This is a genomic window from Rhizobium sp. AB2/73, assembly GCF_020871915.1.
Lineage (GTDB): Bacteria > Pseudomonadota > Alphaproteobacteria > Rhizobiales > Rhizobiaceae > Rhizobium > Rhizobium dioscoreae.
Genome location: NZ_CP067071.1, coordinates 2,862,501 through 2,918,085, shown reverse-complemented (window position 1 = coordinate 2,918,085; position 55,585 = coordinate 2,862,501). Strand labels below are relative to the sequence as shown.

The following is a 55,585-nucleotide window of genomic DNA, read 5'->3' as shown; positions in this document are numbered from 1 at the left end:
ACCATGCGCGCCAGCGCCGGACGGGTGGCGAAAGCGCCCTTCTTAGGGTTGCTGGGGCTGGTCATCGGTCCGGTCTTCTCCCGATCTGACGTTGATGGCCAAAGCATGATGCCGAAAAGTGAAAGCGGTTTTCGGACGGCGTCATGCTCTACTTCCCTGATTTTAGAGCGAATTCAGAGTTTCGATCGATTCGATCCAAAATCATCCGCTCTAGCGGCCCGTTGGGGATGGCGCGGCGTCCCACACGCTCGCGCACACGGCGCCCGGCGAGACGCCATTCAATCAAAGATAACATTCTTTGTGGCGAAGACGAGGGCAACGGGCGCGAAAGGCTGTTTTTTCACCGGACTTCGCCGAAACGTGATCGGGCAAAGCAGCTTTTGCGGTCCTGCCGGAAATTGCCGATGAAGCCGATTAACCTTCGAGCCAGGCGGGGATGGAATCCAGGCCGATCAAATCCTCGTAGGTTGCGCGCGGGCGAATGACGTGGAATTCATTGCCCTTGACCAGCACTTCTGGAACCAGAAGCCGGCTGTTGTAGGTGCCGGCCTGCACGGCGCCATAGGCACCGGCTGAGCCGACGGCCAGCAGATCGCCGGGCTTCGGCAGCGCCATCTCGCGGTCGAGCGCCAGATAATCGCCCGTCTCGCACACCGGGCCGACGACATCGGCCTTGATGCGCGGTGTGCTTGCATCGCCGACCGCAACCGGCCTGATTTCGTGATAGGCCTCATAGAGCGTCGGGCGAATGAGGTCGTTCATGGCGCCATCGACGATCACGAAGCTCTTGTCGCCGCCATCCTTCACATAGATGACTTCGGTCACGAGAATGCCGGCATTGCCGACGATCAGGCGACCGGGCTCGGTGACGATCCGGCAGTTGAGGCCGCGCAGCTGGTTCTTGACGATTTCGGCATAGGCATCCGGCAAAGGCGGCGGATTGTTGTCGTCGCGATAGGGAATGCCGAGGCCGCCGCCGATGTCGACGTGATGGATGTCGTGACCGTCACCACGCAGGGTCTCCACGAGATCGCGCAGCAGCTTGAAAGCGTCGTCGAACGGCTGCAGCTCGGTGATCTGGCTGCCGATATGCATGTCGATGCCAGTGACCTTGATCCCAGGCAGGCTGGCGGCACGTTCATAGACGGCGCGGGCGCGCTGCCAGGATATGCCGAACTTGTTTTCCTTTTTGCCGGTCGAGATCTTCGCATGAGTGCGGGCGTCAACGTCCGGATTGATGCGGAAGGAAACGGGAGCGACCTTGCCCGCGCGGACGGCGCGCTGGTTCAGCACTTCCAGCTCCGGCTCGGATTCGACGTTGAAGCAGTAGATGCCGGCTGCCAGCGCCACATCCATTTCCTCAGCCGTCTTGCCGACACCGGAGAACATGATGCGGCTTGCCGGAATGCCTGCGGTCAGTGCGCGGCGCAGTTCGCCGACGGAGACGACATCGACGCCGGCGCCGAGGCGGCCAAGCGTCTTCAGCACCGCCTGATTGGAGTTGGCCTTCATGGCGTAGCAGACCATGGCATCGACATCGCCGAAGGCTTCCGCGAAGACGCGGTAGTGGCGCTCCAGCGTTGCCGTCGAATAGACGTAGAAGGGGGTGCCGACCGCCTTGGCGATCTCCGGAACCGGTACATCCTCGGCGTGGAGGATGCCGTCGCGATACTCAAAATGATTCACGGTCGTTGCCCAATCAGAGAAGCGGATCGAGGAAGAATTTTTTGTCCTCCGTACCCGGCTCCTTCGTCGGCTTGGAGACGTCGCCGCCTTTGGTCGCATGAGCACTCGGCGGATCGAGCGGGCCTTTGCGGCCGCATCCGACAACGGCAAGGCCGACGACCGAAAGCACGACGGTCAGGCGGATGATGTGCGGCATGTTGATCTGCATCGAAATCCTCTTGGGCGGCAAACGCGGAAGTCACTCTTCTTAGCGAAGTTTCCAGGCCTTGTGCACCCTGATTGTTGGTTGTGACTTTCGGCGATTTTCTCAGTTGCGAGCGCGCCAGAAGGCGATCTGCTTGCGCACTTCCGAGGGCGCCGTGCCGCCAAAACTCTTGCGGCTCGCGACCGAGGCCTCGACCGTCAGGACGTCGAAGATCTTGTCGGTGATATCCGGATGGATCGCCTGCAGGTCCGCAAGCGAGAGCTCAGCCAGCTCGCAGGACTTGCTTTCGGCAAGCGCCACGGCGCGGCCCGTAACATGGTGGGCATCGCGGAAGGGCAGGCCTGCTTCGCGCACCAGCCAGTCGGCAAGGTCGGTGGCGGTCGAGTAGCCCGAGCCGGCGGCCGCCTTCATGCGGGCGGTGTTGATCGTCATGTCGCGCACCATGCCGGTCATGGCCGCAATGGCAAGTTCCAGGCTTTCGGCCGCGTCGAAGACCTGTTCCTTGTCTTCCTGCATGTCTTTGGAATAGGCGAGCGGCAGGCCCTTCATGATCGTCAGCAGTGCCACCAGCGAACCGTTGATGCGGCCGGTCTTGGCGCGCACGAGTTCAGCCGCATCCGGGTTCTTCTTCTGCGGCATGATGGAGGAGCCGGTAGAGAAGGCGTCGGAGAGGCGCACGAAGCCGAATTGCGGCGTCGACCAGATGACGATCTCTTCGGCAAGGCGCGACAGGTGCATGCCGGCGATGGCGGCGATCGATAGGAATTCCAAGGCGAAATCGCGGTCGGAGACGGTATCGATCGAATTGCGGGTCGGCTCGCGGAAGCCGAGCGCCTTGGCCGTCATGTGGCGGTCGATAGGGAAGCCCGTGCCGGCAAGGGCAGCGGCGCCGATCGGCGATTCATCCATATGCTCGATGGCGTGGCGCACGCGCGAGCGATCACGGCCGAACATCTCGACATAGGCCATGCAATGATGACCGAAGGTGACGGGCTGTGCCGTCTGCAGATGGGTGAAACCAGGCATGACGGTTTCGGCATGTTCCTCGGCGCGATCGAGGAAGGCGGCGATCAGATCAGTCAGCGCCTGTTCGCACTTCTGCAGCTCTTCCTTGACCCAGAGGCGGAAATCAAGCGCCACCTGATCGTTGCGCGAGCGGGCGGTGTGCAGGCGGCCGGCGGCCGGGCCGATCAAGGCCGCAAGCCGCGCCTCGACATTCATATGGATGTCTTCGAGGCGGCGCGAAAACTCGAAATTGCCGCTTTCAATCTCTGACAGGATCGTGTTCAACCCGTGAACGATCTTGTCTTTATCCTCGGTTGAAATGATGCCTTGATTGGCTAGCATGCTCGCATGCGCGATTGAGCCGCGGATATCCTGGGCAAACAGCTTCTTGTCGAAATCGATCGAGGCATTTATCTCCTCCATGATTGCCGCGGGGCCGGAAGCGAAACGCCCGCCCCACATCTGGTTGGAGGATTTGGTGTCCGTGCCGTCAGTCATGAGATGCCCACCTGGAGAATGAAATGACAGCAAAGAAGCCGTTCGGTCTGCCGTCCATGAAACTCGTTATGCTTGCTGCCGTCGCCGGGGTTATTGCCGGTGCGGCAGCGGTATACGTGAAGGAGGCGGGGTATGGCAATGGCGTTGGTGAAACGGCTTCGGCCGATCAATGCGGGACCGCCAGGGAGCGCGCCGCTGCCCTGACGCCCTTTACCAAGGGCCAGGTCGCCGCCATGAGCGTGCCGCCGGCGCCGATCTCGCTTCACGGTGTTTCCTTCAAGGGGGCAGAGGGACAGCCGCTGTCGATCGGCAGTTTCGCCGGCAAGACCGTGCTCTTGAATGTCTGGGCGACATGGTGCGTGCCGTGCCGCGAGGAAATGCCGGCACTGAACGCGCTCGAAAAGAGCGTCGGCAGCGACAAGTTCGAAGTGGTTGCCGTTAATATCGATACGGGCGACGACGAAAAGACCAAGGCCTTTCGTGCGGAATATGCGATCGACAAGCTCGGCTACTATCGCGACAATACGATGGGCGTGTTCAACGTATTGAAGAAGCAGGGCCTTGCCTTCGGCTTGCCGGTGACGCTTCTCATCGACGACAGGGGTTGCCTGCTGTCGGCCATGAACGGACCGGCGGCCTGGGACAGTGAGGATGCGAAAGCGCTGGTGAAGGCTGCGGCGGGTATTTGATTTTCACCTTCTCCTTCTCCCCTGAGGGAGAAGGTGCCCGGCAGGGCGGATGAGGGGGTGTGTCATAGCAAGCGCGTTGCTGGGTAAACAGTACCGTTCGCCGGTAAGGCCCCCTCACCCCGCGCTGTCGCGCGACCCTCTCCCCAATGGGGCGAGGGTATCTTATCGCGTCGGAACCGGCGTTTCCCCGCGATAGTCGTAGAAGCCGCGGCCCGATTTGCGGCCGAGCCAGCCGGCTTCGACATATTTCACCAGCAGGGGGCAGGGGCGATATTTGGAATCGGCGAGCCCGTCATGCAGCACCTGCATGATCGAAAGGCAGGTATCGAGGCCGATGAAATCGGCAAGCTGCAGAGGCCCCATTGGATGGTTGGCGCCGAGCCGCATGGCGGTGTCGATGGCATCGACGGTGCCCACGCCTTCATAGAGCGTGTAGATTGCCTCGTTGATCATCGGCAGCAGGATGCGGTTGACGATGAAGGCGGGGAAGTCTTCGGCGACGGTGATCGTCTTTTCCAGCGAGGAGACGTAGTCCTTGGCAGCTGAGAAAGTCGATTCTTCGGTCGCGATGCCGCGTACCAGCTCCACGAGCTTCATCACCGGAACCGGGTTCATGAAGTGGATGCCCATGAAGCGTTCGGGACGGTCGGTTGCGGAGGCAAGACGGGTGATCGAGAGCGACGAGGTGTTCGTTGCGAGCAGCGCTTCGGGTTTCAGCACCGGACATACCTGCGCATAGATCTTGCGCTTGACGCTTTCGTCTTCCGTCGCCGCCTCGATGGCGAGATCGACCTGGGCGAGATCGTTGAGATCGGTCGAGCCGGTGATGCGGGAGAGCGCTGCCTTGCGCTCTTCGTCGGTTGTCTTGCCGGATGCGACCTGGCGGGCGAGATTGCCGTTGATGGTGGCAAGGCCGCTTTCGATGCGATCCTGCGAGAGATCGTAGATATGGACCTTGTAGCCGGCCATGGCGGACACATGGGCAATGCCGCAGCCCATCTGGCCCGCGCCGATAATACCGATCGTCTTCAGCGAACTCATTGCCAACTCCCCGGCGCGCTCCTGGCGATGCGCTATGCTTTTAATTCAAATTTGCCGGGCCATTTCTAGCCCGGCAAAGATTGATAGACCTATAAAAGACGATTTTCCAGTCTCTCGCAACTGCGAGAAACTCTATCGGCGCGATCAGAGCGCCTTTTGCAATTCCGGAAGCGCTTCGAAGAGGTCGGCGACGAGGCCGTAGTCTGCGATCTGGAAGATCGGGGCTTCCTCGTCCTTGTTGATGGCGACGATGACCTTCGAATCCTTCATGCCGGCCAGATGCTGGATGGCGCCGGAAATGCCGCAGGCGATGTAGAGCTGCGGTGCGACCACCTTGCCGGTCTGTCCGACCTGCCAGTCGTTCGGCGCATAGCCGGCATCGACGGCAGCGCGCGATGCGCCGACGGCAGCACCCAGCTTGTCGGCAACCGGCAGGATGACTTCCCTGAACTTCTCCGCCGAGCCGAGTGCGCGGCCACCCGAGATGATGATCTTGGCAGAGGTCAGCTCCGGACGATCCGAGGAAGATAGCGCATCGCCGACGAAGGTGGACAGCGCCGGATCAGCAGCCGCGGACACCGACTCGATCGCAGCCGAACCGCCTTCAGAGGCGGAGGCGAACGAAGCCGTGCGCACGGTGATCACCTTCTTGGCATCGGTGGATTGCACCGTCTGGATGGCATTGCCGGCATAGATCGGCCGCTTGAAGGTGTCAGCCGAAACCACTTCGATGATTTCCGAGACCTGGGCGACGTCAAGCAGGGCGGCAACGCGCGGCAGCACGTTCTTGCCGACCGAGGTCGCAGCGCCGATGATCACGTCGTAGGAGCCGGAAAGCGAGACGATCAGTGCCGCCAGGGGTTCGGCGAGATTGTTGGCAAGGCTTGCGTCCTCGGCAACCAGCACCTTGGAGACGCCGGCAAGCTTTGCCGCCTGTTCCGCCGCAGCCTTGGCGCCTGCGCCGGCGACCAGCACATGAACTTCGCCGCCGATCTGGGTGGCAGCCGTCAGCGCCTTGGCGGTCTGGTCGGAGAGGTGGGCATTGTCGTGATCAGCCAGAAGAAGAATGGCCATGGGTCTTATCCTTTCCTATCCTCAGAGCACGCCGGCTTCGGTCTTGAGCTTGTCGACCAGTTCGGCAACGGAGCCAACCTTGACGCCCGCCTTGCGGCCCGACGGCTCTTCGGTCTTCAGCACTTTCAGGCGCGGCTCGGTCGAGACGCCGAAATCGGCCGGGCTCTTCTTGTCGAGCGGCTTCTTCTTGGCCTTCATGATGTTCGGCAGCGAGGCGTAGCGCGGCTCGTTCAGGCGCAGGTCGGTCGTGACGACGGCCGGTAGCTTGACCTCGATGGTCTGCAGGCCGCCATCGACTTCGCGCGTCACCTTGGCGCTTCCCTCACCGATCTCGATCTTCGAGGCGAAGGTTGCCTGGGCCGAGCCGAGGAGCGCCGCCAGCATCTGGCCGGTCTGGTTGGAGTCGTCATCGATCGCCTGCTTGCCGACGATGATGAGGCCCGGCTGTTCGGCCTCGGCGACGCCCTTCAGGATCTTGGCGACGGCGAGCGGCTCGACGGCATCGTCGGTCTCGACGAGGATGGCGCGATCCGCGCCCATGGCAAGCGCCGTGCGCAGCGTTTCCTCAGCCTTGGCAGGTCCGATCGATACGACCACCACTTCCTCGGCCTTGCCGGCCTCCTTCAGACGCAGCGCCTCTTCGACCGAAATCTCGTCGAACGGGTTCATCGACATCTTCACGTTCGAAAGCTCAACGCCAGAACCATCCGGCTTCACGCGGATCTTTACGTTGTAGTCAACGACCCGCTTAACGGGAACCAGTATCTTCATGGAATCCTTCCTTCAACATGACCGCCCGAGAACATGCGCTGCTTAGCGCCATTCCATTTGTCGAATGGCGACATGGATACGCGTTTTTTCCCCAATTACAACGCTTCCAGGCCGCCGAGAGATGAATTGCTTGAAAGGCATAAATAACGTTTACGTTAACGTCAATATATTTGGCTTGGTGATCGGCAAGTGCCGCTATCGATTCTTGCCGGGAGCCCACAGCACATCGTCGCGGCCCTTATCATTGGCGTAACGTGCCGCGACGAAAAGCAAATCGGAGAGCCGGTTGATATATTTCAGCGCCACCGGGCTGACGCGTTCGCCTTGCTCGCGCGACAGCGCCACCATCAGGCGTTCGGCACGCCTGGCAATGGTGCGGGCGAGATGCAGATGCGCGGAGGCGGGACTGCCGGCCGGCAGAACGAAGGATTTCAAAGGTTCGAGATCGGCGTTGAGCAAATCGATGTCGTGTTCCAGGCGCTCGACCTGATGGTCGGTGATGCGCAAGGGTTCATAGGGGAGGGGCGCATCGGTTTCCGGCGTCGAAAGATCGGCGCCCAGATCGAACAGATCGTTCTGGATGCGCATCAGCATCGCGTCGATTTCGGGCATGTCTGACACATACAGCCGGGCAACGCCGATGGCGGAATTGGCTTCATCGACCGTGCCATAGCTTTCGACGCGCAAATCGTGTTTCAGCCGCCTCGGGCCGGCGGCAAGGCCTGTCGTGCCGTCGTCGCCGGTCTTCGTGTAGATCTTGTTGAGCTTGACCATCGGGTTCCTGTGGTTAAAGCCTTTCGCCTTTTTTGAATCGCGAAATGCCCCAACCCTTTATTTAAGCAATTCCGGACGGAAAACCGCTTCGCACTTTTCCTGAAATTGCCTTAGGCCGGGCGGCCGCCGCCCGTCAGCCAGAGCGTCAGCATGATCAGGATCACTGCGACTGCCTGCAGCAGCACGCGTAGCTGCATCAGCCGGTTCGAAAGGTTCGGGTTGTCGCCTTTCATCATGTTCAGCAGGCCGCGAATGAGAACGATCGCGACAAGTCCCATGACAATGATGGCGGCAACATAGGTAACGGTAGACATGGCTCCTCCACCCTTGTCTTCAGAGTGGCTCAGCGCTTCGTCGAAGCTTCAAGTCACTCAATGTCATAATTTCAAGCAATCACAAGCGGAAAGCACACTTCGCGCCTTTCGTGGGATTGCTCTAGTCCAGCCGGCGCATCAGACGATAGAAAAGGTTAGCCGGCAATAGCCTTTTCAAAAGCACGCCCTGCTTGGCGGGCGTCGTTACCAGATAGTGCGGGCGCGGATTTCTAACGTTCAAAGCCGATTTTAGCACATCATAGACCGCTTCTGGGCCTAATTTATGTTTACTGATCGGGCCCGAGCCGTCCAGTCGCCTGAGCTGCCTGCGATATTCCACCGCATGCACCGAACCCTCGAGGTCGATATGCTCGTTGATCTTGGCAAGCGCATTGGCTGTAAACTTCGTCGCGATCGGGCCGGGCTCGATGAGGCTCACATGGATGCCGCTATCCTGCAATTCCATTCTGAGCGTGACGGTCAAGCCCTCGAGCGCGAATTTCGAGGCGGTATAGGCGCCCCGGAAACGGTAGGGGACCAGCCCGAGAATGGAGGAGCAGTTGACGATGCGGCCATGCCCCTGTTTGCGCATCAGCGGCAGGATCTGGCGCGTCAGCTCGTGCCAGCCGAAGAAATTCGTCTCGAACTGTTCGCGCAGCACATCGGTCGTCAAATCCTCGACGGCGCCCGGCTGCCCGTAGGCGCCATTGTTGAAGAGGGCGTCGATGCGGTCGCCCGCGCGCCCGCGCACTGTCGCTACGGTGGCTGAAATGGTCTCGGGCCTTGTGTAGTCGAGGAGCAGCGCTTCGATGCCGTCCGCCTCGAGCGAGGCGAGATCTTCCTGCTTGCGCACGGTTGCAAAGACGCGCCATCCGTCGGCCTTCAGTGCCCGTGCGCAGTAAGAGCCGATGCCGGAGGAGCAACCAGTGATGAGGATCGTGCGTTGTTCCGTCATGGAAAGATGATTCCTGTACAAACCGGGACTCGTTTCCCATATTCAGGAACCCGATACAATCGACAACCGGCAGGTGAGCGCCGACGTCAAGCGGAGATGGGATGCCGACAGCCCTGCGGACGACTTACAAGGTAATCTACGACGCAGTGTTCCATTTCGTCGAGGATGACGGGTTCGCCATGGCCAGCCATGTGGCGCTATCGACGCTGCTCGCGGTTTTCCCTTTCCTGATCTTCGGCACGGCGCTTGCAAGCTTTCTCGGCGCCAGCCAGTTCTCGTCGACGGCCGTGCATCTGATCTTCGACACCTGGCCGGAGGCGATCGCCAAGCCGCTCGCCGATCAGGTGGTGCAGGTGCTGACCATTCCGCGCGGCGGCCTTTTGACGATCTCCGTGCTTGCGGCCGCCTATTTCGCCTCGAACGGCGTCGAGGCGCTGCGCATATCGCTGAACCGCGCCTATCGCGTACCGGAAACCCGGCCCTGGTATTTCAATCGCCTCGCCAGCCTCGGTTACGTGCTGATCGCGGTGCTGATCTTCGCCATCCTCAGCATCCTGCTCGTCGCCGTGCCGCTGGCGCTCAATTACACCAGGCAATGGTTGCCGAAGCTTGCCGATATCCTCGACATCGTCTTCAGCTGGCGAATTTACGGCACGATCTTTCTGCTCCTGGCGGGCCTGCTGATCCTGCATCTGTGGCTGGCTGCCGGACGCAGGCGGTTGCTCGACGTCATCCCCGGCGTGATACTGACGCTGGTGTTCTGGTCGATCGGCGCTGTGCTCTTCGCCTATTATCTCTCCACCTTCGCCAATTACACCGCCACCTATGCGGGCCTGGCGTCGGTGATGATCGTGCTGATCTTCCTCTATATGCTCGCGGTGATCTTTATCATGGGGGCGGAGATCAATGCGGCGCTGATGAAGTTCCGCGTGCGCCGCCTGCTGTTCGGCAAGGCGGCAAGCCGCCCGGCTGAGGTGCCGACGGAAAAAGCATCGGCGGAGCCAAGGGGCGCATCAGAGACCGATGCGGCGGCGAAGCTCCGCCGGTGAGAGGCCCTGCCGGCGCCATTCGGCTATGCCGGTAGCGCCGATGCTCTTGGAGAGTTTTTTCCCATCCTCTCCGAGGACGAGGCGGTGGTGATGATAGAGCGGCTCCGGCAGACCGAGCAGCGTCTGCAGCAAGCGGTGGATCGATGTGGCGTGGAAGAGATCGAGCCCGCGCACGACATGGGTGATGCCCTGCACGGCATCGTCGACGACAACAGAAAGATGATAGCTGGAGGGCGCATCGGAGCGCGACAGCACGACATCGCCCCAGGCGGCGGGATCGGCTGGAATAATGCCTGTCTCGTCATCGCCGCTTTCCCGCCAGTGCAATGGTTCGTCCACTGTCGCCATCGCCTTTTCCATATCGAGACGCCAGGCATGCTTCATGCCCGAAGCAAGCAGGCGCTGCCGCTCGGCATCGCTGCGCTCGCGATCATCAGAGGGGTAGAGCGGCGTACCGTCCGGATCGCGTGGCCATGATTTGCCACCCGCCTCGAAAGCGGCAACGCGTGATTTGACCTCGCCGCGCGTCAGAAATGCGGGATAGACGAGGCCGCGCTCGACAAGCGTCTGCAACGCTGTTTGATAGGCTGGAAAATGCTCGGACTGGCGGCGCACCGGCTGCAGCCAGCTGAGGCCGAGCCAGCAGAGATCGGTATTGATGCCTTTTTCGAAATCGGGTGTGCAGCGCGCCTGATCTATGTCTTCGATGCGCAGCAGGAAATCGCCGCCGGCCTTTGCCGCCATGTCGTGATTGAGGATCGCCGACAGTGCATGGCCAAGATGCAGCGGGCCGTTCGGGCTCGGGGCAAAACGGAACTTCGGCTTTTGACGGGGAATCTCGATCATGCTTTCTTCTGCCACGAATTCGAACCGGGGACCACGAGGCGTCATGCAGATCATTCGCAACGAGCGCGATATCGAACAGGGACTGGCCGCGCTGCTGGAGATCGATCCGCGCCTGCGGCCCGTTGCCGCAGAGGCGGGCACCTTGCCGCTGCGCCTGCGCGAACCGGGCTTCGAAGGGCTTGCCCATATCATCGTGTCGCAGGTCGTTTCCCGCGCCAGTGCCGACGCAATCTGGGGGAAAATGATCGCCGGCATGGGGCAGGTGACGGCTGAAGGCTATGTAGCGCTGAAGCCGGAGGCTTGGCGGACCTTCGGCCTGTCGCGAATCAAGCACGAGACATTGGCGCGCGTGGCCGAAGCCGTAGCCGGAGGCAGCCTCGATCTCCATGCGCTCAGCGTCGAATCACCTGACAAGGCGCTCGCCGAGCTGACCTCCATCAAGGGAATCGGGCCCTGGACGGCCGAGGTCTACCTGATGTTCTGCGGTGGTCACGCAGATGTGTTTCCGGCCGGCGATGTCGCGCTTCAGGCGGCCGTCGGCATGGCTTTCGGCCATGATGTCAGGCCCTTGGCCAAGGAAATCACCCGGGAAGCCGCGGTTTGGGCGCCCTGGCGCTCGGTCGCGGCCCGGCTTTTCTGGGCTTATTATGCTGTGAAAACACGGCGGGATGCGCTGCCTATCGTTTAATCGGGTATGTCCCGAAATCGCCTTTATGCCCTGAATTTATTGGACTTCACAATCCTGTAACAACCGGCCTAATATACAGGTGCAGATGCCGAATCGATCAGGAGGGTTCCTTGACGATTGCAGTCTCCCCGCAGTCCTTGCCGGCGCTCGTGCTGAACGCTGACTACAGACCGCTGAGTTACTATCCCTTGTCGCTCTGGTCCTGGCAGGACGCGATCAAGGCGGTTTTTCTTGACCGTGTGAACATCATCGCAGAATACGATCAGTGCGTGTCCTCACCGAGCTTCTCGATGCGGCTGCCGAGCGTCGTATGCCTGAAGACATATGTGCAGCCGTCCCGCAATCCCGCCTTCACCCGCTTCAACGTCTTCCTGCGCGACAAGTTCGAATGCCAGTATTGCGGCTCCCATGACGACCTGACCTTCGACCACGTCATCCCCCGTGCCCACGGCGGCGAGACGACCTGGGAGAACGTCGTGGCCGCCTGTTCGCCGTGCAACCTGCGCAAGGGCAGCAAGCTCCCGAAGCAGGCCGGCATGTTCCCGGCGCAGAAGCCATACCAGCCGACCGTGCAGGATCTGCACAATAACGGCCGACTCTTTCCGCCGAACTATCTGCACGACAGCTGGCTCGATTATCTCTACTGGGATTCGGAACTGCAGCCGTAGGATTTCCTTCTCCCCGTGGGGAGAAGGTGACCCGAAGGGTCGGATGAGGGGGAGCGGCGGCACGCAAATTTGCCTTTCGCTTGCCGCTCAAGGCCCTCGTCGCTTCGCTTCTCGCCCCCTCATCCGGCCACTCGCAGTTTCGCTTTGCTCACCTGCTCGCGCCCACCTTCTCTCCGCTGGAGGGAAGGGTTCAACCCGCCTTCTTCGCCCCAACAAAAGCAATAGCAGCCAGGATGACGCTGGCGATCACATTCCAGCCAGCCATCGAAAGGCCGGCAACACGAAGGGCTGCTTCCGTGCAGGACGGCCCCTTGATGGTGTTCAGCTGGCCGAGGAGGTCGCCGGCATTCTGCGTGACGCTGCTGGCTGTCGTCGAGCAGGTGGTCGGGCCTTCCCAGAAGTGCCATTCGACGCCGGCGTGATAGACGCCGATGCCGCCGCCGACCACCATCATCAGGCCGGCGATGATCAGCAGCCCGCGGGTGATCCAGGAGGGCAGGCCGGCAACCGCCGTGAGCACCGCGATGATGGCGACGGGGATGCCGTAATAATAGGGCTGGCGCTGATCCAGGCAGAGCGCGCAGGGGATATAGCCGCCAATATACTGGAAGCCGAGGGCCGAGCCGATGACGACGATCATGCCGATCGTCAGCAGGACGCCATAGCCGAGGCCGGCGCGGGGGGAAGGCGAAGTCATGGACATGCTGAGGGCTCCTTGTCAGCTCGCCAAAGCAAAATGGAAGACGGCATAGAGGGCGATGAGAACGGCGGCGACGGCCATGGTAATCTGGCCCAGGCGCTTCTCGATGAAATGGCGGATCGATTCGCCATAGCGGCGAAGCAGGAAGGCCAGGAGGAAGAAGCGGGCGCCGCGGGCGACGATGGCCGAGACGATGAACAGGCCGAGATTGATATGGGCGACGCCGGAGAGGATCGTCACCACCTTGATCGGCGGCAGATGCGCCAGACCCGATGTGACCAGCAGCAGGAGCACCCATTCATAGGTGATGCCGGCGCTCATCTGGTTGAAGGCGTCGAGCTTGCCGTAGAATTCGAGGATCGGCTTGGCAATGGTCTCGAAGGCGTAATAGCCGAGCGCCCAGCCGGCAATGCCGCCCAGCACGGAGGCAACCGTCGCCGTCAGTGCATAGCGCCAGGCACGCTCGGGCTTCGCCAGCGACATCGGCAGGAAAAGCACGTCCGCCGGAACGAGAAAGATGGAGCTCTCGACGAAGGCAATCACGGCCAACCAGATTTCCGCCGATTTGCGGCCGGCGAGCGACATGGTCCAGTCGTACAGTCTACGAAGCATAAGGCCCCCTTTTTGCTGCGTTGCAAACCTTTAGGGGGCAGGATTATGGCTGTAAATGGTCGGGGACTGACGGAAGTGGCGGAAAGGCAAAATTTTTCGTGATGGTGGGGGGCTGAGGCGGCGACGTCGAAGCCGTCACCAGACCTTCTCAGTAATATTCAACTCGCGTTTCGTTTAGGACGACGCGGAGCACACGATAGGCATAGAGAAAGCTGGCAAGGCCAAGGGTCACGATAATCAGAAGGACCCAGAGAATCACATGTCCTATCGAGTGAGCGACATTGAAAGTGCAGTTGAGTCGGCCGATGGGGCGACCGGAGCCATCCAGCAGCTCGGTTTTGTTCAACACGGCTCGGTTGAGGTAATAGGGAAAGACGATCAGCGCGAGGCCGAGCGTGACGATCGTCAATATGATCCAGAGAACGACGCTGCCGATCGATTCGACGATGCTGAATGAGCATTTGAGCCGGCCGATGCGGGTGAAAGTGGTAGAAATCTCGGACAATTTTCGCCTTTAAATTTTACGGTGACAAATATTCTGGAAAGTCAGCAGCACAGGACGTTGCTGCCGCTGAGGTGTTTCATTTTTGCTCAAAGAACAATTCGAATAGGATACATCATTATTAATGATCGCGCAAAAGTAGCAATCAAGAGAAAACATTGATTAATGTAGTAAAAACAATTGTCATGAAATTTTGTGGTGCCCCATGCCGGAGTCGCAATGATGGCTCACGCCATTGATTCAAAAGCGAAATCTCGATTGGATGGATAACGGTACCGTTGTTCGGTACCGTTGATCAGTGCTCAATGCGGTTTTTCGAGTTCTTCCTGCTCTTCAACGATCGCAGATGTGAGCGAAGGGTTCCCCATCTTCTGACGAACAGCTTTCAGTCGCTCACGCATATCGCGGTTCTCGACTTCACCTTCGATATTGTCGAACGACCGGATCGTGGGAAGTATGTCGTCGTGGACCAGGAAGCCTTGCTCCGTGCGTTCGATATCAAGCTCGATAAAACCACCACGCAGGCGACCATACTGTTCGACCAGTTCGAGAGGCACCCGCAAGAAGTCGAAAACAGTAGGCTTGCTGGTTGGCGACACCATGATAACCGCTTTTGCGTGAGGCGGCAGTACTAAGGTGGCTTTCGGCCGCGGATCGCACAAGCGAACTGTCAGCTCATATTGTTTGCCACGGATGATGGCAAACAAATCAGTGCCGGGGGTTTCCTCTTCTGGAAACGCAATATTGCCGCCTGCCAGCTGAAGTTGAGCGGCGACCAGGTTGACGGCGCCGTTTGTCAGTGCGTTTTGTCTTTTCTTTTCTCTCAAAGTGACGAGTGGGTTAGCGCCGAGGGAGAGCCACGCTTCATCTACTTCGAGGACTCTTGCGACCTTGCTCATCATGTCGGGCTTGGGTCGGGCTTCACCGGCAAACCACCTGCGAACACCTTCTGGACTTACGACAACATTGAATTCTTCATTTAAGCGGCGCACAAGCCAACGTCCGCGACCGTGGCCTGAAGGAGCCTTCGGATTATTCTCGCAGGCAGTGGCAAGACGTTTCGCAAAATCTTGATCTTTAACGACCCGAGCACTCATCACGGTCTCCATGTCAACAACTGGTTGACATATGACCTATTTGTAGGCGTGCGTCAACACCTCGGTTGATTATCAACCGTGGATGGACAAACATCGTTAACGCGTGGGGGAACGCGAGCCTTTTTGTTAGCTAATTGCTAAGAGTCGGTCTACCAACCATTGAGTGAAAAGTAAACAAATGGTTGATTATTTACACAAGCGAATTCGGACATGTTCGGTGATGCTGTCTTGCTCGATCCCCTTCGTTTGAAGCAACTCGTATTGAACTTCATCCATAGTGTCAATCGGCATCGTAACGGGACCCCTTATCGGCTCCCAAAAGGGACCCCTGCCTCTGGTTGCATCGGGTCAGCGCGCGTAGGCCCGGAGCTCTCCATTTAGCGCAGGGGCCTGCGGGCGCGGGTTGTTTGTCTTTTCGGCTTTAGCTTTGAGAGCGGTTTTTGAAGCGCCAGGATTCATTCCCGGTCTCAACGATTTCGCAATGGTGGGTTAGCCTGTCGAGGAGGGCGGCGGTCATCTTGGCGTCGCCGAAGACGGCCGGCCACTCGCCGAACGCCAGGTTCGTCGTGACGATGATCGAGGTCCGCTCGTAGAGCCTGCTGATCAGATGGAAGAGGAGCTGGCCGCCGGCCTGAGCGAATGGGAGGTAGCCGAGTTCGTCCATGATGACGAAGTCGAGCCTGGTGATGAAGTCGGCCAGCCGCCCCTGCTTTCCGCTACGTGCCTCCGTCTCGAGCCGATTGACGAGGTCGACGACGTTGAAGAAGCGGCCGCGTGCGCCGTTGCGGATTAGGGCGCGTGCGAGCGCGATGGACAAATGGGACTTCCCCGTGCCGGTTCCGCCGACCAGAACGATATTGTGCTGCTCGGCGAGGAAGGCTCCTGTCGCAAGCTGGCGCACGAGCCCTTCGTTGACCGGCGTGTCGGTGAAGTCGAAGTCGTCGATGTCCTTGGCCAGCGGCAGCTTGGCGACGGTGATCTGGTATTTGATGGAGCGCGCCTGCTTCTCGGCGATCTCCGACTGAAGTAGGTCGCCGACGATGCGTGGCGGTTCGTGCTGCCGCTTGATGCCGGAGGCCATGATCTCGTCATAGGCGCTGCGCATGCCGAACAGCTTCAGCGTGCCCATCATGTCAAGGATTTGGGATCGTTCCATATCAGCTTGCCCTCCTAAGGCTGTCGTAACGGGCGCAATCGGCCAGAGGCTCGTGGGTCAGGCGAAGCACGTCGGGAATGGAAAGGATGGCGGCCGGCTGCGGATCACGCTTGCGGGCCAGGATGTTGATGATGACGGCAGCCGAGAATACGCCCTGATCGAGCGCCTCCTGGCAGGCCGCTTCGACGGCGGGGAGTCCGTCCAGGCCCACACATTCGAGGATCGACACCATCTGCCGGTCGCCGTCATGCATGGCCTTCAGCCGGCGGCGCACCTTCTCCATGGCGGCGGGCAAAACCCAGTCGTGGAATGGCGCACCGTTGCGCAGCGCTCCCGGTTTGCGGGTCAGGACCGGCACGTAATGCCACGGATTATAGATCGTCTCGCCACGGCCGAAGCAGCGATCGTGTTGGCCGATCTCCACGCCATCCTGCCGGATGACGATGCGATCGGCATAGGCATGTATCTCGGCCGGGCGGCCGACTGCCGTGGACAGCACCGAGTATTTGTTGTTGTCGAAACGCACGAGGCAGGTCTTGCCGATCGAGGCCTGCACTGCGTGGAAGCCGTCGAACTTGCCGGGATAGCCGACCAGGTGCGGCCGTTCCCCATCGAACACCTCCCAGATCGTGCGCTCCGTTTGATCGACATGCTTGTGGGCGCGGGCATAGCTGATGCACTTGTCCAGTAACCAGCCATTCAGCTCATCGTAGGATTTGAAGCGTAGCCGCGGCGTGAAGAAGCGTTCCCGCACCAGATTGACCTGGTTCTCGACCTGGCCCTTCTCCCACCCCGACGCAGGCGTGCAGGCCACCGGCTCGATCAGGTAATGGCTGCACATCTGCAGGAAGCGGCGATTGTACTGCCGTTCCTTGCCGACGAAGACCGTCTCCACCGCGGTCTTCATGTTATCGTAGATGCCGCGCGTGCAGGCCCCGCCGAAGAACGCGAACGCCCGGTCATGGGCATCGAAGACCATCTCCTGCGTCTCGCGCGGATAGGCTCTCACATACATCATCCGGCTGTGGCAGAGCCGGACATGCGCCACCTTCACCGTCGTCGTCACGCCGTTCAGCACGACGATCTCGTGGCTCCAGTCAAACTGGTAAGCCTCGCCCGGCGCATAATAGAGCGGCACGTAGGCTTCCGCCGTTACGGAGCCGCGTTCCTTCGCCCAGGTTCGGGCGTAGCGCCGGACTGTGTCGTAACCGCCCTCGTAGCCGAGGTCGCGCAAGTCCTCGAATATCCGGATCAGTGTCAGCCGTTCGCGAGAGGATTTGGCCTCATTGGCGAGCAGCATTCCATCGAGCTGATCGCGCCAGGGCCCGAGCTTCGGCTGAGGTTGACGGGTCCGCTCATATTTGAACTCCGTCTCATCGCTGCGCAGAACCTTCCGCACCACTTTCCGCGATATGCCAAGCTCCCGGCAGATCGCCTTGATCGACTTGCCCTGCACACGGGAAAGTCGACGTATCTTTAGAATTGTCTCCACAACAAGCATCCAAATAAAAAGCCTCCGATGAAACCGGAGGCTGTTGTAACCCCATCGCAGATGGGGGTCCCGTTTGGACGCCGATCACCCCAAATGCGGGGTCCTTATTCCATGCCTAATCACACACAACGGAAAATTCCATCTGCCGCCGCCAGGATCAGTACGGCCGAGGAAACCGGAAAGAGCATCTTTCATCTCAAGCGAATTGATGAAGCCGACCGGAACGTCGCCGCGCGCCGCATTGAACTTGTCCTTCTGATTAGCATCGGGATAGCGAACCTGAAACGCCGGCGCATTCTTATTCGGATCGCCTTTCACCAACTGGAAGCGCCGAGCGTAGCCTTCGCCGTTCTCCTTGCGCAAATTGCGCCAGAAGTTACGAGCCATGACGGAAACACCTTCTTCACCGCCATAGTCGCACGCCGCAAGCTTAATGGACATTCTGCGGCCTGAACCATCCGCGAGAGGGTAGGATTTTTCCAGAACCTCTTCGACGATCGCTTGCCAATCTTCGAGATACGCGGCGGGGTCCATTGGAAGCGTTTCGTTAGCCTCGTCAAGACGCTTACTCTTCCGGATTCTGAACATGTCGACAACCCATGCATCGTTGCCGACGCCAAAACCCGTCACCTGAACAACGAAACCAGATCGAGCACCGCCTTGAACGTCAATGGTGGCAATGAGAAAGCGCACCCCTTCCGGAACGACCGGTGCGTCTTTCGAGCCACCCCAATCTTTCGCGCGCTGTTGCAGCGTTTCCGGCAAACGGCCTTCCGACATGGCTTTCGGGGTGTACGGTAGCCCCTGGTCGGTGTTGGTCGTCTTTTTCAGCGGACCTTCATCACCTGTCGTATCGTAAACCTGCTTTGCCTGCAGGAATGAGAAGACAAGGGATTCCCAGGTCTGAAATGCGGCAGCCGGCCCTTTGAGCCAGAATGAAGCGATGTCAGTCCGTATCGGCGTGCCGGTGATGGAACCATCTTCGTTCCAAGACATGCCTTCTTTGATCCAACGACCACGCAGATTGAGTTCCCGCTTTTGCCGTGGCTCGATCACGCAACCATTTCCACTCGGGCAGATCATTGTCACCTGCTGAGCCATCTCCCATAGATCGCTGCTACCGGTGGGAAAGTCGAAAAGTTTGAAATCAGGTTCGAAGGCATAATCGCAGTGCGGGCAACGCCAATACCAGCGACGGCGATCCCCTCGATTGTATAGCGACAAAATCCCTGTCGTCGGAGGAGCTTGGTGAGCCGTCTTGGGTACCCACTTTGCATCCAACACTTCACGGCCAGGTGAGGACTCGGCAACCGTCATGCCGAAACGTTTGAAGGTAGTTGTTCGCTTTCGCCCGAGATCGAATGGCGGACCTTCCTTCGCGATATCGTCTTCCATGCGGTCATAGTCAGCGAACCAGACGCGAGGCACCGTCTTACCGGAAAGCTCGGTGATCGTCGGCCAACGAAGCAACAGGCGCATGCCGCTTTTGAAGATCTTGTCGAAGACGTTGTCGTTTTGGCGCCCTGGTAGCAGTTGCGCACCAAGATCTTTCGTGTGACGGAACACTTTGCCAAGATCGCCTTGCGACAGATCGCGCGCCACTTCGCGAGTCATCGCGTAAAGGATCATGTCGCCAGGGTCGCAGATGGCGCTATGGGTCAGCCAGTTGTAGAAAATGTCGGACTTACCCGTTCTCGCAGGACCGACGTTAATCAAACCGGTGAACTGCTGGCTCGTCAGCGTATCCATGATCTCGACGAGATATGGCGTCTTGTCGTTGAGCCAGTCGCCCACATAGGCGCCAGGGTTATCCAGCTTGCGGTATTTCGCGGCAGCTTCGGAAACGCTCAACCGTTCTGGCGGTCGGACCATTGCCGAAACGCCAAGTAGCAGTTGCTCAAGCGTCTGATACTCAGTTTTCGGCTTCAGTTTGGTCATCAAGTTGCTTTTCGTAGCTGTAGGTGGCGTTCTTCGCCTCACGCTCATCGACTGTTCTCTGCTGTCGGCGTTCTGCGATCGCGGGATTGTTCTTGGAGCCTTTCGGCCTTCCACGTTTGCGAGGGACAGCAACCGGCTCTTCGTCATCAAGCAGCGAATCAAAGTCACCTATCACGGTCTTCAATCCTATTTGTCAACCATTGGTTGATTTCATTCTCAGGCCAAAGACGCGCTGCGCCGATCGTCACCGGCTTCGGAAATTCACCTTTTGCAATCAGCCGATAGATGGTTGGCCGCGAGACCCCTACCATGCTGAGCACGGCTCGAATCCGCAAAAGCTTGTTAATGGTAGCGTTGTGGGGTGCCAACGTCGGCGACGGGTTGCGCTGAGGGCGAGCTTTTGGCGGTGGTTTTTTGGGAGCGATAGGCTCGCCATCCAGCAAAAAATCGTAGTCCATCGTGCTCACGTTGTCTCAATCGGTTCAACACGAGCTATGAAAATCATCTTTTTGTTGATTATGCAAGCGGATAAAATCAACAAACTGTTGACTTATCGGGTCGACGACTCACAAAAGTTCTTCGAACCTATCCTTTTTCTGCGTTCGCAGTTCGTCAATGAGGTCTGCCCAAGCCTGCATAACCTCGATACGGGCTTCCCAAAAAGTGTCGCGATTGTAGATGCCACGGACGGACGTATCGAGATGAGCAAGGGCGTGCTCAATGATCTCCGGATCATATTTGCGCCGATTCATGATCGTGCTGAAGGAGGACCGGAAGCCGTGTGAGACATGTTCGTCGTGTAGATAGCCCATGCGTCTCAACGCCGAATTCATGGCGTTTTCGCTCAGGCACTTATCTCCGGTGCGAATCGAAGCGAAGACATAGCGCTGATTGCCGGTCATTCGATGGACAGCCTCAAGAACAGCAACGGCTTGCTCGCTTAACGGAACGGCGTGTTCTTTTCGCATCTTCATTCGCCCTGCAGGGATTGTCCACTTACGTTCCCGCAAATTGAATTCAGGCCACTCGGCTTTCCGGCATTCTATCGGTCGCACTGCAGTCAGAGCTATGAACTCAAGCGCATATCGAACGGTAGGCCACCCATCGTATTCTTTGATGTTAGCCATGAGAACGCCGAATTTTTTCTCGTCTGTGATGGCGGCGTGGCTCGTCGCCTTCTTCGTTGTCACAGCTCCTTGCAAGATCGCAGCCGGATTGGATGTGGCCCGCGCAGTCCTGACCGCCAGCTTGAAAACATCACTCACGGCCGATCTAAGCCGGTTAGCGGTCTCAGTTTGCCCGCGGGCCTCGTACCTCTGCATGATGACCAAAATCTCGATAGCTTCGATTTCAGCAATCGGCCTGTCAGCCAGATCGACCGCAACGACTTCCAGCAGCCACTTCTTCTTGGCGATCGTTTTCTCAGCACGTCCCAAGGCGATCTGCTTTTGAATGTATTCCTTCGCCACCACGCCAAACGTGTTAGCCTGATTTTTATCTGCAGTGATCTTGTCGAGCTTCTTTTGAACGGTCGGGTCCTTGCCCTGGTCCAGCAGCTCACGAGCCTTGTCCCGTTCCTCCCGCGCGGCCTTGAGTGTGATGGCTGGATATTTACCGACAGAGAGTGTCTTTCTCTTCCCGGCAATCTGAAAATCGAACCTCCAAAGCACTGATCCATTCGGCTTTACCAGAACATAAAGACCGAGATCGTCCATCAGCTTGTATTGCTTGCTGCGCGGCTTGGCATTTCGAAGCTTCGTATCGGATAGCGTCATCTACGGTACCACTTTTAACGAGAAACCTACGGTACCGTAGAATGATACCGTGGATCAACGTGAGATTTGGAGAGACGTTCTGAACCGATTGAGACAATCTGAGACGCTAACCCATTGTATCTACAGGCGTTTACGATACCTGCTGAACCGATTGTTACAAGGGGAGAGCGTTGAATGGTGCCCCATGCCGGAGTCGAACCAGCACTTCTTTCGAAACTCGATTTTGAGTCGAGCGCGTCTACCAATTCCGCCAATGGGGCAACGGGGTACTGACGAGGCGGCTGTCTAGCATGTGAGCGGCGGGGCGCGCAAGCCGGGTCGGCAGATATTGCGAGTGTTTCCGCAGGGTTGCGGTTTGGCCCATGGCGCGGGTGGACGCCATGGGCTTTTTGCCGTTGAGGCTCAGTGAGCCATGGCCGGGCCTTTGCTGGTCGAGCCGGACTTTTGCAGCGTGATCGCCAGGATCGCGGCGAGCAGGCAGAAGGCGCCGGCGACGAAGAAGGCGGGGAGGTAGGTGTTGAGCTCCGTGCGGGTGAGGCCGGCGCCATAGGCGGCGGTGGCTGCACCCAGCTGGTGGCCGGCGAAGACCCAGCCGAAGACGAGGCCGGCTTTTTCGCGACCGAAGCGGTCGGCGGCGATCTTGACGGTCGGCGGCACGGTGGCGATCCAGTCGAGGCCGTAGAAGACGGCGAAGATCGACAGGCCGTAAAAGGTGAAGTCGCTGAAGGGCAGGTAGACCAGCGACAGGCCGCGCAGGCCGTAATACCAGAAGAGCAGCCAGCGATTGTCGAAGCGGTCGGAGAGCCAGCCGGAGCCGATCGTGCCGAAGAAATCGAAAATGCCCATGACGGCAAGCACGCTGGCGGCTGCGACCGGCACGATGCCGAAATCGCCGCAGAGCGTGACGAAATGGGTCTGAATCAGGCCGTTGGTCGACAGGCCGCAGATGAAGAAGGTGGCAAAGAGGATCCAGAAGGTCGAGGTGGTGGAAACCTCCCGCAGAATGGCGATCGGCGAGGCGAGGGCTGCCTTCAGATCCTTGGTGGCGGCCGGCGGCGGGGTGATGTGGATTTCGCCGACCAGCGGCAGGTTGACGTCCGAGGGGCGGTCGCGCATCAGAAGCAGCACGACGAGCGCGGCCACGACGATCATGCCGCAGACGAAGAGCACCGTGGTGCGCCAGCCATAGCGCGTCGTCAGCTCCGCCATCAGCGGGAGGAAGACCAGCTGTCCCGTCGCCGAGCTTGCCGAGAGCATGCCGATGACGAGACCGCGATGCTTGGTGAACCAGCGTGTCGAGACGGTCGCGGCGAGCACCATGGCGGTCAGGCCGGTGCCGAAGCCGATGATGATGCCCCAGCAGAGCAGCAGCTGCCAGACCTGCGTCATATAGAGCGAGCCGATGAAGCCGACGCCGATGGTGCCCAGCGCGAAGACGATGACCTTGCGCACGCCGAAATGGTTCATGAAGGCGGCGGCAAAGGGACCCATCAGGCCGAACAGCACGAGGCGGACGGCAAGCGCGGACGAGATGGAGGAGGTGCTCCAGCCGAATTCATCCTCCAGCGGCTTGATGAGCACGCCGGGCGCGCCCATGGCGCCGGCCGTGACCAGCATGGTGAGGAAGGTGGCGGCGACGACGACCCATCCGTAATGGATGTTGCGCCGGGCGAGCGTCGAGGCAAGGGCAGTGGAAACCATGAGGTGCGTTCCAATCAGGTTGCGTATCTTGGCGGCCGGACCGGGAGGGCGGAAGCGCTCGATCGCGGACGGTTTGGGGGCGATGTCCGCTTATAGCGTTCCGCCGTTCTCCCGGCTTGAACGTTTGTGTAAAGGCATTTACATGATTGCTATCATATTTGTTGCGTATTGATGATGGCCATCATATAAATTGTCAATACAGTTTTCTTGATGCTCTGATGGAGTTTTTTGATGAGAGTGAGCCGGGAGAAATTCGCCGAGAATCGCGAGAAGATCCTTGCCGTGGCGGGTGAGCTCTTTCGCGAAAAGGGTTTCGACGGCATCGGCGTCGCCGAGATCATGAAGGCGGCGGGGCTGACGCATGGCGGCTTCTACGGCCATTTCGATTCGAAGGACGAGCTTGCCTGTGAGGCGAGCAAGGCGCTGGTGGCCCGCTCGCTGGAGCGCTGGAAGCAAGTCGCCGCAAGCTCGCCCGACCAGCCGCTGGAAGCGCTGCTTGCCCATTATCTCTCGCATCGCAACGTGGTGGAGCATGCGACCGGCTGCGTCTTCGCGGCGCTGACGCAGGAGGTCAGCCGCCATGGTCCCGAGATGCAGTCCACTTTCACCGGCGGGCTGATGGGGCTGGTCGAGGTGCTGGAAGAGATCGTTCCCGGCGAAACGCCGGAGGAGCGCCGGCGCAAGGCCTTTGCCAGCCTTTCGGCCATGGTCGGCGCCGTCATCCTGGCCCGCGCGATGGACAATCCTGAATTGTCACAGGAATTCCTGTCGGCGACCCGGCAGGAGCTGACGCCGCCGCCGAGTGAAAATAACGGCTGATCCTGATCTAGTCGCGGAAGGCGAGCAGCCCGTTCGCCTCGACGACCTCCCTGAATTTGCCGTCGGGTGCGGCCGCCAGCAGTTCCGCACGTAGCGCCGCTTCGAAATCGGCGGCCTTGTCGCCGAGCGCCTGCGGTGAGGTCGACGACATCGAGAAGATGCGGCCGACGATCTCCTCGATATCCCTGGTGTATTCCGAGACGATGCCGATCCGTTCCAGATTGCGGAAGGGTGAGGCGAGCAGCATGGCTTCATGCGGCGCCCATTCCTTGCTCCGGCGCATTTGCCGCTCCGCGCTGCGCTCGGGCGAATAGGTTTCCATCAGGGGTTCAAGGATGCCGCGCCAGTTCGGTTCCGCCAGAATGCCTTTATCGTGGAAAAGCACGACGGCGCCGCCCGGCTCGATCAGCCTGTCCAGTGCTTCCAGCGTTGCCGGCCTGTCCATCCAGTGGAAGGAGCGGCCCATGACGCAGAGGTGCAGCCTGCCGATGTCAGGTCCTAGATCGTAGGAAGAGCCTTGGCGGATGCTGATATCGACGCCGGCTTGCTTCGCGCCGAGCGCGGCTTCGGCGAGCATTTCCGGCTCCGGATCCATGGCGGTGACGGCGGCACCCTGCAGCCGCGCGAAGGCGATGCCAAGCTGGCCGGGGCCGCAGCCGAGATCGAGCACATGATCGCCGGGCTTGAGGCCGCTGCGCTCGGCTACGCGGGTAATAAGCCTGTCCGGATAGGGGATGCGATAGCGCAGGTAATAGGCCGCGGTCGATTGAAATCGCCGCGCTTCGAAGGGAACAGTGATCATTGGATATCATCCTCGGGGCTAGGGACTTCGATCTGTTAAGCCTCAACTGTGACCCGTTCGTGAAGTCACTTTTGCGCGATTTGCCGCGTGGCCAATCGGCTTCAGAGGATGTGAATGCCCCTCACCTAACCCTCTCCCCGCGCGCGAGGAGGGCAATCGCATATGACCCGAAGTTGCTGTCGCGTCCCCTTCTCCCCTTGGGGAGAAGGGGACGCGACAGGCGGATGAGGGGGTGCCTGCCAAATGCACGAAAATCCATTGAATTCAAAACGATAGCCCCCTCATCCGACCCTTCGGGCCACCTTCTCCCCGAGGGGAGAAGGAGCTTAGGATGCTCATCCGCACCATATGCGATACCCCTGCGCGCGCGGGGAGAGGGCTAGGGTGAGGGGCCAGGCAGCCAGCCGCTATATCACCAGCCCAACCTGACCAGCTCCAAAATCCCGGTTCACTTGAACCCTGCAACCCCATGCGGAACATAAGGCGACTCCAGCGCTTCGATTTCCTCCGGCGTCAATTTGACCTCCAGGGAGGCGACGGCATCGGTGATGTGGCCGGGCTTGGAGGCGCCGATGATCGGGGCGGTGACGGCGCTTTTCTGCAGGATCCAGGCGGTTGCGACCTGCGCGCGCGGGATGCCGCGGGCCTTGGCGACAGTGCCGACGGCATCGACGATCTTGCGGTCGGCTTCGAGTGCCTGGGTGTAAAGCGTTTTACCGAATTCGTCGGACTCCGTGCGGGCCGTCGCCTCGTCCCAGTCGCGGGTGAGGCGACCGCGGGCGAGCGGGCTCCAGGGGATGACGGCGATCTTCTGGTCCTCGCAGAAGGGAAGCATCTCGCGCTCTTCCTCGCGGTAGAGCAGGTTCAGGTGGTCCTGCATGCTGACGAATTCCGTCCAGCCGTTGAGGCGCGAGGTGTAGATCGCCTTGGCGAACTGCCAAGCATACATGGAGGAAGCGCCGATGTAGCGGGCCTTACCGGCCTTGACGACATCGTGCAGCGCTTCCAGCGTTTCTTCGATCGGCGTCGTATAGTCCCAGCGGTGGATCTGGTAGAGATCGACATAGTCAGTGCCGAGGCGGCGAAGGCTGTTATCGATCTCGTCAAAGATCGCCTTGCGCGATAGGCCGGCGCCGTTCGGGCCGGGGCGCATGCGATTGAAGACCTTGGTGGCGAGCACGATATCGTCGCGGCGGGCGAAATCCTTGATGGCACGGCCGACGATTTCTTCCGACGAGCCGTTGGAATAGGTGTTGGCCGTATCGAGGAAGTTGATGCCGGCTTCGATCGCCTGACGCAGCAGCGGGCGGCTGTCCTCTTCCTTCAATGACCAGGCGTGCGTGCCCTTGTTGGGATCGCCATAGGTCATGCAACCCAGGCAGATGCGTGAGACTTCAAGGCCGGTCCTGCCGAGCTTTACGTATTCCATCGCTATTCTCCGTCCATTCGATCATTCGCTACAAGGAGGCCCATCGTCAGAAGAGCGATGGGATGGGTGCGTCGCGAAAAGCAAATCGACGGACAAAGTCGCCGTCGGTCGACGCATGAATTCGTGAAGAGCTTCGAAGTATTCCTTAATAAGTAAGGCGATTCGCGTCCGGGGGAAGACGGCGATTTCAAATGTTTCCTTGAACCCCAACAGCGACAGGTGTTAGCTGCACCGCATCATTTTCTGGAACTGCGCATGAAATTGCCCCCGCGTGATACTTATGAAGCCCTCTATCGCGACTTTCGTTGGGAGATTCCGCCGAAATTCAACATGGGACATGCTGTTTGCGATGCCTGGGCCGAGCACGAGCCCGATCGGATCTGCCTTCAGCATTTCGATCCCAACGGCAATCACTTTTCCATGACCTATGGTGAGTTGCGCGATCGCTCCGCCTCTTTCGCCAATGCGCTTGTTGCGCTCGGGGTGCGGGCGGGAGATCGGGTGGCTCTGCTGCTGCCGCAGAGTTTTGAGACGGTCGTGGCGCATGTGGCGATCTACAAGATGGGCGCGATCGCCCTGCCGCTGGCTTTGCTGTTTGGCGCCGAGGCGCTGGAATACCGGCTGAAGGCAGCCGGGGCATCGGCCATCGTCACCAACCGCTTCGGCCTCGAGCGGCTGCGTCCGATCCGGGACCGATTGCCGGAACTGGCGCAGGTGATCAGCATCGATGGCGCCGAGGAGGATGTTGCCGGCTTTGCCGATCTGGTGGCGGCGCATCCGCCGCTGTTTGCGGTCGCCGATACCGGCCCGGACGATCCGGCCCTTATGATTTTCACCTCGGGCACGACCGGCCCGCCCAAGGGCGCGCTGCATGGCCATCGCGTGCTGCCGGGGCATATTCCGGGCATGCAATTCGCCCATGAGGGCTTTCCCAAGGCCGGCGACCGGCTCTGGACGCCGTCGGACTGGGCCTGGGCCGGCGGCCTGCTGAATGCACTGCTGCCGAGCCTGATGCTTGGCGTTCCCGTCGTTTCCTCCCCCGCGCAGAAATTCGATCCGCATATGGCGTTCCGCATCATGGCCGAGATGGAGGTGCGCAATGCCTTCATTCCGCCGACGGCGCTGCGACTGCTGAAGGCCGTCGACAATCCGCGGGCGCAGTATGATCTGAAGCTGCGCACGATAGGGTCGGCGGGCGAAGCGCTCGGCCGCGAAACCTTCGAATGGGCGCGGTCCGCGCTTGGCATCAGCGTCAACGAATTCTTCGGCCAGACGGAGTGCAATTTCGTCCTTTCTTCCAGCGAGGCCTTCAGCGTCAGCCGTGCTGGGGCGACCGGCAAACCGGTACCCGGCCATCGTGTGGCAATCGTCGACGCTGATGGCCATGAGGTTGCAGTAGGCGAGACGGGGCAGATCGCGATCAGGCGGCCCGATCCGGTGATGTTCCTCGGCTACTGGCAGAACGAGGCGGCGACGGCGGCGAAATTCGCCAATGACTGGCTTCTGACCGGCGATATCGGCCGGCAGGATGCGGATGGCTATATTTCCTTCGTCGGCCGCGACGACGATGTCATCACCTCGTCGGGCTATCGCATCGGCCCGAGCGAGATCGAGGATTGCCTCGGCGGCCATCCGGCCGTGCAGCTTGCGGCAGCCGTCGGCAAGCCGGATGCGGTCAGAACGGAAATCGTCAAGGCTTATGTTGTCCTCGTGCCCGGTTGCGAGCCGAGCGACAAACTGGCGATCGAAATCCGAGAATGGGTGAAGACCCGGCTTTCCATGCACGAATATCCGCGCGAGATCGAATTCGTCGATGCCCTGCCGCTGACGACCTCGGGCAAGGTGATCCGGCGCCTGCTGCGCGAGCGGGCGATCGCCGAGGTCAGCGCTTCGTAAGCGACAGGATCTTTTCGCGCAGCAGCTTCGCCATGTTGCGGGTGCTGCGATACATGTGGAGCTGCGTGGTAACCTGGCGGACGTCGCGGTCGCCGTTCGGCGTCAGGCCGATGATGAGCGTGCCCATCTCCTCGCGTTCGTGCCAGAAGCGGCTCATGATTGGATGATCCGGCACGGCGCAGGAATCGGAGCGGACGACGTTGGCGTCGTCGAGATGCCATTCCGTCAGCTCGCCCATCAAGAGCTTGCCCGGCGAAAAGCGGGCATAGGCCTCGTCATAGGCGGTCTTCCAGGTATAGGCCTCGCCGCCCATAATGAGTACGATCATCGAGGCGATGGCCCTGCCGTCGAGATCGATGGAGTGGATGCGCACCGCGTCGATGGCTGCGAGGTTGGAAATCGCCTCGCGGGCGAAGGCGGCATGGTGACGATCGGTGACCAGCGCCGAGCGCTTCTTGCCCTTCCAGCCGCTTGCTTCCAGCGCCAGGAATTCTTCCATGCGCCCGTGAATATCGCGGGGCTGGCGCGCGACGCTGTAAGTGACTTCGCCCAGGCTTTCCAGAAGCCGCCACTGCCGGCGCATTTCCCGCAAATGCGCGTTGGAGATCGTCCGCTTGAGATAGGTAAGCGCGTCGTCATTGCTCTGGAGCATCGGACGCTGGAATGGGTTGGCGACGGCGATCGGCAGGTTCCGGCCGATGGCGATGACCTTGGCCATCTGGACGAAATGACCGTTGAGACGAACATCCGGCAATACGAGCGTGCTCGGCAGATGCAGTTCCGGCCGGGAGAGCGCCTCGAGGAGGTTGTCGAGCGTTTCGCCGGCATCCTCGGCGTCGAGCAAGGGCGTGCCGAGTGGGCCAAAAGAGTTCGACCAGACCCGGATAATGGACGGCCCTATTGCAAAGCCCGGCTTGTCGATGGTGAAGGGCATCAGCAGACGGATGCGGCTGCGCGTGCTGCTGTTGTCGCGCATCAGTGCCAGCCGCACCTGCCGATCCTCAAGGCGGGGCATGGCGGGTGCGAGGAAGCGGCCGGAGAAGAAGATGTTCGGCTCCATGGCACGGTTGGACAGGAAGTCCAGCTCATCCTGCAGCTCGTAGCCGAGCTTGCCGGGATAGAGGCAGAATTCGCGGCCGGCCCGGCCGACCTCGACGCGAGCCTCGGCCTTCGGTGCTTCGAAATGCAGCGCTGCGAGCGTATGCGTCAGGGCGTTCACTTGGCTGTCGGTGGTTTCGGTATAGGGTGGACGTGCCATGATCAGAGGGCCCTCGTTGCCGGTGGCGCTGCAGGACGCCGGATAAGGGCGAATAGAGTGATGCCGAGCGCACGGCGCACGGCGACGTGCAGGAGCAGGGCTTCGATCGCCATGGCGACCGCTCCGGCAATCGCCGCTCCTTCGATGCCGAGATGCGGGATGAGCGCAACGTTCAGGCCGATATTGGCAATGAGCGCCACAGCATAGAGATAGACGCAAAGCATCTGCTTGTCCGCCATGGTCAGGAGCACTTCGGCAGGGCCGACGAGCGCTCTTGCGAGAATGCCGGCAAGCAGGATCGCCATCACGATCTGGCCCTCGGTGAAGGCCGCGCCGAACAGTGAAAGCAGGAGTTGCCCTGCCGCCAGCACCACGAGGCCAAGGGCAAGCGCCGGAAAGAAGGACCAGCGCGTCGCTTCGGTCGCGAAGGCTGCGAGCTTGCCGTGATCGCCCTCAGCCAGAATGGCGGCAAAACGCGGCCCGATGGCTGCCCTGACGGCGAAGGAGACGAAGAGCACCAGGGCCATCGTTTTTGCCGCCGCGAAATAGACGGCGACTTCATCCGGATCGAGGAAAATGCCGACGACGATGACGTCCGAATTGGTGAGCAGGTAGCCCACGCCTTCGACTAGGAAAATCGGCAGGGCGACGGCTGTCCAAGCGCTGAATTCAGTCGTTCTCGGGCCGCTTGGATAATGACGGCGCAGACGGAGCGTCACCGCAAGATATTGCAGCAGGACGCTGGTGAAGGCGCCAGCAAGCGCCGCCGCCATGGCGGTAACGGCATCGCGTGGTGCGCCGGCGAGTATGGCGGTCACCATGAAGAGCAGGATCAGCGTCGGGCGAATGAGGAAGGTCGGGCTGAGGGCCATGATCGGCCAGTGTTTGGCGCGAGCCGTACCGTCCAGAACGTCTCCAAGCGCGATCATCGGCACGGCAATCAGACCGAGGAAAACCGGCATGACGTAATAATGTTCGACCATGCCGCGGAAGGCGAAGAGCAGCAGCGCGCCGATCAGTGCCAGACTGCCCGAAACGGCGACCACGAACAGGCGTGCCGCGGCATTCAAGCCACGAATGGCATCATGATTGCCGTTGGCTTCATATTGGGGCAGGAAGCGGATGATGGCGGTCGGGAAGCCGAGGCAGGCGAGATTGCCGAACAGGATCATCAGCACCCAGACGAAGACGAAGATGCCGTATTCGAACCGCCCCATCAGGCGGGCCAGGATGATCTGCGAGAGAAAGGCGAGGGCGGCGCCCGCAACGCGGATCGTGAAGGCGATCAGCGCCATGCGCTGTGAAACTGCCTTTTCGTCCCGGCCGGTGAGCATGGCGGCGACTTTGCGCAGATACGGCGATAGCGCGGCCCGCAATGCGGACGGCAACATTCTTTCCGCTGTTTGAAAGACCGCCATGACCGATACGCAATACTTTAAGTATGATCCCAAACTCGCGTTAGTCTTGGCAGAGGAGAGTTAAGAATCGGTTCTTTCGATAGTTAAATGTCAGGGGCCATGCATGCGGTCGGTTGTCTGTCGGGTAAGTGCAGAAGCAACCGTTGGCTGCGAGGAGTTCATGCCCGCTCCACTCGGAGAGCCGTCGCAGGAAACGGGTGGCGGATACGAAGCATGCATGTAGCATCCCTCAGCTGCGGAGGAGAATTCCATGTTCACACTATACGACTATCTACCATCACAGAACGGCTGGAAGGCCAGGGTTCTGTTCGGGTTGCTCGATATTCCCTATCAGACCCGCCTGGTGTCCATTTTCGAGGGGGAAGGGCGCACGGACGCGTTTTTCGATCTCAATCCGGCAGGGGGCATCCCCGTTCTCGAACTGGAGGATGGGCGAACGATTGCGGAATCGAACGCTATTCTCACCTATGTTGCTGAAGGCACGCGGTTTCTTCCGGCGGATCGCTATCGACATGCCAAGGTCATGCAATGGCTGTTTTTCGAGCAGTATCATGTCGAACCGGTCATCGGTACGCTGCGCTTCTGGACGCTGACAGGGCGCTTGGAATCCAATGCCGTTATGGCCGCAGCCAAGCGCTCGGCTGGTCTTCGTTCGCTTGCGGCGCTCGAGCGCGGGCTGAAGAATACGCCGTTCCTCGTTGGCGATGAGTTTACGATCGCGGACATCGCGGTTTACGCCTATGCCCATAGAGCGACGGATTGCGGCTTTGATCTTGCCGATTATCCCGCGTTCACAGCTTGGCTCGATCGGGTGCTTGACGTCATCGGACCAGGCTACCCGGTGCATCTCTACAATGAGGATCCGCATTCCGCCGTCTGAACGCGGTGGGCATGCTGAAATGGTTATCGGCGGCGCCTATCGGCGAATTGTTGTAGTCCCTGATCGTTGCAAACAAAATGCCGCCCGAAGGCGGCATTTTTGCTCATTGCTGTCGGGTTGCGAGGCTCAGACCACTTCGCTGCTTTCGAAGGCGCCGTGGCAGTGCTTGTACTTCTTGCCGGAGCCGCAGGGGCAGGCCTCGTTGCGGCCGACGCGGCCCCAGGTCGCCGGGTTGCGCGGATCGCGATTTTCCGGTGCCACAGCACTCTCACTTGCAAGCGTGAATGGTGAGAATTCGTCCTCTCCCGTTGTCGCGTCGATATGACGGGCCTGCATCGGCGGCGTCTCCGGCTCGGCCGGCTGCTGCACCAGTTCGACGCGTGAAAGCTGCGCGGTCACGGCCTGGCGCAGATTGTTCAACAGTGCCTGGAACAGCTCGAAAGCTTCGGCCTTGTATTCCTGCAGCGGATCGCGCTGCGCATAGCCGCGGAAGCCGATGACCGAGCGCAGATGATCGAGGTTGACGATGTGCTCGCGCCAGAGATTGTCCAGCGTCTGCAGCACGATGGAGCGTTCAACATAGGTCATGATCTCAGGGCCGAAGCGTTCAGCCTTTTCGGCCGCAGCCTTTTCAGCCGCTTCCGTCAGGCGCGCACGGATGTCGTCTTCGCCGATGCCTTCTTCCTTGACCCAGTCATGAATGGGCAGGTCGAGATCGAAGAAGTTGGCGACAGCCGTCTTCAGGCCATCGGCATCCCACTGTTCGGCATAGGCGCGCTCTGGAATATGTCTGGCGACGAGATCTTCGATGACATCGTGGCGCATGTCGCCGACGAATTCGGAGAGGTCCTTGGATTCCATCAGCTCGACACGCTGATCGAAGATGACCTTGCGCTGATCGTTCAATACGTCGTCGTACTTCAGAACGTTCTTGCGGATGTCGAAGTTGCGGGCCTCGACCTTCTTCTGGGCGCGTTCAACCGCCTTGTTGATCCAGGGGTGGACGATCGCTTCGCCTTCCTTGAGGCCGAGCTTCTGCAGCATGCCGTCCATGCGGTCGGAGCCGAAGATGCGCATCAGGTCGTCCTGGAGCGACAGGTAGAATTTCGAGCGGCCCGGGTCGCCCTGGCGGCCGGAACGGCCACGCAGCTGGTTGTCGATACGGCGGCTTTCATGGCGCTCGGAGGCGATGACGTAGAGGCCGCCGGCAGCGATCGATTTCTGCTTGAGTTCCTTGATCTCTTCGGCAATGCGGGCAATGGCCGCGTCGCGCTCCGGACCGGGTTCCATTTCGTGCAGGTCGCGCTCGACCCGCATTTCGAGGTTGCCGCCGAGCTGGATGTCGGTGCCGCGGCCGGCCATGTTGGTGGCGATCGTCACCGCGCCAGGAACGCCGGCCTGGGCGACGATGTAGGCTTCCTGCTCGTGGTAGCGCGCGTTCAGAACTTGAAAGTTGCTGAAGCCCCGCTTGCGCATGAGGTCGGCGAGAAGTTCGGACTTCTCAATCGACGTCGTGCCGACCAGCACGGGCTGGCCGCGCTTGTGAGCGTCGAGGATCTCGTTGATGATGGCGTTGTACTTCTCGGCGTGCGTGCGATAGACCTCGTCGTCCTCGTCGATACGCTGGATCGGCAGGTTGGTCGGCACTTCGATCACGTCGAGACCGTAGATGTTGCCGAATTCCTCTGCTTCCGTCGATGCCGTACCGGTCATGCCGGCGAGCTTTTCGTACATGCGGAAGTAGTTCTGGAAGGTGATCTGCGCCAGCGTCTGGTTTTCCGGCTGGATCTGCACATGTTCCTTGGCTTCCAGCGCCTGATGCTGGCCGTCCGAATAACGGCGGCCCGGCATCATGCGGCCGGTGAATTCGTCGATGATGACGACTTCACCGTTGCGGACGATATAGTCCTTGTCGCGCTGGAACAGCTTGTGCGCCTTGAGCGCGTTGTTGATGTGGTGGACGATCGCGACATTCTCGACGTCGTAGAGCGATTCACCCTTCAAGAGGCCGGCTTCGCGCAGCATGTTCTCCAGCTTCTCGGTGCCTTCTTCGGAGAAGTTGGCCGAGCGCTGCTTTTCATCGATTTCATAGTCTTCCTTCGCCAGGCGGGGAATGAAGGCGTTGATGGTGATATAGAGATCGGAGCGGTCGTCGAGCGGACCGGAGATGATCAGCGGCGTGCGCGCTTCGTCGACCAGGATCGAGTCCACTTCGTCGACGATCGCGAAGCTATGGCCGCGCTGAACCATCTGAGCGCGCTCATATTTCATATTGTCGCGCAGATAGTCGAAGCCGAGCTCGTTGTTGGTGGCGTAGGTGATGTCGCAGGCATAGGCCTCATGGCGCTGTTCATCCGACAGGCCGTGGACGATGACGCCCGTCGTCAGGCCGAGGAAGCTGTACAGGCGGCCCATGGTGCCGCTGTCGCGCTGCGCCAGGTAATCGTTGACCGTAACGACATGGACGCCCTTGCCGGCCAGCGCGTTCAGATAGACCGGGAGGGTGGCAACCAGAGTTTTACCTTCACCGGTCTTCATTTCGGCGATGGCATTGGAATGAAGGATCATGCCGCCGATGAGCTGCACGTCAAAGGGTCGCATGCCAAGAACACGGCGCGACGCTTCACGAGCGACCGCGAAGGCCGGCACGAGGATATCATCCAGCGTCTTGCCTTCCGCGAGCTGCTGGCGGAACTCAACCGTCTTGGCGGCCAGAGCTTCATCGGACAGCGCGCGCATCTCCGGCTCGAGCGCATTGATTGCAGCTACTTTCGGCTGGAACGATTTAACCCGACGGTCGTTGGACGAGCCGAACAACTTGCGGGCAATTCCACCTAGGCTGACCATGTGACTGGTCCTTTCTGAGATTTCATCCTGCCGTTTCCTGCTTGATCCATTCCCGAAAAAAACGGGAGTATAGCACAAAACGGCCGGAAACTGTTCTGGACGCGAGGTTGCGTGACAGATAAGAGGGGGGTCGATTGATGTCAACGGGATTTGGCCGATACAGAAAGGCCACATTCTCCTGCTGAAGGCTTTTTCACGCCGGATTCACATCTGTCGAGCCGGTCGAGATCACCGAAGGGTTATTTTATGTTGAAGTATAACAAGCTTGCTGCGGTTGCTTTCGCAACAATCGTTACCTTCCAGGCTCCGGTCTTCGCGGCCGATGCCAAGGACCCCGTTGTCGCCAAGGTCGGCGATGTCGAAATCCATCAATCCGAACTCGATCTGGCAATCGCCAACCTCGATCCGCAGCTCGGCCAGCTTCCGGATGACCAGAAGAAGGTCGCAGCACTCTCTGCTTCGGTCGATGTGAAGCTGCTGTCGCAGAAGGCCGCTGCCGAGAAGCTCGATCAGACGCCGGACTTCCAGGCTCACATGGCCTATCTGCGCGACCGCGAGCTGCACAATGCCTATTTCAAGGCGCATGTCGCCGACGCCATCAAGGATGATGAAGTCAAGGCGCGTTACGACAAGGAAGTCGCAGCCCTGCCTAAGCAGGAAGAGGTTCATGCCCGCCACATTCTCGTGAAGACCGAGGATGAAGCCAAGGCGATCATCAAGGAGCTCGATGCCGGCAAGGATTTCGCCGCACTCGCCAAGGAAAAGTCGACGGATCCAAACAAGGCTGACGGCGGCGATCTCGGCTATTTCGGCCATGGCCGCATGGTCAAGGAATTCGAGGACGCGGCTTTCGCGCTTCCTGTGGGAACCTATACGAAGACCCCGGTCAAGACCGATTTCGGCTGGCACATCATCAAGGTCGAAGACAAGCGCAATGCTCCTCCTCCGCCGTTCGACCAGGTCAAGGACCAGGTTCGTCAGCTCGTCATGCGCGACAAGTATCTTGAACTCCTGAACAAGGCCAAGCAGGATACCAAGGTCGTCATCAACGATCCGGCGCTCAGCAAGGCTTATGACGACGCGCAGAAGCAGCAGGATGCAGCACCGGCCGACGACGCCGTTGCGCCTGCCGACGGTGCGGCAGCGCCCGACGCTCAGCCGCAGCAGTAATTGACAGCAGTCAAACAATCAGGCCCGGGTTTTCCGGGCCTTACACTGGAGCCGGATGATTTTAGGTCGATACGACCTAAAATCTGAATCCGCTCCAGAATTAAAAAGCAGAGCATGATGTAATCCGAAAACCGCCTACACTTTTCGGCATCATGCTCGTTCAGGTGGGTCTCATGTCCGGTTCCGTTTCTCCGCTCGCTCCCAAAACCTTTGTATCCATGCCCGCCCTTCGCGGTGTGCGCATGACCACGGCCTCCGCCGGCATCAAGTACAAGAACCGGACCGACGTCCTGCTGATGGTCTTCGACAAGCCGGCCGCCGTAGCGGGCGTCTTCACCCGTTCGAAGTGCCCTTCGGCACCGGTCGATTTCTGCCGCAAGAACCTGGCGCACGGCAGCGCGCGCGCTGTCGTCGTCAATTCCGGCAATGCCAATGCCTTTACAGGCCTGAAGGGACGCCAGGCGACCGAGCTGACCGCCAAGTCCGCGGCGGCTGCCGTCGGCTGCGGGGAAAATGAAGTCTATCTCGCCTCTACCGGTGTCATCGGTGAGCCGCTTGACGCCAGCAAGTTCGCCGGAGTGCTCGACGCGATGGCCAAGGATGCGACAAGCGACTTCTGGTTCGAGGCCGCCAAGGCGATCATGACGACGGATACCTATCCGAAGGTCGCGACCCGCACCGCCGAGATCGGCGGCGTCAAGGTCACGATCAACGGTATTGCCAAGGGTGCCGGCATGATTGCGCCCGATATGGCGACGATGCTTTCCTTCGTGGTCACCGACGCCGATATTTCGTCTGCCGTGCTGCAGACGCTGCTGTCCGAAGGCGTCGGGCCGACCTTCAATTCGATGACCGTCGACAGCGATACCTCGACCTCGGACACGCTGATGCTGTTCGCCACCGGCGCTGCCGCAGCTGATGGTCAGGCGCATATCGACCGCGCCGACGACCCGAAGCTCGGTGCCTTCCGCGCAGCCCTCAACGAGCTGCTGAAGGATCTCGCCATTCAGGTCGTTCGTGACGGCGAAGGCGCGACCAAGATGCTGGAAATCACGGTGACGGGCGCCGAAAACGACGCGGCTGCCAAGCGCATCGCCCTTTCGATCGCCAATTCACCGCTGGTCAAGACCGCTGCCGCGGGCGAAGACGCCAATTGGGGCCGCGTCGTCATGGCCGTCGGCAAGGCGGGCGAAATGGCGGATCGCGACAAACTTGCCATCTGGTTCGGCGATGTCCGCGTCGCCGTCAACGGCGAGCGTGACGCTTCGTATTCGGAAGAAGCCGCCTCTAATGTCATGAAGCAGCAGGATATTCCCGTGAAGGTCGATCTTGGCCTCGGCAATGGCCGCGCAACGGTCTGGACCTGCGACCTTACCAAGGAATATGTTGCCATCAATGGCGACTACCGGAGCTGATACCTAGCTGATGCATGCGCAATCCACGATAAACAAGCTGCCCCTGGTGCGCAGGCTGGAAGCCGTCGGTTTCCGGGCGTGGCCCGCCTCGTCGGTGCAATATGATGGCAGCTGGCAAATCCGGCTAACGGCGGGTCATCCGTCGAAGCGGCTGAATTCTGTCGTACCGCTCGATCCTTCCGACCATCGCGATCTCGAAATCCGGTTGGCAAAGGCGCAGCGCAAGTTCGAGGCTTATGGCAGGCCTATGGTCGTGCGCGAGACGCCGCTCGCCTCGCCGAAGCTCATCGATCTCCTTCGGGAGCGCGGCTGGACGTGCTTCGACGAGACGATCGTCATGACCGCCAATCTCGTCGATCTCGAATTGCCTGACATGCTGGATCATCTGCCGAGCCACGATGTCGGCCGTTTTGTCGATGCGAGCCTCATCGTTGATGAGGCCGATCCGGCTCTGAAGCCGGCATTGGCCGAGGTGGTGAGCGGCATCAAGCCGCCATCGGGCCTCTTTGTCATCGAAAATGATGATGCCGGACCGGTGGCGACAACGCTTTGCGTGCAGGACAACGATCTTGCCGGCGTCATGTCGGTTGCCGTCTCGCCGCAGCATCGGCGCAAGGGCCTCGGAGCGGAGATCCTGACTTCGGCGCTTCGCTGGGCCCGGATGCGCAGCGCCAAGACCGCTTGGCTGCAGGTCAGCGCCGACAATGCTCCGGCTTTGGCGCTCTACGTTCGTTTCGGTTTCCGCGAAGCCTATCGTTATTGCTATTGGCGACCGCCGGGGGCTGCATGAACGAGGCTGGCCGAAAGATCGTTCTCGTGGCCGCCTGCGCGCTCATCGACGCCGATGGCCGTATCCTTCTGGCGCAGCGCCCCGAGGGAAAATCGCTCGCCGGCCTATGGGAGTTTCCAGGCGGTAAGGTCGAGGCTGGCGAGACGCCGGAGGAGACTTTGGTGCGCGAGCTTCAGGAAGAGCTTGGCATCCAGACGAAAATCGCCTGTCTCGCGCCGCTGACCTTCGCCAGCCACACCTACGAAACCTTCCATCTGTTGATGCCGCTTTATATCTGCCGGCGCTATGAAGGAATCCCGCATGGCCGGGAAGGGCAGGCGATCAAATGGGTGCGACCCCAGGCTCTGCGCGACTACCCGATGCCGCCGGCCGACGAGCCGTTGATCCCGTTCCTGCAGGATCTGCTTTAGCTTTTTACGGCAAGGGCTGAGGCAGCGCCGGTATCTAGATATCTCTGAATTTGAAACTTGATTTTGCAAGCTGATCGAGTTGGGAGACACCAGGCTCTCGAGGGGACGCATCCGTCTTCGGCATTTTGCGGAGCAAATCCGTCAGCATGTCAGATTGCCTGTCACATTCGCGGCGAATTGCCTCCAAATGTTCGAGCATTAGTCCAAGGGCAAAAATCACGGCGCCGTTAAAAGCGTAGGAAAGGGCGCCTATCAGCCCCGCCGCTACGCCGGCTGCACTTCCACTAAACAACGTCGCAATCCCGAACAGGATCGCAATACCAATCACCAAACCGCCAACCGCCTTGAGCAAACCCGCCATGTGTAAATTCACGCAACCCAGGATAACAAAATGTAGCTTGGCGATATATCATGGCGCGCAAGTGTCAATCTCTATTATTTGATGTATCGATGAAATTTTCGTCCAGTGCGTGCCTCTCCGGACCGAATTTGATGTCTCGTCGTGGGGCGGATCTTTTTTAGGTTCACGCAGTGACGGTTTGAAATGCGTCAAGGCAATACGTCGCAAATATGGTTAACGAGAATTAGCCATTTAATATCAGGCCGATAGTGCGAATCACGCACTGTCCCGGAACTTTACGTCTCATTAATTTGCATGTGGATATTAAGGGATCGTTTATGACCTTCTGGCATTCAATTCTCTCAATCAAGCGGGTTGTTGGGTGCGTTAAAGAAGGCTTGACATAATGGACGACGATTTCTGGAAAGCTGTTCAGGAAAAAGAGCAGTCCTATTCCACGTCGCGCAGGACGGGCGCGTTGAATATCGCTTTGCTGTTCGGTACGGCGGCGGTGGCGCTTTCGCTTATTCTCACGCCGATGCTCTCCGACAAATCAAAATCGCGCGTGCTTGCAAGCGCGCCGGATATTGACAATATTACCACGGGTTCGATCCCGCAGACGGAAAACGGCAAGCGGTATACGATCCGTCGTAGTGTTCTGCAGCAGGAGCCGGGTTCGGTTTGTATCGTCCAGGGTTATGGTGCCGACAGCGGCTGCCAATAGAGCTATCCCAGGAAAAGTGCGTAGCGGTTTTCCGTCCGGAATTGCGTAGAAACAAAAGATTGAGCGTTTTTGCGATTTAAAGAAAGCACAAACGCTCTGGTGCATGAGCATAGCCTGCCGGATGCCATGACGAGCATCGGATTCATCAGTTGTCCAATGCTGGGAGCTTCGAGCTTATGCGTTCCGTTCGGCGTATTTTCACCGATAAGACCGGTGCCACGGTCATTGAATATGGCCTCATCGCAGCCTTGATGTCGGCTGCGATTATCAGCGGTGTCGGCGCCTTCGGAGGCAGCCTCTCAAGCACATTCAACCTCCTGTCCAATACGATACAGAATTCGGCGGCGTCCCAGAACTGAAGCGACCGTCTACTGCTTCAGCTTGTGTTCCTCGACCTTGAGCGCATCGGCCAACCGTGCCTTGGCCGACCCTGGCCGCAGCGGCTTCTGCTGACTTTCATGCGGCGTCCAGCCTGAGACGTAGATGATCGAGAATGTCGCCCTGATCCGCCCGTCCGGATCGGAATAGCGTTCGGCGTAAAGCTCGGCCGCACGCAGGAAGAAGGCACGCGTCAGCGGCTTGCGGCTGCGGTCGACCAGCGGATTGGTCATGCCCATGGCCCGCAGATCGCGCATCAGGGCAAAGAGATTGTCGTAGCGCACCGTATAGGTTTCGGCGTCGATGACGGGCAGGGTAAAGCCGGCACGCTGCAGGAGGCCACCGACATCGCGGACATCGGCAAAGGGGATGACGCGCGGGCTTGCGCCCCCCGTCAGTTCGATTTCGGTCGCAAGCAAGACCTCGCGCAGCTCCTGCAGGGTGCCGGAACCGGGGATCGCCGCCAGGAAAAGACCATCCGCCTTCAGCGCGCGGCGGATCTGGATGAAGACGCCGGGCGTGTCGTTTGTGACATGCAAACTGAGCGGGGAAAGCACGAGATTGACCGATTCCGGCTCCAGCGGCAGTTCTTCCGGCGGCGCTTCGATAAGGGCCTCGCCGGGAGCGGCAAAACCCATTTCGTTTTCGATCCTTTTCAAATGGCCGATCTTGCCGGTTGCCAGAGCAAGGTGCGCAGCTACGCCGGTCGCGCCATGCAGCTCGACGGCTTCGTCGAAATGGCGTTCGGTGACGCCAAGCCGCTCCGCCAGTTCGCCGGCGGCAATGTCGAGCAGGAATGCCGCTTTCGGGTCGCCTTGTCTTAAGGCCCGGCGCTTGCGGGCTGCAAGCAGCGATTGGTCGAACACGATTTCCATGGTGGTTTCCTGCACTATCATCAATTCGGCGGCGCGTGCCGGGCACGCGCGTTTTCTCTTGCGCATCCCGGACGGAAAATCGCTATACACTTTTCCCGGAATTGCTAGTGTCAATCATATGGGGATGATGGGACGCGAAATCACCTTTTCGATGCTGGGTGCCGGGCTGAAAAGGCCCTTCGTGGCGCTCGCCGATCTCGTCTATCCGCCCGCATGCCCGGGCTGTGGGGTTTCGGTCGGCGCGCATCGAGGCCTCTGTCCGACATGCTGGTCCGGTATCCGCTTCATCGAACGGCCCTATTGCGAGGTGCTGGGCAGCCCGTTTTCCCATGATCTTGGTGCCGGCATTCTGAGCGCTGAGGCGATTGCCGATCCGCCCGTCTTCGACCGCCTGCGCTCCGCTGCGGTTCACGATGGTATCGTCCGCGATCTCGTTCTCAGCCTGAAATACCGCGATCGTACCGATCTCGCGCCGATGATGGCCGGCTGGATGCAGCGTGCCAGCGACGGCACGATTGCGGATTGCGATGCGATCATTCCGGTGCCGTTGCATCGAGCACGGCTGTTTGCGCGCAAATACAATCAGGCTGCCGAGCTTGCTCGCCACATTGCCCGTCTCTCGGGCAAACCGCTGCTTGCCACAACACTCCTGCGCGTCAAACGCACGAGCCAGCAGGTGGGTCTGGGGGCGAAGGCGCGACAAGACAATGTGCGCGGCGCTTTCGCCGTCTCCGAGCATCGGGCTGCCGATATATTCGGGCGGCGCATCGTTCTGGTCGATGATGTCTATACCACCGGCGCCACGGTTGCCGCGGCCACGCGCGCACTGAAGAAAGCAGGTGCGGCCGATGTCACGGTTTTGACCTTTGCAAGGGTCGTTGGCCATCTTATATGACAATCAATCTAGGCTTTTCCGGAGTGGATCATGGCATCCGTCGTCATCTATACGCGTGAATTCTGCGGCTATTGCGCCCGTGCGAAATCCCTGCTCGAATCCAAAGGCGTCGACTATGTCGAGCACAATGCCACCTATTCGCCCGAACTGCGGCAGGAGATGATTGCGAAGTCGAACGGCGCCGCGACCTTCCCGCAGATCTTCATCAATGGTGAGCATGTCGGCGGCTGCGACGACATCCATGCGCTCGACCGGGCCGGCAAGCTCGATCCGATGCTGGCTGCCTGACCTGTCTTTACGAGGGAGAAACCGATGAGCTTCAAGGCTGCCGCCATCCAGATGTGTTCCGGTGTCGATCCGGTGAAGAACGCGGCTGATATGGTGCGCTTGGTGCGCGACGCCACTTCGCAAGGTGCTGTCTATGTGCAAACGCCGGAGATGACCGGCGCGGTGCAGAAGGATCGTCCGGGCCTGCGCGCTGTGCTGCGTGACGAGCCGAACGATATCATCGTCAAGACGGCGTCCGGACTGGCAGAAGAGCTCGGCATATACCTGCATATCGGTTCGACCGCCATTGCGCTCGATGACGGCAAGATCGCCAATCGCGGTTTCCTCTTCGGTCCTGACGGCAAGCTCATCAATCGCTACGACAAGATCCATATGTTCGACGTCGATCTCGACAATGGCGAGAGCTGGCGCGAAAGCGCGGTCTATCGGCCGGGGTCGGAGGCGCGCATCGCATCGCTGCCGTTCGCCGAACTCGGCTTTTCCATCTGCTACGATTTGCGCTTTCCGCAGCTCTTCCGCGCCCAGGCTGTTGCCGGCGCCGAGGTGATGACGGTACCTGCCGCCTTCACCAAGCAGACCGGCGAAGCGCATTGGGAAATCCTGCTGCGTGCCCGCGCCATCGAAAACGGCATGTTCGTCATTGCCGCCGCCCAGGCCGGCAAGCACGAGGATGGCCGCGAGACCTTCGGTCATTCGATGATTATCGATCCCTGGGGCAAGGTGCTGGCATCCGCCGGTGGCACGGGCGAGGCCGTGGTCATCGCCGAGATCGATATCGCTGCCGTCAAATCAGCCCATGACAAGATACCGAACCTGAAGAATGCGCGCGAATTTTCGCTGGAGAAGATCGCGACGCCGGCGGCTGGAGGCGTCGCTGCTTGATCCGTTATTCGCTTACCTGTGACAATGCCCATGAGTTCGAGGGCTGGTTTTCCGAAAGTGCCGATTTCGACCGCCAGGTCGCAAGCGGATTCCTTACCTGTCCTGTCTGCAATTCGGCTGCGATCTCCAAGCTGCTGATGGCGCCCTCGGTTTCGACGGTGCGCAAGAAGGACGAGATGCAGACCCTCGCGATGGACGCAGCGCGCAAGCAGGCCTTGGTGAAACTCAAGGAAGCGGTCGATGCCATAAAGGCCAATGCCGAGGATGTCGGCACCAAGTTCCCCGAGGAAGCCCGCAAGATCCATTACGGCGAAGCGGATGCGCGGGGGATCATCGGCAAAGCGACGCCCGATGAGGCGCAAGCCCTCGTCGAGGAAGGTATCGAGATCGCTGCCATTCCCGTGCTGCCAGACGATATCAACTGATGCCGGCGAGCGCGAGCAAGCATCTCGCCATGTATAATTTCGGGCTGCATGTCGCGGCCTACGACAGTCCTGAGGTCGAGGGATTTCGGCTGCGGGAAGCAGCGAATTTCGAGGCTGCGGCCCATGCTCACGGCTTCATTGGTCGCTCCGGTTATGCGGGCGAACCCGGCATTCCCTGCTGGGGCGAGCAGGTCTTTCCGCGCTTCATTGAGGGCAGCGGCTTTCAGACCGCTCCATCATCCTTGTCGCTTTGGGCCGATATCGAATCGCTTATGGCATTCACCTATAGCGGCGTCCATGCCGACGCCCTGAAACATGGACGACACTGGAATATCAGGCAGAGCTGGCCGCCGCTTGTCCTTTGGTGGGTGGATCACGGGACCATTCCGGAATGGAGGGATGGCGTCGAGCGCCTGGAACATTTGCACGATCATGGTGCCGGCCCGGCTGCCTTCTCGTTCAAGCAGCCCTATGGGCCTGCTGGCCGGCCTCAGGAGATCGATCGCCTTCGCATTAAAGAGATCGTTGCTCGCAACGCCGTGGGCCAGCGCGAGTTGCTGGCACACGTATTGACATTGAAGGTCTGAGGCGGATTCGCAGATGCGCGATCAGCCCAAGTTCGCTCGCTTCGCCAGAAGCATGTAGTTGACGTCCATATCCTTCGAGAGGTTCCAGCGGTCCTGCAGCGGCGAATAGAAGACGCCCGTGCGGGCAATGATATCGAGACCGCTTGCGGCAAGCGGCTTTTCGATCTCCTCCGGGCGGACAAGCTTTTCATACTGGTGCGTGCCGCGAGGCAGCCAGCGAAGCACGTTTTCGGCGGCGAAGATGGCAAGGGCTGCCGCCTTCATGGTGCGGTTGATGGTCGCAACGAACATCACGCCGCCGGGACGCACCATTTTTGCGCAGGTCGACAGGAAGAATTCGACGTCGGCGACATGCTCGACCACTTCCATGTTCAGCACGATATCGAAGGTTTCGCCGGCTTCGGCCAGCTGCTCGGCGGTGACGGCACGGTAATCGACGGGAACCCCGGAGGCTTTTGCGTGCGTCGAGGCGATGCCGATGTTCTTTTCCGAGGGATCGGCGCCGATCACGGTGGCGCCCATGCGCGCTACCGGCTCCGACAGCAGACCGCCGCCACAGCCGATGTCGAGCACGCGAAGGCCCTCAAGCGGTCGGCTGCTCTTCGGATCGCGGTCGAAATTCTCGCAGGCGCGGTCGCGGATATATGCCAGACGGACCGGATTGAACTTGTGAAGCGGTTTGAACTTGCCGGTCGGGCTCCACCATTCAGCCGCCATGGCGGAAAAACGGTCCACTTCGCTCTGGTCGATCGTGCTCTTTGCCGTTTCGCTCATGGCTCACTCCATCATTTGCGTCGTTCCGCGGTTCGGACGACTGCAAGCAATAATTCTACCTGAAGGGTGAAGTCGGACGATCGATGCGCGATGTCAAGGGCCTGCGGCCTTCGATCAGCTGTGGGGTATCTCGATTGCGCGATGCGAATTGCGGTGCGGAGGTTGACACGGCGGTATCTTATGGCCGATCAATCGCGGGGTTGTGAAATGGACTTTCGGAACCGGGATCGATTGCGATCGACTGGCCTGTAGAGGAGCTCCTCATGAGACCACTCCGTCTCGCGACGGTCGTCGCCATGTGCTGGTTTGCGGCCAGCCATGCATGCGCCGGGGACGGCAAGGGGTTTCGCCTGACGATCGACGGAGTCAGCGTCGGCATCAATCCCGGCGATACGCTCGAAGTCACCATGAAGGATGGCCGCAAGGTCCCGGTGGAGCTGCAGCGCAGCGAGACGGTGACCTTCACCGGCGGCAAATTCTCCTTCGATCATGATGGCAAGTTCACGGTTGCAAAAACGGATCTCGGCGACGGCGTGCAGCAATATGCGCTGATGACGCCGATCGGCACGGGCATCATCGTGCAGGTCTATAAGGGTCTTAACCCTTCCGGCTATACCGATGTCGTACTCCAGCAGATGGTGCAGGAGAGTATCAATGGCGGCGCGAAAATCAGCAAGCGAGCGACCCAGCGCACATTGCCGAGCGGCACCGTGCTGAAGGGCGTGAAGGCAGAGACGACCACGGACGACGACGTCATGGAATATGAGATCGTCGCGACCGGCCGGCCGGAAGGCGGCGTGCTTGTCGCCACCTTCCTCAACAAAGAAAATATCCCCAAGGAAGGGGGCATTCTCGACAAGCTCTGGTCGAGCTTAAAAGTGGATTTTTAGAGTAAACTTTTCGTCGCCTCTGACGTCCGATGCTATTGCGCCTGCCCGACAAACTCGCTAAGAGACGGCCCCATTGAGATCACGCTTTTCCGGCTACCGAACCGGAAGGGCGATTTTGCATGTCGGGCTTTCCGCATTTGGCCGCCCGGCGCAGGGTACTGGTAGAGGCACATGGCACGCATCGTGATGAAATTCGGCGGGACCTCCGTCGCGGATCTGGACCGTATCAAGAACGTTGCACGCCATGTGAAACGCGAGGTCGATGCCGGTCACGAAGTGGCAGTCGTCGTTTCCGCCATGTCCGGCAAGACCAACGAACTGGTCGGCTGGGTGCAGAACATGCCGAAAGTCTCCGGCGCCAATCACTCGATTTATGATGCGCGCGAATATGACGCCGTCGTGGCTTCGGGCGAGCAGGTTACCTCCGGCCTGCTGGCGATTGCGCTGCAGGCCATGGGCATCAACGCCCGTTCGTGGCAGGGTTGGCAGATCCCCATCCGCACCGACAATGCGCATGGTGCGGCCCGCATTCTCGACATCGACGGCGAAGACATGATCCGCCGCATGAAGGAAGGGCAGGTCGCCGTCGTCGCCGGGTTCCAGGGCCTCGGTCCCGACAATCGCGTCGCGACGCTCGGCCGCGGCGGTTCCGACACGTCGGCCGTTGCGATCGCCGCCGCCGTGAAGGCCGATCGCTGCGATATCTACACGGATGTCGATGGCGTCTACACGACCGACCCGCGCATCGAGCCGAAGGCGCGCCGCCTCAAGAAGATCGCCTTCGAGGAAATGCTCGAAATGGCGTCTCTCGGTGCAAAGGTGCTGCAGGTGCGCTCGGTCGAGCTCGCCATGGTGTTCAAGGTCCGCACTTTCGTGCGCTCTTCTTTCGAGGATCCCGATGCTCCGGGCATGGGCGATCTGCTTAACCCGCCCGGAACGCTGATTTGTGACGAGGAAGAAATCGTGGAACAGGAAGTAGTCACCGGCATTGCCTATGCCAAGGATGAGGCTCAGATCTCGCTGCGTCGTCTTGCTGACCGGCCGGGTGTTTCCGCCGCGATCTTCGGGCCGCTGGCCGAAAACCACATCAATGTCGACATGATCGTCCAGAACATTTCCGAAGACGGCTCCAAGACCGATATGACCTTCACGGTCCCCTCGGGCGACGTCGAGAAGGCGCTGCGCGTTCTTGGCGAAAACAAGGAAAAGATCGGCTACGACGTCGTCCAGAGCGAATCAGGTCTGGTCAAGGTTTCGGTCATCGGCATCGGCATGCGCTCGCATGCAGGCGTGGCTGCGACCGCTTTCAGGGCACTTGCCGAAAAAGGCATCAACATCAAGGCCATTACGACGTCAGAAATCAAGATTTCCATCCTGATCGACGGTCCTTATGCAGAACTCGCAGTCAGGACTTTGCATTCCTGCTACGGTCTGGATAAGAGTTGAGTCACGATTGCTGACGACGGACCGTGACGGAGGCGAGTTTCGGCCGGCCCTGACGTGGGCAAGACAGGCATGACATCTTGATTCGGGAGCTAGTGGCGCAATGAGAGACCTATCCGGCGGTCCACGCGTTCTGCTCAAGCGGCTACGCGAATTGATGGCGGAGCCGCTGGAGCCGCAGGAGCGCCTTGACCGGATCGTCCGCCAGATTGCCAGCAACATGGTTGCCGAGGTTTGCTCGGTCTATGTGCTGCGCGCCGACGGTGTCCTTGAACTTTACGCCACCGAAGGTCTGAACAAAGAGGCCGTCCACCTTTCGCAATTGAAGATGGGGCAAGGCCTGGTCGGCACGATTGCCGCATCCGCCCAGCCGCTCAATCTTTCCGATGCACAATCGCATCCGGCCTTCCGCTATCTGCCGGAAACCGGCGAAGAGATCTATCACTCCTTCCTCGGCGTGCCGATCCTGCGCACCGGCCGTTCGCTCGGCGTCCTCGTCGTCCAGAACAAGGCGAGCCGCAATTATCGCGAGGAAGAACTGGAGGCGCTCGAAACGACGGCCATGGTGCTGGCCGAGATGATCGCAACCGGCGAGCTGAAGAAGATCACCAAGCCTGGCCTGGAACTCGATCTCACTCGCTCCGTTACGATCGATGGCGACAGCTACAATGAAGGCATCGGCCTCGGCTATGTCGTGCTGCACGAGCCGCGCATCGTCGTCACCAATCTCTTGAACGAGGATGCCGACAAGGAAATCGGCCGCCTCGCCGAGGCACTCGGTTCGCTGCGTATTTCGATCGACGACATGCTGTCGCGCCGTGACGTGTCCATGGAAGGCGAGCATCGCGAGGTGCTTGAAACCTACCGCATGTTCGCGCACGACCAGGGCTGGGTGCGCAAGCTCGAGGAAGCCGTCCGCAACGGCCTGACCGCTGAAGCCGCCGTCGAAAAGGTGCAGAGCGACACAAAGGCGCGCATGATGCGCCTGACTGATCCCTATCTGCGCGAACGCATGCATGATTTCGAAGATCTGGCGAACCGGCTGCTCCGGCAGCTCATCGGCCATGCGGGCCGCACCAGCGCCGAAGGTTTCCCGAGCGATGCCATCATCTTTGCCCGTGCCATGGGTGCGGCAGAGCTGCTCGACTATCCGCGTTCCAATATTCGCGGTCTTGTGCTGGAAGAGGGCGCGGTCACGAGCCACGTCGTCATCGTGGCGCGCGCCATGGGTATTCCGGTCGTCGGACAGGCGGTAGGTGTTGTCGCGCTGGCGGAAAATGGCGATCCGGTCATCATCGACGGCGATGGCGGTCACGTGCACCTGCGGCCGATGGCCGATCATCAACGTTCCTATGAAGAGAAGGTGCGGTTTCGCGCCCGTCGGCAGGAGCAGTTCCGTGCGTTGCGCTCCGTCGAGCCGGTCACCAAGGACGGGCAGCGCATTTCTCTGCTGATGAATGCCGGTCTCTTGGTCGACCTGCCGCAGCTCTCCGAATCCGGCGCCGAGGGTATCGGCCTGTTCCGCACCGAACTGCAGTTCATGATCGCCTCGACCATGCCGAAGGCGGATGAGCAGGAGGCCTTCTACCGCAATGTCATGAAGCAGGCGGGTGGCCGCGTTGTCACTTTCCGCACGCTCGACATTGGCGGCGACAAGGTCGTGCCCTATTTCCGGGCACATGAGGAGGAGAACCCGGCGCTCGGCTGGCGTGCCATCCGCCTCTCGCTCGACCGGCCGGGCCTGTTGCGTACGCAGCTGAGGGCCATGCTGAAGGCTGCGGCTGACAACGAATTGAAGATGATGGTGCCGATGGTCACGGAAGTTTCCGAGATCAGGGCCGTCCGTGAGCTCCTGCAGAAGGAAGTGCAGCACCTCTCGCGCTTCGGGCATAGCCTGCCGCGCAAGCTGCAGTTCGGCGCCATGCTTGAGGTGCCGGCGCTGCTGTGGCAGCTGGATGAGCTGATGGCGGAAGTCGATTTCGTCTCGGTCGGCTCCAACGATCTGTTCCAGTTCTCGATGGCTGTCGATCGTGGCAATGCCCGCGTTTCGGATCGCTTCGATCCGCTCGAGCGGCCGTTCCTGCGTATCCTGCGTGATATTGTGCGGGCTGGCGAACGCAACAAGACGCCGGTGACGCTTTGCGGCGAACTGGCGGGCAAGACGATTTCGGCCATGGCCCTGCTCGGCATCGGTTTCCGCTCGGTTTCAATGTCGCCGGCCTCGATCGGGCCGGTCAAGGCAATGCTGCTCGGGCTTGACCTCAAGGCTTTGTCCGAAGTCATGGAAGCCGCACTCGATGACAAGCAGCCGACGAATTCCATGCGGGATATCCTTGTGCGCTTTGCCGAGAGCCACAATATTCCGCTTTAGCGCGCGATCCTGAAAAGCACGAAGCGGTTTGCAGGCAGGATCACGCGCATCACAACATCAAAGCAGAGATAATAAGAAGAATTGGAGTAGAGGGTGGCGAAGCTCCCTGTTGAAAAAATGCGCGAATTGGAACGCCGCTTCGGCGAGATCGAGGCGCGCATGTCCGCCGGTCCGGCCGCGGATGTCTATGTGAAGCTTGCTTCCGAATATTCCGAGCTGCAGCCGGTCGTGACCAAAATCCGCGATTACGAGCGCGCTCTTGCCGAGGCTGCCGATCTCGAAACCATGCTCTCCGACAAGTCCGTCGATCGCGATATGCGCGATCTTGCCGAAATGGAGCTGCCCGAGGTCAAGGAGCGGATCGAGACGCTGGAAAAGGCGATCCAGATCGAGCTTCTGCCGAAGGATGCCGCCGACGAGAAGAGCGCGATCTTGGAAATCCGCGCCGGCACCGGCGGCTCCGAAGCGGCCCTTTTCGCTGGCGATCTCTTCCGCATGTACGAGCGTTTTGCCGCCAGCAATGGCTGGAAGGTGGAAGTGCTTTCGGCGAGCGAGGGCGAAGCGGGCGGCTTCAAGGAAATCATCGCCACCATCAGCGGCAAGGGCGTGTTTTCCCGGTTGAAGTTCGAATCCGGTGTTCACCGCGTGCAGCGTGTGCCGGAAACGGAAGCGAGCGGGCGTATTCATACTTCTGCGGCGACCGTCGCCGTGCTGCCGGAGGCCGAAGAAATCGATATCGAGATCCGGCCCGAGGATATCCGCATCGACACAATGCGCTCTTCAGGTGCCGGTGGTCAGCACGTCAATACGACCGACTCGGCCGTGCGCATCACCCATCTTCCCTCGGGTATCGTTGTCACGAGCTCGGAAAAGTCGCAGCATCAGAACCGCGCCAAAGCCATGCAGGTTCTGCGGTCTCGCCTGTTCGACATGGAGCGCCAGCGGGCCGACAGCGAGCGTTCCGCCGACCGCAAAAGCCAGGTCGGCTCCGGCGATCGGTCCGAGCGCATCCGCACCTATAATTTCCCGCAGGGGCGCGTCACCGATCACCGCATCAACCTGACGCTCTACAAGCTCGACCGGATGATGGTGGGCGAGATCGACGAGGTGGTCGATGCGCTGCTGGCGGATTACCAGGCAAGCCAGCTTGCCCAGCTCGGCGAACAGGCATGAGTGGCGGGCAGGGACCGACCGCATCCGAGCTCCTGCAGGAGGCGCGCGCCCGCTTTGCCGGGGCCGATTTCGACGATCCCGCCACGGAAGCACGCATTCTTGTCGGCGGTCTTCTGCATCTTTCCGCAGCCGGGTTCGTAACGCACGGTTCCGAGCCCGTATCCGAGGATGATACGGTGATGGTACGCGCGGCGATCGCTCGCCGGCTCAATCACGAGCCGGTCTATCGCATTCTCGGCGAGCGGGAGTTCTATGGTCTTTCGCTGCGGCTTTCGTCGGCGACGCTCGAGCCGCGGCCCGATACGGAAATCCTCGTCGATACGATGCTGCCACATGTCAGGCGTCTTGAATCCCAGATCGGCAATATCCATATACTGGACATCGGAACGGGAACCGGGGCCATTTGTTTGGCCCTGCTTCATGAATGCCCTAAAGCGATGGGCGTTGGTTCCGATATTTCCAGCGAAGCGCTGGAAACCGCTCGCGGGAACGCGGAGCGAAATGGCTTGGCGGCGCGGTTCAGGACCGCGCATGGAAGCTGGTTTGAAGCCATCCACGAACGTTTTCACGTGATTGTCTCAAATCCGCCCTATATTGCGTCTAGTGTCATTTCCACTCTCGCTCCAGAAGTAAAGGATTTCGATCCTCCCACGGCCCTTGATGGGGGCCTTGATGGGCTGGATGCATACAGGGCGATCGCAAAGGATGCGGCTCGATTTCTATATCAGAACGGTATGATTGGTGTGGAGATCGGCTACGATCAGCGTGAAACGGTGACTTCGGTTTTTGAAGGAGCAGGATTTTCCCTTGTCGAGGCGGTTCGGGACTACGGCCAGAATGACCGGGTTCTTGTGTTTGAATTTCAACATTAACGTGACATTTTGCAGCGGATTTGTGGAACCCCGTTGTTATCGCAAAGAAAAAGCTTGGATTTCCTGAGGAAGCAATATAGGTTGCGTTCACGCGTTGGGCGGCTGGGAATGAACGAGACGATTCGCTCATCTTGGACAGCCTCGGGGATCCGCTCTCTGATAAGAGTGTCAAAGGTTGAAGATAACCCAATGCGTGATCAGTTAATCTGACGTAGTCGAGCGGCAGACGAGCGCTAAAGCGCAGTTTGCTTGCGGCACGCAGGCCCGGTTCGGAAGTATCCGACCCGCGGCGGCAGGTGCCGTGTATGATTTTATCCCAACGAAGAGAATTCAGGTGAAGGATCTATGAGGCCAGGACAGCAAAACAAGCGCGGTCGGGGGCGTGGTAACAACAACAACGGCGGCGGCGGCGGAAATAACAACAACAATTTCAACCGCAAGGGCTCGAACCCGCTGACCAGGACTTACGACAGCTCCGGTCCCGATGTGAAAATCCGCGGAACCGCACAGCACATCGCCGAGAAGTACGCGGCCTTGGCTCGCGATGCTCAAAGCTCCGGCGACCGCGTCATGGCGGAAAACTACCTGCAGCATGCCGAGCATTACAATCGGATCATTGCCAGCGCGCAGGCGCAGATGCAGGAGCGCTACCAGCGCGACGATCATCACAATTACAATGACCGCGATAATGCCGAGCGCGATATCGACGATATCGATGCGCAGGAGATCGACGATCAGCCGCAGATGGCTCAGCCCCACGGTCGACAGCAGCAGGCTGCTACAGCGGTTGCTGCCGCTCCGGCCAGCGAGCCCGAGGTCATCAACGGCACCGGTCCGCAGCCGGTGATCGAAGGGATTCCCGCCGAAGTGGCGATCGAAGAGGAAACTCCGGCCGTGGCAACCACCGAGCGCCAGCCGCGCCGCCGCAGTGCCGGCGGTAACCGCCCGCGCCGCCAGCCGCGCCGCAGCGCTGCCGGTGCCGACGGTGAGGGCGAAGCCGCTTCGGGCGAAGCTCCGGCCTTGGCGGACGCAACCTCTGAATAAGACTTCTGCGCCTTCTGGCGCAGGTGGTCACGATATTGAAACGGCAACGGCGATGCTATGGGCATCACCGTTGCCGTTTTGCTATGGGCGAATGGAATGGGCGGAATGGTTATCAGGTCGCAAGAGAAAAGATTCGATGTCATCGACGGCCGAAGCCGCAGTTGGGCTGGATGAGCCGGTCAATAAGTCGGCGGGCTATGGTGACAAATCTCGCGCTTTTTTTCGCGTTTTATACCCTTTAAACTCTCCAGATATCCTCCCATATTTCCTCCAGTTGTCTTGCCGCAAATCTCAATGGCGGAAAGGCGGGGCCTGCCTCTAGAGGGGGCTCAATCTCAATCATCGGTCTGTGCCGGGTCCGGGCAGAGCGATTCATGGAGGTCTCACATGAATATTGAAAAATACTCCGAGCGGGTACGCGGTTTCCTGCAATCCGCTCAAACCAATGCGCTTGCACAGGGTAATCAGCAGTTCACGCCCGAGCACGTTCTCAAGGTGCTTCTGGACGACGATCAGGGCATGGCCGCCTCGTTGATTGAACGTGCCGGCGGCGACGCCAAGGCTGCCCGTATCGCCAATGATGCCGCGCTTGCCAAACTGCCGAAAGTTTCCGGCGGTGACGGCCAGGTCTATCTCTCACAGCCGCTCGCCAAGGTTTTCACGACCGCAGAAGATGCGGCCAAGAAGGCGGGCGACAGTTTCGTCACCGTCGAGCGTCTTTTGCAGGCGCTGGCGATCGAGCCTACGGCGTCGACCTCGGCGACGCTGAAAAACGCGGGCGTCACGCCCGTCGCCCTCAATCAGGTTATCAATGATATCCGCAAGGGCCGCACGGCTGACTCCGCCAATGCGGAGCAGGGCTTCGATTCCTTGAAAAAATATGCCCGCGACCTCACCGCCGAGGCGCGCGAAGGCAAGCTTGACCCCGTGATCGGTCGTGACGACGAAATTCGTCGCACCATCCAGGTCCTGTCCCGCCGTACGAAGAACAATCCGGTTCTCATCGGCGAGCCCGGCGTCGGCAAGACGGCGATCGTCGAAGGCCTGGCGCTGCGCATCGTCAATGGCGACGTGCCGGAATCGCTGAAGGACAAGAAGCTGATGGCGCTCGACATGGGCGCGCTGATTGCCGGCGCGAAATTCCGCGGCGAATTCGAAGAGCGGCTGAAGGCCGTTCTCAACGAAGTGCAGTCGGAAAATGGCGAGATCATCCTGTTCATCGACGAGATGCACACCCTTGTTGGCGCCGGCAAGGCTGATGGCGCCATGGATGCATCCAACCTTCTGAAGCCGGCGCTTGCGCGCGGCGAGCTGCATTGCGTTGGCGCGACGACGCTCGATGAATACCGCAAGCATGTCGAGAAGGATCCGGCGCTTGCCCGCCGCTTCCAGCCTGTCATGGTTGAGGAACCGACGGTCGAAGACACGATCTCGATCCTGCGCGGCTTGAAGGAAAAATACGAACAGCATCACAAGGTGCGCATCGCCGATGCTGCGCTGGTGGCTGCCGCGACCCTGTCGAACCGCTACATCACCGATCGCTTCCTGCCGGATAAGGCCATCGACCTGATGGACGAGGCTGCAGCGCGCTTGCGTATGCAGGTGGATTCGAAGCCGGAAGAGCTCGACGAGCTCGATCGCCGCATCATTCAGCTGAAGATCGAGCGTGAGGCGCTGAAAAAGGAAACCGACCAGTCCTCGGCCGACCGGCTGAAGCGGCTGGAGGGTGATCTTGCTTCTCTCGAAGAGGAAGCCGATGCACTGACCGCGCGTTGGCAGGCTGAAAAGCAGAAGCTCGGTCTTGCCGCCGATCTCAAGAAGCAGCTCGACGATGCCCGCAATGAGCTCGCCATTGCCCAACGCAAGGGTGAATTCCAGCGCGCCGGCGAGCTTGCCTATGGCGTGATCCCCAATCTTGAGAAGGAATTGAACGCCGCGGAAGAGCAGGATAGTGCCCGCGATTCCATGGTGCAGGAGGTCGTTACCGCTGACAATATCGCCCAGGTCGTTTCCCGCTGGACCGGGATTCCCGTGGACAAGATGCTGGAAGGCGAGCGCGACAAGCTGCTGCGGATGGAAGACGAGTTGGCAAAATGGGTCGTCGGCCAGGGTGACGCCGTTCAGGCTGTGTCGCGCGCCGTTCGTCGCTCGCGCGCCGGCCTGCAGGATCCGAACCGGCCGATCGGCTCGTTCATCTTTCTCGGTCCGACGGGTGTCGGCAAGACGGAACTGACCAAGGCGCTTGCCCGCTTCCTCTTCGACGACGAGACGGCAATGGTGCGCATCGACATGTCCGAGTACATGGAAAAGCATTCCGTGGCGCGGTTGATCGGTGCCCCTCCCGGCTATGTCGGCTATGAGGAAGGCGGCGCATTGACCGAAGCCGTCCGTCGCCGGCCCTACCAGGTCGTGCTGTTCGACGAGATCGAGAAGGCGCATCCCGATGTCTTCAACATCCTGCTCCAGGTTCTGGATGACGGACGTTTGACGGACGGGCAGGGCCGCACGGTCGATTTCCGCAACACGATGATCATCATGACCTCCAATCTGGGTGCCGAGTATCTCACCCAGCTGAAGGACGGCGATGACAGCGATCTGGTGCGCGAGCAGGTGATGGAAGTCGTCCGGTCGCATTTCCGGCCGGAATTCCTGAACCGTATCGACGAGATCATCCTGTTCCATCGCCTGAAGCGCGATGAGATGGGCGCGATCGTGGACATTCAGCTCGAACGTCTGCTGAAACTGTTGTCGGAACGCAAGATCACGCTCGAACTCGATGACGATGCCCGCCATTGGCTGGCCAACAAGGGCTACGATCCGGTCTACGGTGCACGGCCGCTGAAGCGGGTGATCCAGAAATATGTCCAGGATCCGCTCGCCGAGCAGATCCTGTCCGGGCAGATTCCGGATGGCTCGCTCGTCAAGGTCACCAGCGGTTCGGACCGGCTGTTGTTCCGCCCGCGTCAGGCGGTAAACGAAGCGGCCTAAACTGCGGCTGTTGAATAAATGCGGATGGCGGTCTTCGGGCCGCCATTTTGCTATCGGCCGTAGCGTAGTGTTGACAGCTCAGCATGAAATAGGCCGAGTGGCCGAGGCTACTTGCTGGCTATCTGCTTCGTCTTCTCGTCGGTAAGCAGCGTGTCGATGCGCTTGCGTTCTTCCTGGAACTTGGCGAGTGCGTCGCCCTCCAGCGATTTGCCGCCCGGAAGGCGGATGCGTAAGGGATCGACTTTCGTGCCGTTGACGATCAGCTC

The 55,585-nt window shown here is 60.0% G+C and carries 55 protein-coding genes, 1 tRNA gene and 1 pseudogene (2 of these 57 only partly in view); 25 read left to right on the top strand and 32 right to left on the bottom strand.

The window, feature by feature from the left end; translation table 11 throughout:
* The 4 genes from I8E17_RS14405 to argH all read right to left on the bottom strand — a co-directional run.
* Positions 1–65, bottom strand: the start of a protein-coding gene (locus I8E17_RS14405; protein ID WP_113366673.1) for a TIGR02302 family protein. 2,674 nt of this gene lie to the left of the window's left edge; only the first 65 of its 2,739 coding nucleotides appear in the window; it begins with the start codon at positions 63–65; its stop codon lies beyond the left edge, outside the window.
* Between the two features lie 349 nt (positions 66–414).
* Positions 415–1,686 (bottom strand): diaminopimelate decarboxylase, encoded by a 1,272-nt coding sequence (lysA, locus tag I8E17_RS14400; protein WP_069612928.1) that lies wholly within the window; start codon positions 1,684–1,686, stop codon positions 415–417.
* 13 nt (positions 1,687–1,699) lie between these two features.
* On the bottom strand, positions 1,700–1,894 hold the full coding sequence (locus I8E17_RS14395; protein WP_015341316.1) for a lipoprotein: 195 nt from the start codon (positions 1,892–1,894) through the stop codon (positions 1,700–1,702).
* A gap of 99 nt (positions 1,895–1,993) precedes the next feature.
* Positions 1,994–3,394 (bottom strand): argininosuccinate lyase, encoded by a 1,401-nt coding sequence (gene argH, locus I8E17_RS14390; protein WP_069612929.1) that lies wholly within the window; start codon positions 3,392–3,394, stop codon positions 1,994–1,996.
* A gap of 23 nt (positions 3,395–3,417) precedes the next feature.
* Between argH and I8E17_RS14385 the strand changes: the two genes are divergently transcribed.
* Positions 3,418–4,083, top strand: coding sequence for a TlpA disulfide reductase family protein (locus I8E17_RS14385; protein WP_069612930.1), 666 nt, complete (start codon positions 3,418–3,420; stop codon positions 4,081–4,083).
* A gap of 162 nt (positions 4,084–4,245) precedes the next feature.
* On the opposite strand, the gene I8E17_RS14380 is transcribed toward I8E17_RS14385, so the two are convergent.
* The 6 genes from I8E17_RS14380 to I8E17_RS14355 all read right to left on the bottom strand — a co-directional run bounded on the left by I8E17_RS14380 (position 4,246) and on the right by I8E17_RS14355 (position 9,012).
* Positions 4,246–5,124, bottom strand: coding sequence for a 3-hydroxybutyryl-CoA dehydrogenase (locus I8E17_RS14380; protein WP_069612931.1), 879 nt, complete (start codon positions 5,122–5,124; stop codon positions 4,246–4,248).
* A gap of 144 nt (positions 5,125–5,268) precedes the next feature.
* The gene (locus I8E17_RS14375; RefSeq protein WP_069612932.1) at positions 5,269–6,198 is read right to left on the bottom strand and encodes an electron transfer flavoprotein subunit alpha/FixB family protein; all 930 of its coding nucleotides are present in this window, start codon (positions 6,196–6,198) and stop codon (positions 5,269–5,271) included.
* Between the two features lie 21 nt (positions 6,199–6,219).
* On the bottom strand, positions 6,220–6,969 hold the full coding sequence (locus tag I8E17_RS14370) for an electron transfer flavoprotein subunit beta/FixA family protein (RefSeq protein ID WP_069612933.1): 750 nt from the start codon (positions 6,967–6,969) through the stop codon (positions 6,220–6,222).
* Positions 6,970–7,164: 195 nt separating this feature from the next.
* A complete protein-coding gene (locus tag I8E17_RS14365) occupies positions 7,165–7,743 on the bottom strand; it encodes a cob(I)yrinic acid a,c-diamide adenosyltransferase (RefSeq protein WP_069612934.1) in 579 nt (192 codons plus the stop codon).
* Positions 7,744–7,853: 110 nt separating this feature from the next.
* Complete coding sequence (locus I8E17_RS14360) at positions 7,854–8,057, bottom strand: twin transmembrane helix small protein (RefSeq protein WP_015341309.1); 204 nt, start codon at positions 8,055–8,057, stop codon at positions 7,854–7,856.
* A gap of 121 nt (positions 8,058–8,178) precedes the next feature.
* Positions 8,179–9,012, bottom strand: coding sequence for an SDR family oxidoreductase (locus I8E17_RS14355; RefSeq protein WP_069612935.1), 834 nt, complete (start codon positions 9,010–9,012; stop codon positions 8,179–8,181).
* Between the two features lie 101 nt (positions 9,013–9,113).
* Between I8E17_RS14355 and I8E17_RS14350 the strand changes: the two genes are divergently transcribed.
* A complete protein-coding gene (locus tag I8E17_RS14350) occupies positions 9,114–10,061 on the top strand; it encodes a YihY/virulence factor BrkB family protein (RefSeq protein ID WP_069612936.1) in 948 nt (315 codons plus the stop codon).
* On the opposite strand, the gene gluQRS is transcribed toward I8E17_RS14350, so the two are convergent.
* Entirely contained in the window at positions 10,026–10,907 is an 882-nt protein-coding gene (gene gluQRS / locus I8E17_RS14345) for a tRNA glutamyl-Q(34) synthetase GluQRS (RefSeq protein ID WP_069612978.1), read from the bottom strand. The genes I8E17_RS14350 and gluQRS overlap by 36 nt on opposite strands.
* Here gluQRS and I8E17_RS14340 point away from each other — a divergent pair.
* Both I8E17_RS14340 and I8E17_RS14335 read left to right on the top strand, forming a co-directional pair.
* A complete protein-coding gene (locus tag I8E17_RS14340) occupies positions 10,906–11,595 on the top strand; it encodes a DNA-3-methyladenine glycosylase (RefSeq protein WP_219511421.1) in 690 nt (229 codons plus the stop codon). The genes gluQRS and I8E17_RS14340 overlap by 2 nt on opposite strands.
* Positions 11,596–11,705: 110 nt before the next feature.
* Positions 11,706–12,263 (top strand): HNH endonuclease, encoded by a 558-nt coding sequence (locus I8E17_RS14335; RefSeq protein ID WP_015341304.1) that lies wholly within the window; start codon positions 11,706–11,708, stop codon positions 12,261–12,263.
* A gap of 190 nt (positions 12,264–12,453) precedes the next feature.
* Here the strand turns inward: I8E17_RS14335 and I8E17_RS14330 are convergent, their stop codons facing one another.
* The 12 genes and pseudogenes from I8E17_RS14330 to I8E17_RS14275 all read right to left on the bottom strand — a co-directional run bounded on the left by I8E17_RS14330 (position 12,454) and on the right by I8E17_RS14275 (position 23,236).
* A complete protein-coding gene (locus I8E17_RS14330; protein WP_069612938.1) occupies positions 12,454–12,966 on the bottom strand; it encodes a disulfide bond formation protein B in 513 nt (170 codons plus the stop codon).
* 15 nt (positions 12,967–12,981) lie between these two features.
* Positions 12,982–13,575, bottom strand: coding sequence for a YqaA family protein (locus I8E17_RS14325; protein WP_069612939.1), 594 nt, complete (start codon positions 13,573–13,575; stop codon positions 12,982–12,984).
* A 148-nt stretch (positions 13,576–13,723) separates the two neighbouring features.
* Entirely contained in the window at positions 13,724–14,080 is a 357-nt protein-coding gene (locus tag I8E17_RS14320; protein ID WP_210184527.1) for a DUF6693 family protein, read from the bottom strand.
* A 299-nt stretch (positions 14,081–14,379) separates the two neighbouring features.
* Positions 14,380–15,174, bottom strand: a complete 795-nt coding sequence (locus I8E17_RS14315) for a helix-turn-helix transcriptional regulator (protein WP_219511425.1) — start codon at positions 15,172–15,174, stop codon at positions 14,380–14,382.
* Positions 15,175–15,595: 421 nt separating this feature from the next.
* Entirely contained in the window at positions 15,596–16,330 is a 735-nt protein-coding gene (gene istB / locus I8E17_RS14310) for an IS21-like element helper ATPase IstB (RefSeq protein WP_003501246.1), read from the bottom strand.
* Positions 16,308–17,831, bottom strand: a pseudogene (gene istA, locus I8E17_RS14305) (IS21 family transposase). Before istA ends, istB begins: the two are co-directional and overlap by 23 nt.
* 75 nt (positions 17,832–17,906) lie before the next feature.
* Positions 17,907–19,760 (bottom strand): terminase gpA endonuclease subunit, encoded by a 1,854-nt coding sequence (locus tag I8E17_RS14300; RefSeq protein ID WP_219511427.1) that lies wholly within the window; start codon positions 19,758–19,760, stop codon positions 17,907–17,909.
* On the bottom strand, positions 19,735–19,935 hold the full coding sequence (locus I8E17_RS14295) for a hypothetical protein (RefSeq protein WP_219511430.1): 201 nt from the start codon (positions 19,933–19,935) through the stop codon (positions 19,735–19,737). Before I8E17_RS14295 ends, I8E17_RS14300 begins: the two co-directional genes overlap by 26 nt.
* On the bottom strand, positions 19,925–20,218 hold the full coding sequence (locus I8E17_RS14290) for an AlpA family transcriptional regulator (RefSeq protein ID WP_219511432.1): 294 nt from the start codon (positions 20,216–20,218) through the stop codon (positions 19,925–19,927). The genes I8E17_RS14295 and I8E17_RS14290 overlap by 11 nt, the downstream gene beginning before the upstream one ends.
* Positions 20,219–20,326: 108 nt before the next feature.
* Positions 20,327–21,535: an integrase arm-type DNA-binding domain-containing protein gene (locus tag I8E17_RS14285; protein WP_219511434.1), complete on the bottom strand. Its 1,209-nt coding sequence runs from the start codon at positions 21,533–21,535 to the stop codon at positions 20,327–20,329.
* Positions 21,536–21,710: 175 nt separating this feature from the next.
* Positions 21,711–21,795, bottom strand: a tRNA-Leu gene (locus tag I8E17_RS14280).
* A gap of 142 nt (positions 21,796–21,937) precedes the next feature.
* Complete coding sequence (locus tag I8E17_RS14275; RefSeq protein WP_069612940.1) at positions 21,938–23,236, bottom strand: MFS transporter; 1,299 nt, start codon at positions 23,234–23,236, stop codon at positions 21,938–21,940.
* A gap of 231 nt (positions 23,237–23,467) precedes the next feature.
* On the opposite strand from I8E17_RS14275, the gene I8E17_RS14270 reads away from it, so the two are divergent.
* Positions 23,468–24,055, top strand: coding sequence for a TetR/AcrR family transcriptional regulator (locus I8E17_RS14270; RefSeq protein ID WP_069612941.1), 588 nt, complete (start codon positions 23,468–23,470; stop codon positions 24,053–24,055).
* A gap of 7 nt (positions 24,056–24,062) precedes the next feature.
* Here I8E17_RS14270 and I8E17_RS14265 read toward each other — a convergent pair whose 3' ends face one another.
* A complete protein-coding gene (locus I8E17_RS14265; protein WP_069612942.1) occupies positions 24,063–24,857 on the bottom strand; it encodes a class I SAM-dependent methyltransferase in 795 nt (264 codons plus the stop codon).
* A gap of 448 nt (positions 24,858–25,305) precedes the next feature.
* Entirely contained in the window at positions 25,306–26,286 is a 981-nt protein-coding gene (locus tag I8E17_RS14260; protein ID WP_069612943.1) for an aldo/keto reductase, read from the bottom strand.
* 255 nt (positions 26,287–26,541) lie between these two features.
* Here I8E17_RS14260 and I8E17_RS14255 point away from each other — a divergent pair, with 255 nt between their 5' ends.
* Positions 26,542–28,182, top strand: a complete 1,641-nt coding sequence (locus I8E17_RS14255; protein ID WP_069612944.1) for an AMP-binding protein — start codon at positions 26,542–26,544, stop codon at positions 28,180–28,182.
* Here I8E17_RS14255 and I8E17_RS14250 read toward each other — a convergent pair.
* Both I8E17_RS14250 and I8E17_RS14245 read right to left on the bottom strand, forming a co-directional pair.
* The gene (locus I8E17_RS14250) at positions 28,169–29,440 is read right to left on the bottom strand and encodes a GNAT family N-acetyltransferase (RefSeq protein WP_069612945.1); all 1,272 of its coding nucleotides are present in this window, start codon (positions 29,438–29,440) and stop codon (positions 28,169–28,171) included. The genes I8E17_RS14255 and I8E17_RS14250 overlap by 14 nt on opposite strands.
* A 2-nt stretch (positions 29,441–29,442) precedes the next feature.
* Positions 29,443–30,858: a lipopolysaccharide biosynthesis protein gene (locus tag I8E17_RS14245; protein WP_069612946.1), complete on the bottom strand. Its 1,416-nt coding sequence runs from the start codon at positions 30,856–30,858 to the stop codon at positions 29,443–29,445.
* A 250-nt stretch (positions 30,859–31,108) separates the two neighbouring features.
* Between I8E17_RS14245 and I8E17_RS14240 the strand changes: the two genes are divergently transcribed.
* Positions 31,109–31,738, top strand: coding sequence for a glutathione S-transferase family protein (locus I8E17_RS14240; protein ID WP_069612947.1), 630 nt, complete (start codon positions 31,109–31,111; stop codon positions 31,736–31,738).
* 126 nt (positions 31,739–31,864) lie between these two features.
* Here the strand turns inward: I8E17_RS14240 and secA are convergent, their stop codons facing one another.
* The gene (gene secA / locus I8E17_RS14235) at positions 31,865–34,585 is read right to left on the bottom strand and encodes a preprotein translocase subunit SecA (RefSeq protein ID WP_069612948.1); all 2,721 of its coding nucleotides are present in this window, start codon (positions 34,583–34,585) and stop codon (positions 31,865–31,867) included.
* Between the two features lie 246 nt (positions 34,586–34,831).
* On the opposite strand from secA, the gene I8E17_RS14230 reads away from it, so the two are divergent.
* The 4 genes from I8E17_RS14230 (at position 34,832) to mutT (ending at position 38,370) form a co-directional block, all read left to right on the top strand.
* Positions 34,832–35,755 carry a peptidylprolyl isomerase gene (locus I8E17_RS14230; RefSeq protein ID WP_069612949.1) on the top strand — a complete coding sequence of 308 codons (924 nt, stop codon included), beginning with the start codon at positions 34,832–34,834 and terminating at the stop codon, positions 35,753–35,755.
* Positions 35,756–35,928: 173 nt separating this feature from the next.
* A complete protein-coding gene (gene argJ, locus I8E17_RS14225) occupies positions 35,929–37,170 on the top strand; it encodes a bifunctional glutamate N-acetyltransferase/amino-acid acetyltransferase ArgJ (protein ID WP_069612980.1) in 1,242 nt (413 codons plus the stop codon).
* 10 nt (positions 37,171–37,180) lie between these two features.
* A complete protein-coding gene (locus I8E17_RS14220) occupies positions 37,181–37,960 on the top strand; it encodes a GNAT family N-acetyltransferase (RefSeq protein WP_069612950.1) in 780 nt (259 codons plus the stop codon).
* Positions 37,957–38,370 (top strand): 8-oxo-dGTP diphosphatase MutT, encoded by a 414-nt coding sequence (gene mutT, locus I8E17_RS14215; protein WP_069612951.1) that lies wholly within the window; start codon positions 37,957–37,959, stop codon positions 38,368–38,370. The genes I8E17_RS14220 and mutT overlap by 4 nt, the downstream gene beginning before the upstream one ends.
* 34 nt (positions 38,371–38,404) lie before the next feature.
* Here mutT and I8E17_RS14210 read toward each other — a convergent pair whose 3' ends face one another.
* On the bottom strand, positions 38,405–38,731 hold the full coding sequence (locus tag I8E17_RS14210) for a hypothetical protein (protein ID WP_069612952.1): 327 nt from the start codon (positions 38,729–38,731) through the stop codon (positions 38,405–38,407).
* A gap of 385 nt (positions 38,732–39,116) precedes the next feature.
* Here I8E17_RS14210 and I8E17_RS14205 point away from each other — a divergent pair, with 385 nt between their 5' ends.
* Together I8E17_RS14205 and I8E17_RS14200 are read left to right on the top strand one after the other, a co-directional pair.
* A complete protein-coding gene (locus tag I8E17_RS14205) occupies positions 39,117–39,434 on the top strand; it encodes a hypothetical protein (protein ID WP_069612953.1) in 318 nt (105 codons plus the stop codon).
* Positions 39,435–39,610: 176 nt separating this feature from the next.
* Positions 39,611–39,793: a Flp family type IVb pilin gene (locus I8E17_RS14200; protein ID WP_069612954.1), complete on the top strand. Its 183-nt coding sequence runs from the start codon at positions 39,611–39,613 to the stop codon at positions 39,791–39,793.
* Between the two features lie 9 nt (positions 39,794–39,802).
* On the opposite strand, the gene I8E17_RS14195 is transcribed toward I8E17_RS14200, so the two are convergent.
* Complete coding sequence (locus tag I8E17_RS14195; protein ID WP_069612981.1) at positions 39,803–40,687, bottom strand: methyltransferase domain-containing protein; 885 nt, start codon at positions 40,685–40,687, stop codon at positions 39,803–39,805.
* Between the two features lie 118 nt (positions 40,688–40,805).
* On the opposite strand from I8E17_RS14195, the gene I8E17_RS14190 reads away from it, so the two are divergent.
* Genes I8E17_RS14190 through I8E17_RS14170 form a run of 5 tightly spaced genes read left to right on the top strand, consistent with a single transcriptional unit; the run spans position 40,806 to position 43,764 of the window.
* Positions 40,806–41,582 carry a ComF family protein gene (locus tag I8E17_RS14190; RefSeq protein ID WP_069612955.1) on the top strand — a complete coding sequence of 259 codons (777 nt, stop codon included), beginning with the start codon at positions 40,806–40,808 and terminating at the stop codon, positions 41,580–41,582.
* A 30-nt stretch (positions 41,583–41,612) separates the two neighbouring features.
* Positions 41,613–41,870, top strand: a complete 258-nt coding sequence (gene grxC, locus I8E17_RS14185; protein ID WP_069612956.1) for a glutaredoxin 3 — start codon at positions 41,613–41,615, stop codon at positions 41,868–41,870.
* Positions 41,871–41,894: 24 nt separating this feature from the next.
* Entirely contained in the window at positions 41,895–42,752 is an 858-nt protein-coding gene (locus I8E17_RS14180) for a carbon-nitrogen hydrolase family protein (RefSeq protein WP_069612957.1), read from the top strand.
* Entirely contained in the window at positions 42,749–43,177 is a 429-nt protein-coding gene (locus tag I8E17_RS14175) for a DUF1178 family protein (protein WP_219511436.1), read from the top strand. Before I8E17_RS14180 ends, I8E17_RS14175 begins: the two co-directional genes overlap by 4 nt.
* A complete protein-coding gene (locus tag I8E17_RS14170; RefSeq protein WP_069612959.1) occupies positions 43,177–43,764 on the top strand; it encodes a DUF3291 domain-containing protein in 588 nt (195 codons plus the stop codon). The genes I8E17_RS14175 and I8E17_RS14170 overlap by 1 nt, the downstream gene beginning before the upstream one ends.
* Positions 43,765–43,785: 21 nt before the next feature.
* Here the strand turns inward: I8E17_RS14170 and ubiG are convergent, their stop codons facing one another.
* Entirely contained in the window at positions 43,786–44,538 is a 753-nt protein-coding gene (gene ubiG / locus I8E17_RS14165) for a bifunctional 2-polyprenyl-6-hydroxyphenol methylase/3-demethylubiquinol 3-O-methyltransferase UbiG (RefSeq protein WP_113366670.1), read from the bottom strand.
* A gap of 263 nt (positions 44,539–44,801) precedes the next feature.
* Here ubiG and I8E17_RS14160 point away from each other — a divergent pair, with 263 nt between their 5' ends.
* The 7 genes from I8E17_RS14160 to clpB all read left to right on the top strand — a co-directional run bounded on the left by I8E17_RS14160 (position 44,802) and on the right by clpB (position 55,319).
* Complete coding sequence (locus I8E17_RS14160) at positions 44,802–45,428, top strand: hypothetical protein (RefSeq protein WP_069612961.1); 627 nt, start codon at positions 44,802–44,804, stop codon at positions 45,426–45,428.
* A 171-nt stretch (positions 45,429–45,599) separates the two neighbouring features.
* The gene (locus I8E17_RS14155) at positions 45,600–46,874 is read left to right on the top strand and encodes an aspartate kinase (protein ID WP_069612962.1); all 1,275 of its coding nucleotides are present in this window, start codon (positions 45,600–45,602) and stop codon (positions 46,872–46,874) included.
* A 100-nt stretch (positions 46,875–46,974) separates the two neighbouring features.
* Positions 46,975–49,242 carry a phosphoenolpyruvate--protein phosphotransferase gene (gene ptsP / locus I8E17_RS14150; protein WP_069612963.1) on the top strand — a complete coding sequence of 756 codons (2,268 nt, stop codon included), beginning with the start codon at positions 46,975–46,977 and terminating at the stop codon, positions 49,240–49,242.
* A 93-nt stretch (positions 49,243–49,335) separates the two neighbouring features.
* The gene (prfA, locus tag I8E17_RS14145) at positions 49,336–50,415 is read left to right on the top strand and encodes a peptide chain release factor 1 (protein WP_069612964.1); all 1,080 of its coding nucleotides are present in this window, start codon (positions 49,336–49,338) and stop codon (positions 50,413–50,415) included.
* The gene (prmC, locus tag I8E17_RS14140; RefSeq protein WP_112723642.1) at positions 50,412–51,287 is read left to right on the top strand and encodes a peptide chain release factor N(5)-glutamine methyltransferase; all 876 of its coding nucleotides are present in this window, start codon (positions 50,412–50,414) and stop codon (positions 51,285–51,287) included. The genes prfA and prmC overlap by 4 nt, the downstream gene beginning before the upstream one ends.
* A 345-nt stretch (positions 51,288–51,632) precedes the next feature.
* Entirely contained in the window at positions 51,633–52,331 is a 699-nt protein-coding gene (locus I8E17_RS14135; protein ID WP_069612966.1) for a DUF4167 domain-containing protein, read from the top strand.
* A 387-nt stretch (positions 52,332–52,718) separates the two neighbouring features.
* Positions 52,719–55,319 carry an ATP-dependent chaperone ClpB gene (clpB, locus tag I8E17_RS14130; protein ID WP_069612967.1) on the top strand — a complete coding sequence of 867 codons (2,601 nt, stop codon included), beginning with the start codon at positions 52,719–52,721 and terminating at the stop codon, positions 55,317–55,319.
* Positions 55,320–55,426: 107 nt separating this feature from the next.
* Here the strand turns inward: clpB and I8E17_RS14125 are convergent, their stop codons facing one another.
* A protein-coding gene (locus tag I8E17_RS14125; RefSeq protein WP_069612968.1) for a M23 family metallopeptidase crosses the window boundary here: on the bottom strand, positions 55,427–55,585 show its end. Its footprint extends 1,782 nt past the window's final position; only the last 159 of its 1,941 coding nucleotides appear in the window; its start codon lies beyond the right edge, outside the window — the gene reads right to left on this strand; it ends in the stop codon at positions 55,427–55,429.

What these genes read in the sequence shown, in the direction of transcription:
- I8E17_RS14355 (WP_069612935.1), bottom strand. Translation starts at nt 9,012, where the DNA reads ATGACGGAACAACGCACGATCCTCATCACTGGTTGCTCCTCCGGCATC.
- I8E17_RS14395 (WP_015341316.1), bottom strand. Translation starts at nt 1,894, where the DNA reads ATGCAGATCAACATGCCGCACATCATCCGCCTGACCGTCGTGCTTTCG.
- I8E17_RS14375 (WP_069612932.1), bottom strand. Translation starts at nt 6,198, where the DNA reads ATGGCCATTCTTCTTCTGGCTGATCACGACAATGCCCACCTCTCCGAC.
- I8E17_RS14210 (WP_069612952.1), bottom strand. Translation starts at nt 38,731, where the DNA reads ATGGCGGGTTTGCTCAAGGCGGTTGGCGGTTTGGTGATTGGTATTGCG.
- secA (WP_069612948.1), bottom strand. Translation starts at nt 34,585, where the DNA reads ATGGTCAGCCTAGGTGGAATTGCCCGCAAGTTGTTCGGCTCGTCCAAC.
- I8E17_RS14205 (WP_069612953.1), top strand. Translation starts at nt 39,117, where the DNA reads ATGGACGACGATTTCTGGAAAGCTGTTCAGGAAAAAGAGCAGTCCTAT.
- I8E17_RS14300 (WP_219511427.1), bottom strand. Translation starts at nt 19,760, where the DNA reads ATGACCAAACTGAAGCCGAAAACTGAGTATCAGACGCTTGAGCAACTG.
- I8E17_RS14200 (WP_069612954.1), top strand. Translation starts at nt 39,611, where the DNA reads ATGCGTTCCGTTCGGCGTATTTTCACCGATAAGACCGGTGCCACGGTC.
- I8E17_RS14340 (WP_219511421.1), top strand. Translation starts at nt 10,906, where the DNA reads ATGCTTTCTTCTGCCACGAATTCGAACCGGGGACCACGAGGCGTCATG.
- I8E17_RS14350 (WP_069612936.1), top strand. Translation starts at nt 9,114, where the DNA reads ATGCCGACAGCCCTGCGGACGACTTACAAGGTAATCTACGACGCAGTG.
- I8E17_RS14380 (WP_069612931.1), bottom strand. Translation starts at nt 5,124, where the DNA reads ATGAGTTCGCTGAAGACGATCGGTATTATCGGCGCGGGCCAGATGGGC.
- I8E17_RS14285 (WP_219511434.1), bottom strand. Translation starts at nt 21,535, where the DNA reads ATGACGCTATCCGATACGAAGCTTCGAAATGCCAAGCCGCGCAGCAAG.
- I8E17_RS14250 (WP_069612945.1), bottom strand. Translation starts at nt 29,440, where the DNA reads ATGGCACGTCCACCCTATACCGAAACCACCGACAGCCAAGTGAACGCC.
- I8E17_RS14315 (WP_219511425.1), bottom strand. Translation starts at nt 15,174, where the DNA reads ATGAGTGCTCGGGTCGTTAAAGATCAAGATTTTGCGAAACGTCTTGCC.
- I8E17_RS14325 (WP_069612939.1), bottom strand. Translation starts at nt 13,575, where the DNA reads ATGCTTCGTAGACTGTACGACTGGACCATGTCGCTCGCCGGCCGCAAA.
- I8E17_RS14365 (WP_069612934.1), bottom strand. Translation starts at nt 7,743, where the DNA reads ATGGTCAAGCTCAACAAGATCTACACGAAGACCGGCGACGACGGCACG.
- I8E17_RS14290 (WP_219511432.1), bottom strand. Translation starts at nt 20,218, where the DNA reads ATGGACTACGATTTTTTGCTGGATGGCGAGCCTATCGCTCCCAAAAAA.
- gluQRS (WP_069612978.1), bottom strand. Translation starts at nt 10,907, where the DNA reads ATGATCGAGATTCCCCGTCAAAAGCCGAAGTTCCGTTTTGCCCCGAGC.
- mutT (WP_069612951.1), top strand. Translation starts at nt 37,957, where the DNA reads ATGAACGAGGCTGGCCGAAAGATCGTTCTCGTGGCCGCCTGCGCGCTC.
- I8E17_RS14270 (WP_069612941.1), top strand. Translation starts at nt 23,468, where the DNA reads ATGAGAGTGAGCCGGGAGAAATTCGCCGAGAATCGCGAGAAGATCCTT.
- ubiG (WP_113366670.1), bottom strand. Translation starts at nt 44,538, where the DNA reads ATGAGCGAAACGGCAAAGAGCACGATCGACCAGAGCGAAGTGGACCGT.
- I8E17_RS14245 (WP_069612946.1), bottom strand. Translation starts at nt 30,858, where the DNA reads ATGGCGGTCTTTCAAACAGCGGAAAGAATGTTGCCGTCCGCATTGCGG.
- I8E17_RS14255 (WP_069612944.1), top strand. Translation starts at nt 26,542, where the DNA reads ATGAAATTGCCCCCGCGTGATACTTATGAAGCCCTCTATCGCGACTTT.
- I8E17_RS14385 (WP_069612930.1), top strand. Translation starts at nt 3,418, where the DNA reads ATGACAGCAAAGAAGCCGTTCGGTCTGCCGTCCATGAAACTCGTTATG.
- I8E17_RS14195 (WP_069612981.1), bottom strand. Translation starts at nt 40,687, where the DNA reads ATGGAAATCGTGTTCGACCAATCGCTGCTTGCAGCCCGCAAGCGCCGG.
- I8E17_RS14275 (WP_069612940.1), bottom strand. Translation starts at nt 23,236, where the DNA reads ATGGTTTCCACTGCCCTTGCCTCGACGCTCGCCCGGCGCAACATCCAT.
- I8E17_RS14160 (WP_069612961.1), top strand. Translation starts at nt 44,802, where the DNA reads ATGAGACCACTCCGTCTCGCGACGGTCGTCGCCATGTGCTGGTTTGCG.
- I8E17_RS14170 (WP_069612959.1), top strand. Translation starts at nt 43,177, where the DNA reads ATGCCGGCGAGCGCGAGCAAGCATCTCGCCATGTATAATTTCGGGCTG.
- I8E17_RS14240 (WP_069612947.1), top strand. Translation starts at nt 31,109, where the DNA reads ATGTTCACACTATACGACTATCTACCATCACAGAACGGCTGGAAGGCC.
- argH (WP_069612929.1), bottom strand. Translation starts at nt 3,394, where the DNA reads ATGACTGACGGCACGGACACCAAATCCTCCAACCAGATGTGGGGCGGG.
- I8E17_RS14135 (WP_069612966.1), top strand. Translation starts at nt 51,633, where the DNA reads ATGAGGCCAGGACAGCAAAACAAGCGCGGTCGGGGGCGTGGTAACAAC.
- prmC (WP_112723642.1), top strand. Translation starts at nt 50,412, where the DNA reads ATGAGTGGCGGGCAGGGACCGACCGCATCCGAGCTCCTGCAGGAGGCG.
- I8E17_RS14330 (WP_069612938.1), bottom strand. Translation starts at nt 12,966, where the DNA reads ATGTCCATGACTTCGCCTTCCCCCCGCGCCGGCCTCGGCTATGGCGTC.
- I8E17_RS14265 (WP_069612942.1), bottom strand. Translation starts at nt 24,857, where the DNA reads ATGATCACTGTTCCCTTCGAAGCGCGGCGATTTCAATCGACCGCGGCC.
- istB (WP_003501246.1), bottom strand. Translation starts at nt 16,330, where the DNA reads ATGGAACGATCCCAAATCCTTGACATGATGGGCACGCTGAAGCTGTTC.
- clpB (WP_069612967.1), top strand. Translation starts at nt 52,719, where the DNA reads ATGAATATTGAAAAATACTCCGAGCGGGTACGCGGTTTCCTGCAATCC.
- I8E17_RS14180 (WP_069612957.1), top strand. Translation starts at nt 41,895, where the DNA reads ATGAGCTTCAAGGCTGCCGCCATCCAGATGTGTTCCGGTGTCGATCCG.
- I8E17_RS14190 (WP_069612955.1), top strand. Translation starts at nt 40,806, where the DNA reads ATGGGGATGATGGGACGCGAAATCACCTTTTCGATGCTGGGTGCCGGG.
- grxC (WP_069612956.1), top strand. Translation starts at nt 41,613, where the DNA reads ATGGCATCCGTCGTCATCTATACGCGTGAATTCTGCGGCTATTGCGCC.
- ptsP (WP_069612963.1), top strand. Translation starts at nt 46,975, where the DNA reads ATGAGAGACCTATCCGGCGGTCCACGCGTTCTGCTCAAGCGGCTACGC.
- I8E17_RS14370 (WP_069612933.1), bottom strand. Translation starts at nt 6,969, where the DNA reads ATGAAGATACTGGTTCCCGTTAAGCGGGTCGTTGACTACAACGTAAAG.
- I8E17_RS14220 (WP_069612950.1), top strand. Translation starts at nt 37,181, where the DNA reads ATGCATGCGCAATCCACGATAAACAAGCTGCCCCTGGTGCGCAGGCTG.
- argJ (WP_069612980.1), top strand. Translation starts at nt 35,929, where the DNA reads ATGTCCGGTTCCGTTTCTCCGCTCGCTCCCAAAACCTTTGTATCCATG.
- I8E17_RS14260 (WP_069612943.1), bottom strand. Translation starts at nt 26,286, where the DNA reads ATGGAATACGTAAAGCTCGGCAGGACCGGCCTTGAAGTCTCACGCATC.
- I8E17_RS14155 (WP_069612962.1), top strand. Translation starts at nt 45,600, where the DNA reads ATGGCACGCATCGTGATGAAATTCGGCGGGACCTCCGTCGCGGATCTG.
- I8E17_RS14230 (WP_069612949.1), top strand. Translation starts at nt 34,832, where the DNA reads ATGTTGAAGTATAACAAGCTTGCTGCGGTTGCTTTCGCAACAATCGTT.
- I8E17_RS14360 (WP_015341309.1), bottom strand. Translation starts at nt 8,057, where the DNA reads ATGTCTACCGTTACCTATGTTGCCGCCATCATTGTCATGGGACTTGTC.